The following is a 57,671-nucleotide window of genomic DNA, read 5'->3' as shown; positions in this document are numbered from 1 at the left end:
AACGCCTGCTTGCGCACATCCAACACACGCAGTAATTCGGCAGCAGGATCCGCACCGTTATCCCAAAGGTGCGCCGTTGGGTGTGCTCCGCCCTGCGCTCTTGCATCAGAGTCAGAGATAAATTCAAGCCCCTGCGCCTTATTCTCAGCAAGAATAGCTGCAAGCTCAGTGGCTTCATCAGCACCACCGAAATCACTGTAACCATATTTAATCACTTGCGTATCCCACGCGCCCATGCCTTTTGCGTAGCCCTTAGTGATATCCAGTTGGCCATTTTCAAATCCTACCAGCGGATGAGGATAGTCCATGACTGACGCGCGATCCTTTACCGACGCTGAGAAGTTGTGTGCAATGCCCAACGTGTGGCCAATTTCATGTGCACTCAACTGACGAATACGGTCTAGCGCCATAGCATGAAGTCGCTCAGTCACCTCATTACCCTCAACAAACGGCGCAGAAAGTGCCTCGGCGATAAGAATATCTTGACGGACACGCAACGAACCTAACGTCACGTGACCTTTTAAAATTTCACCGCTACGAGGGTCAATCACCGACGCGCCGTATGACCACCCCCGAGTAGCACGATGAACCCACTGGATCACGTTATAGCGAATATCCATAGGATCGGCATTTTCAGGAAGTACTTTGACTTGAAACGCATTTTTGTAGCCAGCAGCTTCAAATGCTTGATCCCACCATTTAGCACCATCAAGTAATGCTGTTTTGACCGGCTCAGGTACGCCAGGATCAAGATAGTAAACAATTGGCTCTACGGCCTCCGAGACTTGTGCAGTTGGGTCTTTTTTCTGTAAACGGTGGCGTGGGATATAACGCACAAACATTGACTGTCCAAGCGGTGCTGAGTAATCCTTATGCTCGATACTCCAATAACCCGATTGCGGATGAAACGCACGTGGCTGGTAGTTATCGTCAGGCAGCTCAATTAAAGAATGATGCTGATGTACTGTAAGCGCATAAGGATCTGCACTCACCTGACGTACATATTCACCAGGCTTTGTCCCTTTGAATGTCAACACGGCTTCAAGCTCTGTGTTTTTAACAAATGCCTTTGAACGCGACATAAACACAGCGCTGCGGCTTGAGTCTAAGCTAAAACTACCTTGATTACGATTTGCCAACGTGCGAGAAACACCATGCACATCGCTGAGTAGATAAGGCGTGTAGTCAACCAATACACTGTCTTTATCTTCTGCGACCACGTTGAACCCGTGTAGAATGCTTGAAGCAAAAGCCTCTTTAACACTTTGCTTTTCGGCCTTATTATTCGCACTTGCGCGATAATAAGTGTTGATAGCACGCAGCATCACCTTATCACCAAAACGTTCAAACTGAACTAAGTGCGTACCGCCTAGCTGACCGCGGTCTAAACCGATATCATTCGAACCTACACCATAAGGTAAACTATGCTGTAACAAGAAAGGGGCGTCTAGTTTGTCGATGTCTAAGTACAATTTGCCGCTCGAATCATCGCTATAGAAGGCGTAAAAACCGGGATGATGATTAAAACTGGCAGTAAATTCGTCAATAGACTTAATTGCTGCGTGTGCTTGGGTTATCATACACAGTAGCAAAGCGGATACAGTTTGAGTGAAGCACGTTATTTTTCTCATGGCTGCTCTTTGTTATTTATGGTTTTGAGGCTTAACCCCAGTTGTATATGAAATCGTATACAATTTACAGTCTTTCAAGACGAATTACAGCGCTGTTTATGGCACCTCTCACACTATTTATTGCCATAAACACAAGGTGATCAGGATTTAAAAAATGCGTAGACTCCCTCCGGTGTTAATTGAAGATGGTTGTTCTCGTGAGTTGGTTTCTTTAATCAGAACCATTCTCGCGGCATGTAAAGAAATATCGTTCCGTGTTGGCCAAGGTGCACTTTCAGGTGTATTAGGCTCAACCTTAGATGAGAACATTCAAGGTGAAACGCAAAAGAAGCTCGATGTACTTTCAAATCAACTATTGAAAGATATTTTGCTTGAATCTGGCTATGTCAAAGCCATCGCTTCTGAAGAAGAAGATTACACCGTCGCCGGCAATCCAAAAGCGAACTATATTGTCGCTTTCGATCCGTTGGATGGTTCATCCAATACCGACATTAATTCACTAGTCGGTACTATTTTCTCTATTATGGAAGCGCCTGAAGGTTCAGACCCTAGCGATCCTGCAATCTTTATGCAGCCAGGTCATAAACAAGTTGCAGCGGGCTATGTGTTATATGGCCCATCAACCATGTTAGCGCTATCAACAGGCAAAGGAACTCGCTTGTTTACTCTGGACAAAACTCACGGTAGCTTCCTACTCACGCAAGACTTTGCAGCCATTCCTGAAGACACCAAAGAGTTTGCTATCAACGCTTCCAACCAACGCCACTGGACCCCAGCAATGCAAAATTACATTGCCGATTTACTTGAAGGTGAAACCGGACCGCGTGGTAAAAACTTCAATATGCGCTGGATAGCGGCAATGGTTGGCGATGTTCACCGCGTATTATGCCGTGGCGGACTATTCACTTATCCAGAAGATCGTAAAGATCCAAACAAGCCATTTAAACTTCGCCTACTTTACGAAGCCAATCCAATGGCGATGCTTATCGAGCAAGCTGGCGGTATTGCCCACACTGGTCGTGAACGCATTTTGGATATTCAACCTGAAGAAATACACCAACGCGTCGGTGTTATTTTAGGTTCAAAGCACGAAGTTGAAGCGTGCCTTGCTTATCATAAGTGATCTATTTTGAAGCGAGGAAATAGCTCGCTTCACAAATGAAAAAGGTGCCATTGGCACCTTTTTCACATTAAATAGTGGTATAACTCGTCTCCACGGGCACATCGGGATCTGCGCCCCATTCACTCCACGAGCCGTCATATACCGTCAAATGTTCATAACCTAGCTCGTCAGCCACCAGCGCTAAAATACAAGCTGTAACACCTGAGCCACAAGAGAATATCAGAGGCTTAGTTTTGTCCTTTGATAAGTCGCTATACAACTCTTCAAGCTCGGTGAGAGGTTTAAAGCAGCCATCGGCGTTTAACAAACTCGTGTATGGCAGGTTTTTACTTTTAGGCACGTGGCCGCTGCGCATATCTGCACGAGGTTCTTGCTCTTCACCAGTAAAGCGCTTTGCACCTCTAGCATCGAATAGGCAACTCAGTTCAGCGTCAATATTACTAAGCACAGCCGCTTTATCAACAAATGCTGTTTCATCATATGCAGCGACAAAGTTTCCTGCTTGTTGGACTTGCGCGTACGCTTGACTCAAAGGGTATTGTTTTTCACACCAAGCAGGGAATCCGCCGTCCAGTACATACACTTGTTTATGACCCATCATTTTGAGCATATACCAAGCTCTGGCAGCGCTAAACATGCCCTTATCATCGTAAGCGACTAACACATCATGTTGGTTGATACCAAGCTGTCGCATTTCTGCTTGAAATTGAGCTGGACTGCAGCACATATTGGGTGATGTAGCATGGGGATTAGCTAGCGCACCACTAATATCAAAGCGCAGCGCGCCTTGAATGATTGCAGGAGCGCTATAAGGGCCTGACTGACCCGGTTTCACAATACCAGCATCCAATACTTTCACTTTGCCAAGGTTTGCAAAGAGCCATTCCCTATCGACCACATGCTTCATGCTATTACTTTCCTTCGGGTCTGCGTACGACCTCTATTATTTCCGTTGTTGAAATTGATGGGGTGCGCTCCAAGTAAACCACATCACAGATATCTTTATATATATCGAACTTGTCTTTCCAATCATCACCCATCACCAGAATATCGGCATCAAAGTCTTTGATATATTGCGCTTTTAGCTCCAGAGATTCTTCCACAAACACCTCATCTACAAATCGCAATGAGCTAATGATTTTTAGGCGATCTGCTATTGAGTATATTGGATTTCTACCTTTTTTCGAAAAGTTAAGTTCATCCGACGAGATCCCCACAATGAGATAATCACCCAGTGCTTTCGCACGCTCTAAAATATTGACATGACCAACGTGGAATACATCAAAGGTTCCAAATGTGATAACTTTTTTCAACTTGGCTCTCTTCATTCGTTAATAAGTTTATGTGTAAACACTATATGAAGTATCAACAGCGCCTTCTAATCTTATGAACTATAAGTACCGAAGGTAGAATGTGATTGTAGCATTCATTGATTTTCTTACAACGATATGACGCTTTTGGACGTTTACTTGATTGGCTTTTAAAGAAGTGTGAAAACGTTATAACCAAGTCACTTCTGCGAAACAACTTGGTTATACGGTGTTGTTAGTACTGTCTGACTTCTAGGTTTACTTCAAAACCATCAAAGTCATAAGCGTCATTATCTGTCGCTAAATCAGTCCAGCCACCACCATTGGAAGCCCATGGAGTGAACGTCGAGTTCCCAACTTCTCGTCCACCCCTATCAGATACTCGCAAGCCGATACGAAAATCGCTTAAAGAGCGGCTACTGTTCCAAACTCTGGTTTCGATGCGAATGCGAAAAGCATCAGGGTCGAATCGGTCTGTATCAAATGCCATACCAGACCAACCACCACCTTCACTCGCCCAAGGAGTGTATTGCCAGTATCCAAAATCACCTCGGCCGCCTCGGTCTGCAGCTTGGATAGCTAATCGGAAATCACGGTTTGTCGGGATCTGGTTAAGTACAGATAAGTGTAAACGTAATGCATCGGGGTCATATGCATCTCGATCAACAGCCCAATCAGACTGAACATTAGAACCTGCAGAAAGATACTTAGTATACTCTACAGCACCAGGGTCTCTGCCACGATCATCTAGAGCTTGTAATCCTATACGGAAATCGTAATTCGAACCTGTACCAGCTAAATTAACAGTTGAGTCAATTTGCTCTGCTGCAAAAGTAGATATGCTAACGCCCAGTGAGCATATAAGCATGATAGATTTAAACTTCATGTAAAACTCCTTTTATATATAAATGTGTAGTACCAATTTGATACCTAGGAATTTTACGACTCAAAGCATGATAATTTAATGTAAATAAAGTTAAAAAGTGTAGGTGTTGATTATAATTTGATTATCTCACTTCGCATCGGTGCTAAGCGGGCCAGAACTTGATTTTGTAGAGAATGAGCAATCCCAACTTCATTCATTGCGTTGATCAAGAGATCAACCACTCGATTAAAGTCAGACTCACTAATAGCCATGCCGGTGTGGATCTGCACCATGCTATCACCTTCATAATCACAAGGGCCATCTAAGGTATCGCACAGATGAGTGATAAACCCTTCACGAAAGTGCCTAACATTGGACTCTCTAAAATAAGGTAAAATAACGTCATCATTGCCAATCTGTTTAATAAACGCGTCTACTAGCTTTTCTGCGCCGGCGGTGCCCCCTATTTGCTCATATAGGGAGGTCTGTGGAGTTGAAGCACTACACGCCACGAGGAAAAGCAAGATTGCCGTTAGTGATAGCCATTTCATTTAAAAATACCCCGTAACAGATAGATACCAACCCGTTTGAGAAGGCTGCCCTGCGATTTTGCCAAGGTCTAGCCATGCCGCCGTCACACTCACTGACTTATTCGGGATCCAAGCGACAAAAACATCTTTCCAATCTGATTCACCAAGTCCAAGGTTGTTGGATTTTTGGCGATATTCTGCACCGACAGCCCAATGCCTAGATAAAAACACTGCACTGCTAGCTTCTAGTTGCCAAGGCGCACTGTCGTTAGCTCCACCATAACCTAGTATGCCAAGTTGATTAGCCCGAGAATGTCTCATCGTAATATTCCAGAACCAGTTATAACCGCCTACAGCGCCCAAATGCAGTTTGCTTGCAGCTAAGTAATAATCCGTTCCTGAGTCGTCTTCAGCGCCGAGCAAATTGGCAACCGTAGCATCATCCAAAGACTTATGTTGAATACCAAAGCTCAATTGTGGATATTTACTGTAGACGATATCGCCATATAGCCGCACCTTGGCACCGACAATATCTTGCTCAATATCAAGATTAAGCGCATCCACATCGAAGTTTTGTCGAGCGAAACTTAACTCTACGCGGTTGAATAAGTTGGCTTGAACGCCACACACATCGAGCTGGTAGTCTTTCAGGCTAGCTCGGCTACAAAACCCGCTCGCCGCCCATTCATCTTCCGAAGCATATCCTGCAAGCTGCGCCCACGGCACAATGCCACCACCTGCACTACCCTCAACCTGTGACACCCCGGGAGTCGCTAGTAACTTTCCTGTTGCGGCGTAAGTTGGTCCGCACACTATTAAGCACACGGTAAAAACATTAGCCCACTTCATTATACCTCCCCAACCACAGGTCAAAGTCTGCGGCTTTGAGTGGCTTACTTAGATAGTAACCTTGTGCATAATCACACTGCATTGACTCAAGTAGCTCAAGCGATGCTTTGTCTTCAACGCCTTCCGCGACCACGCTAAAACCAAGTTGGTGACCAAGCGTGATGGTGGAGCGCACAATAAACTGGTCTTTTTCCGATTGAGCGAGCTTTAAAATAAATACCTTGTCGAGCTTCAGCTCATCAATAGGTAACATTTTTAATCGACCAAGGGAAGTTTGACCCACACCATAATCATCAAGCGAGACCTGCACGCCAAGCTGTTTGAGCGCTTGAAGAACCGCAATGCCTTTTTCCTCATTCTCAATCATGTCTCGCTCAGTAAGCTCTATGGTGATCAACTCAGGTTTGACGTTATGTGTATCTAGTAGCGTCTTAAGATGAGACAAGAAGTTTTTATCTGCGATGTCTTGTGCCGATACATTAATAGCTGCCTTGATGCGTTCACCTTGGCGTACCCAATTAGCAACTTGTGACACCACAGTCTTTACTACCCACTGAGTTAACTCAACAATCAAACCTGATTGCTCGGCAAGATCGATAAATAGTTCGGGCGACACCCATTCACCATTTTTACGTTGCCAACGAATAAGAGACTCAACCTTATCAATACGATTGGTTTTCATATTTAGCTTTGGTTGGTAGGTCATAAAAAGCTGACCATCATCGTTGGCAATAGCGTGTTTTAGTTCATCAATAATTTGCAGACGCTCTAGATGGGCTTCATCTTCACCTGATTGGTAGTAGTAAACATCATGACCATCGTGCGCTGCAGTATCAACTGCGATCAAAGCCCGGCGAACGACATCCTCGGGAGTATGTGCCTGTTTGGGGTAATGCACTACGCCGATACTAAAGTGAAGCGAAATATCTAATCCCTGCACAGTGTAAGGCTTACTCAGGCCTTGATTTAGCATCTCAGCACATTCAACAATACCAAGCACAGCACTTTGCGGATCGGCACACGCACTCGCTGGATGTGCAACTAAAAACTCATCGCCGCCAAGCCTAACATTCAATCCGCCTTCTGCTGTATTGATCTCCGCTATCCGTTTCGCCACGGCTTTAATACAATCATCTCCAACCCGAGGGCCGAGCTTGTCATTGATATGGCGTAATCCCTTTATGTCTATGGCAATAAAGTAATACTCTGCACCACTGCTGTGCATACTATGTAGTTTATCCAAAGCCGCATTACGATTAAAAAATCCAGTTAAATGGTCATGACTGGCTTGAAAGCGGATCTGCTCTTCACGCTCTTGAATGTCTTCGCCCATATCATTAAAAGCGTCAACAAGCTGGCAAATTTCTTGGGTCGGTCGAGCCTCTTCCAGTTTGGCTGAGTAATCCCCTTTAGCAAAGCGTTTTGCCAACTCAGTAAGCTTACTAAGCGGTGTCGTAAGATTCTTGGCAACAATACCACTGGTGATAAAACCAATAAGGATAGTACCGAGGGAGAGTAAAATAATGGTCAACACCATTTTATCAAATTCTTGATACTGAGTAGTTAAATCCGCACTGAGTACCAAACTCACCGGGTTACTTTCAAGAGAAGGTAAACTCACCTCTGCACTTTCATATACCGGATACTGGCTAAGCCACCGTGTCGTTTTTTGCGCCGCTAGAAAAGTAAATAAATCACCACCGAGTGCAAGAGCAGTCAGCGAGCTTGCTTTTAGGTTATCAGCGGCACCAACAAAGCTTGTTTCCATTCCTGTCAGCTCTTTTAGCTCAAACGCCACAGCAGATCCAACCTCAAAGCCAATAATTGAGTATGCAATCGTCCTAGGTGCTCGCACAGGCAAAATAATTACTTGATACAACTGCTCACTAAGTACCACAAAAGCTGAGTGGTCGGTGTGGCTCTGCAACGCTTGCATCCAAGTTCTGGTGTCGCTCGGGAAGTTGAGTCCTTCCCTGTTAGCGGAGATCAGGTCGCCTTTCACATCTAGCAGCAGCATTAAGTCGGCATCAATACGGCGGGAGTGATTAAGCAACACACTACTGATGGTTTGTGCATCTCTCGTCGCGACCGCCTGTTTAAAGCCAAAGTCAGCGGTCAGTACAGTCGCCGCGGTAACCAATAGCTGCTCTCGCGCTTTTAAATATTGTTGATAAACATTTTGCGCCACTTGAATTTTTCTTTGCACTTGCGCTTCATTGAATTTACTTGTGGACCACCAAAAACTTGCCAAGCTCATCCCTGCCGTGACTAGGATAAGCAAAATACAGAGACTAATTATTTTATTTTTAAAACTGTTATTCATTCATGTTGTCCAAAGCGCTCGCCAAAGGTATTACGCGGCGCTGGATAAGTTGTTTTTATTGTTACGGACATTGGCGCCGTTGTGTTCACTATTTGCACGGCTTGCCGACTATCTATGTCATTTTCTTGATAAGGATGCCATACCGTTACTTGTTTTGTAGAGTCTGGCAAAGTTACTAATCCATTCGCATCAGATACCAATACTTGCTTGTCATCTGCAATGTAAATATAGCCCACCATAGAGTCGTGAATGTTACAACCTAACACCACTACACCAGCGTTTTCAAACTTAAGCGGTTGATTTGGCGTGCCAGCGTATAGCTTTAGCTCAAAAGGTTTTACCGCAGAAAACGAATAAACGTGATGACGGATATCATCGCTATTGGGAAAATTAACCAATTGTCCTTTTTGGATGGTAAGAATGAAAGGAACAAACTGTTTATTGATTTGATCCATAACCGCCACTGCTTTTGCTGCTGACTCGACAGGCTCGTCCGTCAATTCAACAACGGCATGCTGCAAGGGCTTGCCGCTGCCATCTAGCACTGTTAATTGCCCGGCATTTGCGCAATTTGAATCTAAAAGGAATAAAAAACAAAAACTTAGTAGGAGTAGAACAGACGTTCGCATATCTGACTCTATTTTTTTGCAACAATTAGGTTAAGTAAAAGAGACCTTGCAATGAAAAGCAAGTGAATTGAGGAAATTGCCCTAATAAACTTGTCTATCAGGGCAATTGAAAAATAATTAATCTATTAAACCGTACAGCTTATCAAGAATATCAATAACTTCTTGGCGAGGATCAGCAGGGATCATTAGTTCACGACCAACGATTTTACTTGCGATCCCAACGTAAGTTTCGCTTACCGACATCATCACAGCTTCTGGCAAAAGATAATCGCGAGCAAGCGCTTCTCGCTCAGGCATGCGATCTTTATTAAGCAGCACATCGCTATCTGGTACATTGTTTATCAATAGCTGGCGGAAACCTTCTTTTGAGTTTTCAACGATCTTACCATCGCGATAAGCAGGGCCATCCCAAATACGTGACGAGTCAGGCGTACCCACTTCATCAATGTAAATTAGGCGCTCTTGGCCGTCTTTATCTTCAACGTAACCAAACTCAAATTTAGTATCAACAAAGATCTGATCAAGCTTCTCAAGCTCTTTACTGATCAGGGCAAAGCCCTCGGTTAGCAACTGCTCGTACTTATCCACATCTGCCGCAGATTTAAAGTTGAACGCTGCAAGGTTATCTTCGATGTTTTTACGAGAGATATTTACGTCATCCACTTCTGGTACGTCTGCTAAACCTTTGATGATCCCTTTGGTTGATGGTGTGATTAAGACATTATCTAGTTTTTGATTGGCCTCTAAACCTTCTGGTAATTGCAAGCCACAAAACTCCCTTACGCCCTTTGCGTAATCGCGCCACATACTGCCGGTAATATATTGACGCGCAATCGCTTCAACTCTTACCGTACTGGCTTTACGCACAATCCAAACATAAGGATGTGGAATATCAACAATGTGATTACCTGCAAGGCCAGCTTTATCAAAAAGTGAAAACCAATGTGAAGCAACGCTGTTAAGCGCAATGCCCTTACCCGGTACACCGTTAAGACCATTTTCACCTTGCCAAATACAATCAAACGCTGAAATACGGTCTGAAATGACCATAATTGCCAGCTCTGTACCAACCGGGACTTGATAGCCTTTTTCTTCAATTAAACGTGCACTGTCGGCGTCGGTTAACCAATAAACTGAACGTACTTTACCACTGTGAACCGCACCTTTAGTGCGAATTGGAAGATCGTCATTAACGTCTAAAACTTTGTAGCTACTCATTGTTACTCCAATGACAGGATGCGCCTTGCTAAAGGGCACAAAATAATGAGGGGGTTAGGGTCGCTATAATAGTCGAGCTGAACAAAAATCACAATTTAACTTACACGCTTGTTGTTGAGCTTAACTTAGTTTTGCTTTAGTCATTCTTGTTATACCATCACAACATTATTTGCCAGCGTTGAGGCGTTATGCTTACGATATCTCAATTACAGTTTACATGGCCTAAGTCGAGCACCCCGGTGCTAACCATACCTAAGCTACATATCGCCCGAGGTGAACACGTGTTTTTACATGGTCCAAGCGGCAGCGGTAAATCGACTTTGCTTGGATTGATTGCCGGCACCTTGGATTGCCAGCAGGGAGAAATTGAAATTGCAGGTACAAACGCGAGCGCACTGAGCCGTGGCCAACGAGATAAGTTTAGAGCCGACCATATAGGTACTATTTTTCAGAACTTTAATTTGTTGCCCTATTTGTCGCCTGTTGAAAACGTTACCCTTGGCTGCGAATTTTCCAAAAAGCGCAGGCAAAACATTTCCTCACAGAATAAATCTCTTGAGCAGGAAGCCAAACTTCTGCTCTCTGATCTTGGTATAGACGAGCACACTCAGCAGCGCAGTGTCGCGGAGTTAAGTATTGGCCAGCAGCAGCGCGTAGCCGCCGCTCGCGCATTTATTGGCAGGCCCGAAATCATTATTGCCGATGAGCCAACCTCAGCCCTCGATGCCGACAGCCGTGATGGCTTTATTAAATTACTCTTTAGCCAAGCCGCGGTTTACAGTGCATCTATTCTCTTTGTCAGTCACGATAAAAGCTTAGCGCCGTTATTTGATAGGCAAATAAGCTTGCCTGATTTACAACAAGGAGCATCGCTATGCTAATCAAACTTGCGTGGAAAAGTACGCTAAACCGAAAAGCCAGCGTCGCCCTAACTCTAGTGACCATTGCAATTAGTGTCATGTTACTGCTGTCGGTTGAGCGTGTACGCCAAGACGCAAAATCCAGCTTTGCGAATACTATTTCTGGCACTGACTTGATTGTCGGCGCACGTACTGGTGATATTCAGCTTTTGCTTTCAAGCGTATTTAGAATTGGTCACGCCAATAATGCCGTACAATGGCAAAGTTACGAGTACATCAAGGCACAACGCGGTGTTGCGTGGAGTATTCCCATTAGCTTAGGCGATAGCCATAAAGGCTTTGCTGTGCTGGGTACAGATGCAAGTTACTTCAGTCATTATCAATACGCTAAAAAACAACACCTCACCTTTGCCGCTGGTCGACCATTTCACAATGGCCAAGAAGTGGTGCTTGGGGCTATGGTCGCAAAAAAGCTGGGTTATCAGCTGGGACAAAAAATCGTCATTTCTCACGGTATGGGCAATACCAGTTTCCATCATCATGATGACAATCCGCTGGTTATTTCTGGCATTTTGGCAGCCACGGGAACGCCGGTGGATAAAACACTACATGTGCCGTTAAGTGCCATAGAGAGCATGCATAGCACAGGACACAACAAGCCATCTCGAATGGTTGCACGAGAACAAGATGCAACGCACCATGAGCATGAGCATGAGCATGAGCATGAGCATGAGCATGAGCATGAGCATGACAGTAAAAACAATAGCGCTTTACTACACAACCTCGACTCTAAGCCCGGTGATTTAATCGGTTCAACAAAGCAAATCACAGCATTTTTACTGGGTTTTGAGTCACCACTTTATACCCTACAAGTGCGCAGAAATATTAATCAGTATAAAGGCGAGCCTTTACTGGCAATTATGCCGGGGGTGACATTGAGGGAATTGTGGGAAATGCTAGATATTGTCGAAAAAATCTTGCTTCTCATTACCCTTGCTGTGGTGTTGATAAGCTTACTTGGCATGTTGACCTCATTGCTCGCCACGTTGAATCAAAGGCGTCGAGAACTTGCTATCCTACGCTCCGTTGGTGCGCGGCCTTGGCATATTTTTACGCTTCTCATTAGCGAAGCGATTTTTATCACCGTGTTAGGATGTGCTTTCGGTGTAGCGCTTTTTTATGCCTTGCTCATTGCTGCCCAATCCGGCCTACAAAGTCAATTTGGCGTAGTCCTAAGTATCTCAGCGCTCTCAACCTATGAACTCACGCTACTAAGCGTTATTATAGGCGCAGGTACTTTGATCGGCGCCATTCCTGCCGCCCGTGCTTATTTTTACTCGCTTGCCGATGGCATGCAAATTAAAACCTAAGAGGATCAAGATGCAGTTAACCGCACGAACTCACGTTTTTTACTTCATTGCATTCATCACTGCGATGGTATTCAGTGGTATCGCAAATGCGGCACCACCTAAAGAGATATTCTGGGAAGATTTAATTCCAAAAGGGCATGTCCAGATCAGCAATCAAGACGCAGCAAGCCATGATGGCGCCGAGCAAAATTGGGTGCAACCTGATTTAGACGCCCCAGTCGTCAAAGAGTTAGACGGCCAACTAGTCAGCTTACCCGGCTTTGTTGTACCACTTGAAGGTGACAGTGAAGTGATCACCGAGTTTTTGTTGGTTCCCTACTTTGGCGCTTGCATCCACGTGCCGCCTCCGCCGCCAAATCAAATTGTTCATGTCAAAATCAAAGGCGGTGTTCCGATTGAAAGCCTATATGATGCAATCACAGTCAGTGGCACGATTAAGGTTTCTACTTGGAAGGGCGACATCGCGCAAACAGGTTATATGATGGAAGCCAGAGGCGTCGCGCCATTTGAGCTCTAAAAGCCATGTAAATCAATAAAAAAGAGTGCCAATACTTAATCGAGCTTGATTGGCACTCTTACCACTGCAAAACATACAATTTTATTTCTGCTATTTGCCCTACTCAGTGGTAGGAACACTGGCATACACCAGTTCGATGAGATTATTCATGGTTCGCGACTTTTGCATATACGTCTTTTCCATATACGCCAGCTCCTGGAGCTCAAATAAGGTACTCTCTACAAGAGAAAACCACTTAGCAGTCGTCTCAGCTATCTCAACCTCTCCACGACTCGATTTTTTAAGTGCTTCATAGAGAATATTTAAGTCGTTATATTGACGTAGATAATCCATATCACCCTCAGTCAGTTGTTACCCTTGTTTTCATTTCACACTACAGTAACAAAAGCCTCGCTAAAAAATCTTGTCGAACCCATTTTTCTATTAAAATGATGAAAATAAAGTGAAAAGTATACGTAGGTTCTTGAGCGATATATCCATAATTGACTGATTAAATTTCCTCTTGCAGAAACATTTTTATTGATTACAATTACAAGTTAACAAAGATTACACATAAAAATAACTTAGATAGAGTGAACATACTCTCCCATACAAGAAAGGATTAAATTGGTGGGCAATCCCAATTTTAAATATAACGGTGATGACCTTAGAAGAATGCGCCTTGCTGCCCAAAAAACCACGCAGCAAATGGCTGACCTTGTGGGTATTAGCCGCCAAACCTACGAAAACTATGAAAATGGTGTAAGCCGTATACCTTGGGATCACTTTCAAGTTTGGTGTAACTACTGTGATATTGACCTTTCTCCCATTATTAAACAGTTTCAAGCCCTGCGGAGCTTAATTAGTGATACCCAATTAAGACGCAAAAGCCCGACCTCTCCTGATGCAAAGAAAGTGGAAGAGTAAGTAGTCATGTTTTCAGTTGATTTGAGCTGCAAAAGGATAAAAATAATGAAATTTTTAATGCAAAAAAGACTTCAGAAGGTAATAAAAATCAAAAAGTTACCAATATACAGTGTAAAGTCCATTAAAGGTGGCAGCCTAGGAGTGGTTAAACATGACCCTCGAACTTTCTCTATAGCTTCCCATGGTGGAACTGTAATAGATCCAAGATCAATCACTTAACCTCTTTGGTGTTACAAGTGATTCTCAATAGGCGATTTTCAGAGTACAGTATTAACAACTTTAACCACTGCAAAGCCTATAGAAGGATGTATATTATGTCACCTACAAAAACGAAAAAAAATGTTTTTAGAAATTTAAATACCTTTGAATCGAAACGTGTAGTTGGGGGGAGTCATGGCGGAACAGTTGATGACCCTAAATTAAAATCGGACGGAAGTAATGGTGGATAAAACGATAAACGATCGGAAATACATATGAAAACTACATGGTACTTTTTTATAATTGCGCTTGCTTTCACAGGGTGTTTTTCAATGGCACATTACTATACAGACTTTGCGTATCACATTCATACGCTAGTTTTTATTTTATGTATTTCCCTTTTATCCAGAGATATGATTAACGTGCAGCATTTAGTATGTCTTTTACTAATAGCAACTCTGATAGAAGCTGGCTCTTTTTATTTAATTCAAAATGTGTTTTCTTTAGGCAAAAAGCCATACCAAATAAATTTCATGATATTTGTCATGCATTTCACCGTAGATCTACTCTCCTTCATTTTGATAAAACGTAGAGTTCGCTTATCGATGAATTATGTTAAAAAGTTTCAACCAAGTAAGCGTGAATATATCTACATGACACATGCCGATATCATACTTGTTGGGATCTTCTTTTTGTTTATGCTTGTAGACTTAGCAGCTTTCGCTGAGAACATCATTCGTAATCTAGAACACTTTGGAGTAGATGAAAGCTTTGCAAAACAATTTTGGAAGTGGGGTATCGTTTATTATAGCTACCCATATGTAAAATCCGTTCTATTGGCTGCTGTTATTACCACACTTCTAGCTACTATCTACGTTGAACGTTTTCGTCCTGCGCCAATTAAAGAAAGTGAAGAAGACTTAACGCTTAAAAAATCCGAGCCACAGCATAGGTCATAGTGACCTGTGCTGTTTTTACCCTAAATCAATTGAAGGAATAAACGATGGATTTAAAACTGAACAAAAAGCAATTGAAGTCATTAGCAGGTAGTAAGCTAATTTTGGATAACAACAAGACCCGTGAGATTGGTGGTGGTTGTTCCTACTATTGTAGTCGCGACTTAAACTGTGACACCGATGGCCCAACGATGGCCTGCCCATCAAAGGCGTTAGCGTGTGTTCCTGAGCCAAATACATTACATTGTGATTGCCCAACCAATATGTGCTAGTCACTAACCTGTCGCGATATAATGTCGCGACAACAACCCTGTTATTCTCCGTTCAACTTATACCAATTGTATTAAGCATAGACCTTTGCTTGATACTGCTGAAAACGCATAAAGGCCTGACGAGCGCCGGTGATCAATGCATCTTCTTGCGTACTAGTTAACTCAACCGTATCGATAAATTGAATTAAGTGACGCCACGCACTGCCGCGCCCGACTCCGGGCCCTGCTAAGTAACGCGCGCCATACTCACCTGTGACGGGCAAACGCGCCTGCACTTGACGCCCAAGCATTGCGGCCCCAACCTTAGAGCCTTCAACGACATAAAACGCTCCCAAAGCAGTCGCAAACTCGGTTGAAGTTGTGATAAACGGCGACAAAGACGGCACAGGTAATGTGTGCTGTAAGTCAGCAAAGTCCAGCTCCAACAACCCAAGCCGTCGGCGCGATTTGAGATCGTCAATATGCATAGAGAGTTCACGGTGCTCATATAATGCAGCGACATCTTTAAGAAACAGGTATTGAAGGGTTAAAAACTGGAGATAACGCTCAATGCTGGCAAACGGGTCTTTTGCCATAATGCTGTTATCTATGCGGTCGTGAAGATCAGCAGTACTTGCTTTTAATTTCAATGCACGGCTAGTAAGTGCGCTGGCTGCGGTCATGGGACTTCCTGTAATGTAATGCGAGGGGAAAATGAATGGACTGTGTTGGCTTTTTGAAAAGCCGCTCCAGCGATTGACACTGGAGCGAAGAGATATATCTAACAACTAGTTAACCTGTGGTTAGTTAGTTGAAGGCAACTCCATAATACCGTCAATCTCAACCTGTGCGCCTTTTGGTAGTTCTTTTACACCAATTGCAGCACGAGCTGGGTATGGCTTTCTAAAATACTGAGCCATGATCTCGTTGACCGTTGCAAAGTTACTCAAATCAGTTAGGAAGATATTAACCTTAACCATATCTTGTAACTCGCCACCAGCCTCTTCACATACTGCGATAAGGTTTTTGAACACTTGGTGCGTTTGCTCTGCAAAATCTTCAGAAATAAATTCCATTGTCTCTGGTACCAATGGAATTTGGCCAGATAAATAGACCGCAGTACCAACTTTTACCGCTTGGTTGTATGTGCCAATTGCTGCTGGCGCTTTATCTGTTGAAATAATAGCTTTGTTCATTAATGTTCCTTTATTTTTTACGATACACGCGTTGTACATCTGGCATCACTCGAATTCGGCGCATAATATCAGCAACATGAATTCGGTTTTTCACGGTAATACCTAAATCAATCACGTATAAATTACTTTCTTTTTCGTCCGTTGCGATTTCGACAATATTAGCTTGAGTCGTCGCAACCACATTGGTTAATTTAGCCAACGCACCTTGGTGGTTAATAATTTCCACACGCAGCGCTGCTATATATTCTTTCTCTGGGTTGTCTTCCCACTTCACGACGAAGTACTTCGAACGCTCGTTGCGCCAACCCTTAATATTTTTACATTCTTGGCGGTGAACCATTAGGCCTTTGCCTTGGCTCATATATGCTGTGATAGCGTCACCCGGCACAGGACGACAACATTTAGCATAGGTTACCAACATGCCTTCTGTTCCGATTATCGCGGCTTTAGCACGTTTAGCAATATCTTCTACCGCATTATCATCTTGCAGTAAACGCTTCGCTATCAATACGCTCATGATATTGCCACAGCCAATCTCAACCAGCAGCTCCAACAAGGTATTGAGGTTATGCTCTTCAAGTACGTTGTCGATTTGCTCTTGAGCAATATCATCTAGCTTATACTCACCCAATGCCGAGTCGAGCAAACGACGGCCTAGTTGGATCGCTTCTTCTTCTTGTTGGCTCTTGAGGTAATTGCGGATCCCAAGGCGTGCTTTACCCGTTACCACAAAGTTCAGCCAAGTAGCGTTAGGGTGTGCACCTGAGCTAGTAATAACCTCGACAGTTTGACCAGTATCCAGCGCTTTACTCAACGGATAAGGCTTACGGTTTACACGAGCACCCACACAGGTATTACCCACATCGGTGTGCACGGCATAGGCAAAGTCTACCGCCGTTGCCCCCATTGGTAGCTCGACAATACGGCCATCTGGCGTAAAGACGTAAATTTCTTCTGGGAATAATTCGGTTTTAACGTTTTCCACAAATTCAAAAGACGAGCCTGCACTTTGCTGTAGCTCAAGCAAGCTTTGCATCCACTGACGCGCACGCTGCTGCGCGGTATGGCCGGCATTATCACCTGACTTTTTATACATCCAGTGCGCTGCTACCCCTTTATCCGCCATATGATCCATATCATGAGTACGAATTTGGATTTCTACCGGAATACCGTGCGGGCCTACCAGCGACGTATGAAGCGACTGGTAACCGTTGGTTTTCGGTACGGCAATATAGTCTTTAAAGCGAGTTTCAATTGGCTTATATAAATTATGTGCAACGCCTAGCACACGGTAGCAAGTATCCAGGTTGTCGACATTGATCCTAAAGGCGTAAATGTCCATCACCTCGTTAAACATTAACTCTTTATTCAACATCTTGCGGTAAATACTGTATAAGTGCTTTTCACGGCCTTTTACAGAGCCTTGAATACCCGCTTCTTCCAATCTAGATTCAATCTCAGACTGAATATTGCTGATCACTTCTTTACGATTACCACGTGCTTTGGCGACTTCTGAACGTAACGCACGATAGCGCATTGGATATAACGCCTGAAACCCGAGATCTTCTAACTCATTTTTAATATCATGAATACCAAGGCGGTTTGCAATTGGTGCATAAATCTCTAATGTTTCGCGGGCAATTCGACGGCGCTTGTCAGGACGCAAAGCGCCTAGCGTTCGCATATTGTGCGTTCGGTCTGCAAGCTTAATAAGGATGACACGAATATCCTGCGTCATCGCCATGATCATCTTGCGATAGTTTTCGGCTTGGAACTCTTTTTTATCTTTGAAGCTCAGTTTATCGAGCTTTGACACCCCTTCCACCAACTCAGCGACCGTATCACCAAAGATCTCCGCTAAGTCGTCTTGGCTAAAGTCAGTGTCTTCAATAACATCGTGCATAAGCGCAGCCATGAGTGTTTCATGATCAAGCCTCATGCTCGCAAGGATCTGGGTTACTTCTACTGGGTGAGTGATATAGGGCTCACCGCTAGAGCGCGTCTGTCCCTCGTGTGCCTCACGGGCCACGACATAGGCTTTTTGCACCAAATCGACGTCTTCTGGTGACAAATATTCTGAGATTTTCTTTTTGAGGCCTTCAAACAGATACATTCACACTCCAATGTTTCAGAGAAGCTATACTCGGCGAGTATAAAACGGGTTACAAGCTAGTTACTTAAGAATATACGATGAAACACCAGCAATGCCAATGAACAATTTATGCCACTAGTTAGGAAGTTAAAGGCGTTACGCGTTGTGTAATTTGCTGGCGATTAATACCAATTGGTATAAAACAATAATGCCAGCAAAAAAGCTGGCATTATTGAATCTAGACAGTGGTTGGATTAGCGATTGCCACCAACGATTGCAGCTACTGCAGCAAGCTCTGCAGCTTCTTGGTGTTGCTGCTCTTCACGGTCGATAATATCAAGCGAGTCAGTGGTTACAAAACCTTGCTCAATTTCACGTAGCGCGATTACGGTTGGCTTGTCGTTTTCAGCATCAACCATAGGATCTTTACCGCCTACAGAAATTTGGCGAGCGCGACGCGCTGCTACTAAAATCAAGTCAAAGCGGTTACCAATTTTATCTACTGCATCTTCTACAGTTACGCGAGCCATCGAAGCACTCCAAATTCAGTTCATTATGCAAAAGGCTAGTTTACTGTATGTCTAGCCTTTCGCCAAGTATTGATGGTTAAAAAACCTCAGGTTTAAAAGTAATTATTTTAGCAAGTCGGCGATAAGTGCTTGATGACGGATAGACTGTGCTTTTTGCTCAAGTCTTGCGGCAATAACAATATGTTCAAGCTCACCACGTGTTTGTTCAAAGTCATCATTGACAAGAATATAGTCAAACTCGTTATAGTGTGAGCTTTCTGATTTCGCCTCAGCCATGCGACCTGCAATTACTTCTTGAGAGTCTTGACCACGACCATTTAAGCGCTTTTCTAGCTCCGCAGTTGAAGGAGGTAAAATAAAGATGGTCTTTACTTCAGGCATCAACTCACGCACCTGACGCGCCCCCTGCCAGTCGATATCTAAAAACACATCAATACCAGCGGCAAGTTGATCTTCTATCGCTTGTTTTGAAGTGCCGTAGTAATTTTCGAATACTTGCGCCCACTCAAAGAAATCGCCTTTATCGATCAGCTGCTTAAATTCATCAACCGAGACAAAATGGTAATGTACGCCGTTTTCTTCGCCTGGACGAGGAGCGCGCGTAGTGTGAGACACCGACACTTTAATATCGTCGTGCTTTTCCAGTAACGCTTTGATTAAACTTGATTTACCCGCACCAGAAGGCGCAGAAAGGATAAACAGATTACCGCGTGTAGGTGATGTCATAGTCATTCTCAACAATAAGTACCGGCCGAGTGGTATTGGTTTACTCAAGTCTGCCGCAGAGCTAAAAGCGGGCATTATACCGAGTAACGTATAAGAATACACTAGGGATGAGAATAAGGAAAAGTCGAGGAATAAATTCAGCGTTGTGAGTAACCCAGAACCTATCACTGTGCTAAATTTATTCCTCTAAAACAGAGTGTTATTTTGCCGCGAAAAGCAGCAGCTCCTACCAAGGTATTCGCCCAGTAGGAGCGAGTTCACCGCGCAATCTTTTAACTGCTCGCCGCGTAAAGCATCTCCTACCAAGGCATTCACCCCGTAGGAGCGAGTTCACCTCGCGATCTTTTAACCACTCGCCGCTTAAAGCATCTCCTACCAATGCATTCACGCTGTAGGAGCGAGTTCACCTCGCGATCTTTTAACAGCTCGCCGCGTAAAGCATCTCCTACCAATGCATTCACCCCGTAGGAGCGAGTTCACCTCGCGATCTCTTAACAGCTCGCCGCGTAAAGCATCTCCTACCAAGATATTCACCCAGTAGGAGCGAGTTCATCTCGCGATCTTTTAACCCCTCGCCGCGTAAAGCGGCGCCTACCAAGGCATTCACCCAGTAGGAGCGAGTTCACCTCGCGATCTGTTTAAAGCAAATCAGCTACGCTGCTACGTACTTCTTCAGGCCATACACCCACTTGCACTTGGCCAATGTGCTGCTTTTGCAACAACAACATCACTAAACGCGATTGGCCAATACCACCCCCAATGGTTTGTGGTAATTCACCCGCAACTAACTGTTGGTGCCAATCTAAGCTCAAGCGTGCTTCGTCATCGGTTAATTTAAGCTGTCTTGCAAGCGAATCAGGACAAACACGAATGCCCATTGACGAGATTTCAAATGCGTCTTCTAGCACTGGGTTCCACACCAAAATATCACCGTTAAGCCCTTGGTATTTGTCGCATGTTGGCGTTGACCAATCGTCATAATCCGGCGCGCGAACGTCATGAATCTTACCGTCACCAAGCTCACCACCAATACCAATTAAAAATACCGCGCCATATTCTTGAGCAATCGCTTTTTCACGTTGCTTGGCTGTGAAATCTGGATACATAGTGCGTAATTCTTCACTGTGCACAAACGTAATTTTCTCAGGAAGGAATGCAGCAATACCAAACTCATCCTCAACCACTTTTTCAGTTGCTTTAATTGAGTGATAAAGGGTTTCTACCGTTTCTTTTAATTTTGCCAGCGAACGCTCACTGTTTTCGCAAATCACCTTTTCCCAGTCCCACTGATCCACATAGACAGAATGGATTGGCGATAGCTTATCTTCGTCAGGGCGTAGTGCTTTCATATGCGTATAGAGGCCTTCGCCTTTAGCAAAACCATAATCGCCTAGTGTTTTACGCTTCCACTTAGCAAGTGAATGCACTACCTCAAACTGCGCATCCGGTAGCGTTTTCACTTTTACCTGCACCGCCTGCTCGTGGCCACTTAGGTTGTCTTGAATACCATCGCCCAAACGCGCCAAAATAGGCGCTTGTACTTCAACTAAACCCAATTGCTCGGTTAGCTGTGCTGAAAATACTTGTTTTACTCGTGCTATCTGTTTTTGTGTCTCTTGATACTTGCTCAACATGGTTAGGTCCTCATTCCCGAATTTGTCGTTTTGTTGAGTCTATATTTAAAGAAAGCGACACAAACATCAACAACCCTCAACAAAAACACCTTTACATAATTATTTTCATCAAAAATATGCTATAAAATTTATATAAACGATAATTGTTAATGGATATTTACATGGAAAATTATGAGATCGACAATCTGGATAGATCCATCCTTCACGCTTTAAAAGAGAATGCACGAACGCCCTACGCGGAATTAGCAAAAAGATTTGCTGTTAGCGCCGGTACCATCCATGTTCGGGTCGAAAAAATGAAGCAAGCGGGGATCATTGAAGGGACTCAAGTGAGCATTAATGCCAAACGACTTGGTTATGATGTCTGCTGTTTTATCGGAATAAACTTAAAACACGCTGGCGACTACCCGGGAGCCATCGCACGTTTAAAGGAATTTGAAGAAGTTGTTGAAGCCTACTACACCACGGGCAATTACAGCATTTTTATCAAAGTGATGGCGCGCTCCATCGACCACCTTCAAGATGTGCTTATTAATAAAGTGCAAACCATTGAGTCGATCCAGTCAACCGAAACGCTGATCTCACTGCAAAACCCAATTCAGCGCACCGTTATGCCCTAGCTTCTTTTTTGTTATAATCGCGGGAATTTTTTGATTAGAGTAGTAAGTAGATGGCTGAGAATAGATTCCATCGTGTAAAAAGCGTATTAGATAGACGCCAAACCGACCTCACAGTGTGCCTAGATGAAGTGCATAAGCACCATAATCTGTCAGCGATTGTGCGTACCGCAGATGCGGTTGGCTGCCACCACGTACACGCAGTATGGCCACAAGATCAAAGACGGTTAACAAACAATACCTCTGGCGGCAGCAAAAATTGGGTTGAAACCCATATGCATGAGGATATAGACCAAGCTGTTGCGACAATTCGTGAACAAAACCCAGGTGTACAATTATTAGCAACCAACCTTAGCGATAGCGCCGTTGATTTTCGTGAAATTGATTACACCAAACCTACCGCTATTATTGTCGGGCAAGAGCGTTTAGGGATCTCAGAGCGCGCACTTGAGCATGCGGATCAGCACATCGTGATCCCAATGCAAGGTATGGTGCAATCACTCAATGTGTCTGTTGCTGCAGCGCTTATTTTATACGAAGCGCAGCGCCAAAGAGATGCAGCCGGACTGTACAAACGTACAGATATGATGGATCCTGTGGTAAAACATAAGTTACTATTTGAAGGATGTCATCCAATCATTGCAACCCGCTGTCGCGAAAAAGGGCTACCTTACCCGGCACTTGATGAGCACGGTGAAATCGTTGCAGACGACGCTTTTTGGGACATTCTTAAGTTTACGCAGAAGAAATAAATAACGCGGATCGCGCTAGAGGATTAGCATGTCGACACCAAATTTGGCCACTTATCCAATCACCGAATTAAAAGGCGTAGGCCCAAAAGCGGCCGAGCGTTTGGCCAAACTTGGCATTCAATCGGTGCAAGACATGTTATTTCACCTTCCGCTACGCTACGAAGATCGTGCGCGTACCTATCCTATCTGCGAGCTGCAAGCGCATAGCCATGTCAGCATTGAAGCCGAGATTGAACGCAGCGAAATCACGCAAGGCAAACGCCGCATGTTGGTGTGTTATGTTAATGATGGAACGGGGCGGATCGCGCTGCGCTTTTTCAACTTTAATGCGGCACAAAAAAATGCCATGCAAGCGGGCAAAGTGATCCGCTGTTTTGGTGAGGTTCGCCGTGGTCACTATGGCTTTGAAATGGCGCATCCAGAATACAGCATCAAAGAGACGCGCTCTGCACCGAGCGATCCGAGTCTTGCGACGCTTACCCCAGTGTATCCTACCACCGAAGGATTAAAGCAACTGAGCATTCGGGCAATTGCCGATCAAGCCGTTGAGTTACTGCGCAAATATGATGTACCAGACTATTTACCAGCGCAATATCGGCCATCGCAGCAAAGCGTAAAAGAGGCGCTGTTATTACTCCACCGTCCACCACAGGAAGTGGATTTAGCGCAATTAGAGCTAGGGCAACATCCCGCGCAAGCACGTTTGGCGTTTGAAGAGTTATTGGCGCAAAACCTCAGCTTGCTTAAGCTTAGGCAAAAAGGCCAAGCGGTAAAAGCGGTTGCACTACCGCCCACCAACCCACTTGAAGCCCAGTTTTTGTCGGCTTTGCCATTTGCCCCCACCAATGCCCAAAGTCGAGTAGTGGCAGAGATCAAAGGCGATTTACAACATCCCTACCCCATGATGCGATTGGTGCAAGGGGATGTTGGCTCAGGAAAAACGCTTGTGGCAGCGCTTAGCGCGTTATCGGCTATCGCGCAGGGTTACCAAATAGCACTGATGGCACCCACTGAGATCCTATCCGAGCAACACGGCATCAACTTCCTTAATTGGTTTGAACCTATGGGCATAGAAACCGTATGGCTGGGTGGTAAAACCAAAGGTAAGGAACGCACTCATGCGCTTGAGCGTATTGCTTCAGGGCAAGCACAGATGGTGGTCGGCACCCATGCGCTATTCCAAGAGCAAGTACAGTTTTCTAACCTTGCGCTTATCATTATCGACGAACAACATCGTTTTGGTGTGCATCAGCGCCTAGCGCTGAGAGAAAAGGGAAAGTTTGGCGATTGCTATCCGCATCAGCTGGTAATGACTGCAACCCCAATCCCGAGAACCTTGGCAATGACGGCCTATGCAGATCTTGAAACCTCAATTATTGATGAGCTGCCACCGGGCAGAACACCAATCACAACCGTCGCCGTGCCAGACACCAGACGCAATGAAGTGATCAAAAAAGTACAAAAGGCCTGTGTTGAAGATAAACGTCAAGTTTACTGGGTATGTACGCTGATAGATGAGTCGGAGGCGTTACAATGCCAAGCCGCAGAAGACACCGCAAAAGCACTTGCCGAAGCCTTGCCTGAACTTAATATTGCGCTGGTACATGGTCGCATGAAAGCACAAGAAAAGCAGACCATCATGGACGAATTTAAACAAGGTCATACCCATGTGCTGGTTGCCACAACCGTGATTGAAGTTGGCGTGGATGTACCCAATGCTAGCCTTATCATCATTGAAAACCCTGAGCGCTTGGGTCTGGCGCAGCTTCACCAATTGCGCGGCCGTGTTGGTCGCGGACAAATCGCATCACATTGTTTACTGCTTTATCATGCGCCACTGTCGGTCACCGCACAAAAGCGTTTAGGGGTGCTTAGAGAAAGTAACGACGGATTTGTCATCGCTGAGCGCGACCTTGAGATCCGCGGCCCGGGTGAAGTGCTTGGTACAAAACAAACTGGATTGGCAGAGTTAAAAATTGCCGATCTTAGCCGTGATAAACATTTATTACCGCAAGTGAGAAGCCTCGCTTTTACCGTGCTAAAAAACCACAGCGATATTGTTGACCCGATTATCTGGCGCTGGATGGGTGATAAAAGCGAGCTGGCAATGGCGTAAGCCTTAAGCGGCAAATGATATAAAGATTGCGAGGTCAACTCGTTCCCACTAACGCGTTTTGTAGGTCGAGATTTATCTCGACAGCATAAGCTGAAACGTCGGAGCCGCTTTATGCGGCGAGCTGTAAAAAGATCGCGAGATGAACTCACTCCCACAAAATGAGTCGGATCTCACAAAATAAACTCGTTCTCACAACTCTCTCATACAAAATAACCCATCGCGCTACGCTTGCTTCTTTTATCAAAGCTTGGCTACCATCTCGCTACATCAACTAAAAAGACTCAAAAATGAATCCTTTACTACGTGCTGTATGCTCCACCTTAGCTGCTTGCGTGGCATCAATCGCCTCAGCTACAGCAGTTTACCCAGATGTACCAGAGCAGATTAATCCATCCGCCAAATACGTTTTTTACTCTCATGGCTATATCGTTGAAGGTGATAATGAAACACCTATTCATAAGCGCTGGGGTAAATATGACTTTCCAGCCATCAAACAAGCATTAAGTGACGATGCCTATACGCTAATTGCTGAGCACCGACCTAAAGGCGTCGCACCAGAAACGTATACAAAAACCTTGGTTAGTAAGGTCCGCAATTTACTGGATGCGGGCGTCAGCGCCAGCAACATTACGCTCGTGGGGTTTTCTCGTGGTGGTGCATTAACGATAATGGCAAGTGATACATTAAAAAATGATGCTATTCACTACGTGGTACTAGCTGGATGCGCTGGGCTTATCAAAAGTAAAACCGAAATTCAGCTCTACGGCAAGGTGTTGTCTGTTTACGAAACCTCAGATCAAGTAGGTTCTTGCGATTTTGTGAAAGCCCGCTCAACAAACCTCAAAAGCTTTACAGAGCTTTCTATTTCAACTGGAAAAGAACACGGCGCTTTCTATCTCCCGAGAGACGAGTGGTTAAAGCCCGTTAAAAGCTGGATTTTAAATCACTAAACAATTAGCGTGGCGTTCTGTCAAAGGAACGCCGTACAGCGCCTTCATTCCACTCCCTTCGATATCTTTAAATCGCACTTTCAAGCAAACAAAACTCTGTTTACTTATTGCACTTTTAAAAATGCTCTCTATAATTGAACCTTATTCGAATGACATTCGAATAAGGTTCAAACTCTAAGGAGAAACGATGGCACCGGCACCTAAATATGATAAAGAAACCCAGCAACGCATGATTTTAAACGCTGCGGAACAATGCATTAATGAGTCTTCAGTCACTGACTTTACAATGGCAAAGGTCTCTTTGCTTGCAGGGTTGTCTATGGGCTCAATATATAAATTTGTGCAGACTAAAGAAGACCTAGTAATGGCGCTGGCCTATGAATCTTTTACCCATACATCCAGTGTTTTTAAGCAAGTGTTATCCTTACCACTTAGCACGCCAGAACGCATGCTCGCGGTGTGTCTTATCTCGCCACAAAAGCTAAAACGCTTCTCTTTTGATTATGAATTGCAGTCCTACTCTACCAATGAGGCGGTGATTAAAAGGGCTTCTGAGTTTTGGACCAATAAAATTATCGAATCCTGTGGTGGCTGTGAAAACGTGTTTAAACAAGCGCTAATTGATGGCATTGAAGCAGGTGAGTTGCAAGCTACACCAGATCTACACGACATGATAGAAGAAATTATCATCACCGGCTGGGCGCTTACCGTAGGATATGAGCAAGTACTGCGCTTGCAACAAACTAAGCAAATTGTTGAGGGCACGGCTTCATTGCTCGCACCACTTGAGCTTAATGACCCTGTTATTCGCAGTACCGTGCGATTACTTAACAGCTATCCATGGCAACAGCCTATCACTCAAGATTCACTGGTACGCATAGAGAAAGAATTGCAAGCGCTCGAGCTTCGTTAACTTAAGGAAATCACAATGAATATCAAACGTTGGCTTATGGCCGTTGTCATCATTCTCATCGTTATTACCAGCCTTGGTTTTGTGAAGTTTACACAAATCCAAGCGGCGATCGCCTTTGGGGAATCTTTCCCAGAGCCCTCCGCTTCGGTAAAAAGCACGTATGTATCAACCACTGAGCATATTAAATCGGTTAAGGTTGTAGGTCAGCTTCATGCCAAGCGCACCGTCACCATTAGTAACGAGTATCCCGGTCTTATCACTTACGTCGGTTTTAAACCCGGTGAACAAGTGGAAGCGAACCAAATATTGTTGCGCTTAGATAGCAGCATTGATGAGGCAAATCTATTAGCGGCTAAAGCGCGAGTAAAGCTTGCTAAATCAACCTATCAACGGGTTGCCAAATTACTAGAACAAAAGCGGATCAGCCCAGATGAGGTGGACAAAGCCGAGGCTGAGGTGGCAATTAATCAGGCAGACGTAAAACGACTAACCACATTAATCGAGAAAAAAACCATACGCGCCCCTTACCCAGGTCAAACGGGGTTAGAGCAATATCAGGTTGGTCAATTACTTGATGCCAATAGCGAAATCACTTTCCTGGTTGGGTTAGACGACAGCATTTGGGTGGATTTCAAAATTCCACAAACCTTACCACAACCTAACATAGGCGAAGACGTTAGCGTGGCAATTTCTAATGCCAGCGGCCAAAAGCCTGCTCGCGTATCAGCCAAAATGCCAATGGTCGATGTCGCATCGCGTCAACAAAGTTATCGTGCTGAGCTACAAAACAGCAATGGCACACTCAGCCATAATCAAATGGTGCTAGTCAATGTACCAACCGAGGTCGTAAGCGCCGCAGTAGTGCCAACCAATGCGATCACGCGCAATCACTTTGGCGAATTTGTTTATGTACTTGAAAAGGACGACAGCCAAAACTGGCGGGCAAAACCGGTAAAAATCACATTAGGCGATAAGGTCAACGATCAGCAACTTGTACTATCTGGCCTGCGTGGTGGTGAATTTATTGCTGCTGAAGGGGCATTCAAGCTACAAGAAAACTTACTGGTTTATACCGATCAGGTTGCTGCTGTTGATGGCAATAACGGAGGCCAGTAATGAGCGCATTACACGAAAATAAGCCGTCTATCATGGATATTTTTGTTAACCGGCCGGTACTGGCGATCGTGGTGTCATTGCTTATTGTGCTAGCGGGCTTTAATGCCGCCCGAGATATATCGGTGCAGCAATATCCAAAAATAGAAAGTGCCTCACTGGTGATCAACACTGTCTATACGGGCGCTGCCGCAGACGTTGTAAAAGGCTATGTTACCGAGCCCATCGAGCGAGTGGCCTCTACCGTTCCGGGTGTCGACTATGTAGACTCAATAACTACCTCGGGACTTAGCAAAGTCACCGCTTGGCTTGAACTTAATCACAGTACCACCGACGCCTTGGCTGAGCTGACTACCCGTTTAAACCAGATTAAGTTTGAGTTACCCAGCGGAGCAGAAGATCCAGCCATTCAAATCGTACGTGCCGACAGCCCATATGCGGTATTCTATCTCGATGTAGAATCTCAAGGTCTGCCACGTAATAACGTGAGCGATTATTTGATCCGTAATGTTGTCCCTTCTATGTCTGATATTCCCGGTGTCCAAAAAGTGACACTGGAAGGTGGCCGCGATCCCGCTATGCGAATTTGGCTTGATACCGAAAAACTCGCTATCTATGGCGTAAGTGCTAGCGATGTATTTGCCGCGCTACAAGCAAACAACACCATTGCAACCTTAGGTTACAGTGAAAATAACAGACAACGCATCGACTTGATGGCCAATACCTCGTTAAAAACGGTAGCCGATTTTAACAACCTAGTGGTAAAAGAAATCGATGGCACGCAACTCAAGCTTGGTAACATCGCCACGGTAGAACTCGGTGAGGCCGAAGGCATGGTAACCGCACGCCTTGATGACCACGATACGGTATTCTTAGCGGTGTGGGCATTACCAGGTGCCAATGAAATCGATATTGGTGACGCGCTATATAAAAAAATTGATGAGATAAATACCATCTTACCCGACGGCATGCATTTAAGAATTGGCTACGATGGCACGCTTTATATGCGTGATTCCATAAAAGAAATCTTCACCACACTTGGGGAAACCGTCCTACTCGTGGGAATTGTTGTACTCGCCATGATGGGCTCGTTTAGAACCGCCATGGTGCCGCTGGTTACCATTCCTATCTCGATTTTAGGCGCAATCGCGGTGATCTCAGCGATGGGTTTTTCACTCAACTTACTGACTATTTTGGCTATCGTGCTTTCTGTTGGTTTAGTAGTGGACGATGCAATCGTGGTGGTTGAAAACGTTGCGCGTCATATGCGCGAAGGCAAACCCAGATTACAAGCGGCGCTTATCAGTTCACGTCAATTACTCGTCCCAATAATTGCCATGACGCTAACCCTTGCTGCGGTCTACGCGCCAATCGGATTTTTAACAGGTTTAACGGGGTTCTTATTCAGAGAGTTCGCATTCACCTTAGCCATTGCGGTATTAATCTCTGGACTGGTTGCTATTACCTTGTCGCCCATCATGAGTGCTTACGTTAACCCTGAAGGCGGTAAAGAAGGTAAATTAACGCAAAAGGTCAATGGCTATTTTGATCGATTACAAGCGTTCTACTTTCGTGCGCTCGATACCTTGTTTAAGTGGCGTCCACAGGTCTTTTTTGTCGCTATCGTGTTCTCTTTATTGTCGGTGCCGTTTTACCTGTTATCACAAAAAGAGTTAGCCCCCATCGAAGATCAAAGCAGTATTCAAGTCGTAGTGGAAGCACCACCTGAATCTTCTCAAGCTTATACTTCAGCGAAAATGAATGACACTGCCGAGGTCATGAACGCCACTGAAGGCGCTGAGTTTACTTGGCAGATTATTACGGCGGCAGCGGGTTTTGGTGGTGTAGAGCTTGCACCATTTGATGAGCGAGAAAACTCAGTACACGACTTACTATACGACCTATACGGCCGGTTAGGCAGCGTGACTGGGCTAAGTTTATTCCCTATTCTACCAGCATCGCTTCCTACCGCAGGGCAGTTTGACGTTGAAGTAGTATTCCGTGCCAGTGACGACCCAACCGCGATGAAGCAGTACGCTGATGAGATTATTCAACGGGCAACCGCCAGTGGCAGCTTTATGTTCGTCAATACCGACCTAAAAATCGACCTGCCGCAAGCCGAGCTTGAAATCGACCGAGAGCTGGTTGCAGACTTAGGTCTCAGTTTGTCGTCGGTAAACGAGCAACTTAGTATTTATATGTCGAATAATTTTGCCAACTACTTCAACAAAGAAGGCAAAGCCTACCGCGTCATTCCCATTGTGGGCAACGGCGAAAGGTACAATCCTGAGAACATTCTTAATATGCAAGTAAGAACGGATGCTGGCGATCTTATTCCAATTTCAGCATTTGCTACCTTGCGCACCTTCACAAGCCCGAGAGTGCTTGGCTCATTCAACCAGCAAAACTCGTTTAGAATATTGGCAGGCACACTACCGCACATTACCAAAGAGCAAGCGCTCACACAGGTTGAAGAAATTGCGGCAGACGTCTTACCGAGCCATTACTCTATTGACTACGCTGGCGAATCAAGACAGCTAAGAAAAGAAGGCAACACCATGGTTGGCGTACTCCTATTTGCCATGATAGTGGTGTTTTTCTTACTGACTATCCAGTTCAACAGCTTTAGAGATCCGCTCGTGGTACTACTCGGCTGCGCACCACTGGCACTCGCAGGTGCATTGATGCTGCCGTTTTTATCACTCACGACCGTCAACATTTACAGCCAAATCGGCCTAATCACGCTCATCGGTTTAATAGCCAAAAATGGCATCTTGATTGTTGAATTTGCGAACCATTTACAGCTTGAAGGTAAATCGAAATTTGAGGCGGTAAAAGGGGCTGCAGCCACACGTCTAAGACCCATCCTAATGACCACTGGTGCAACCGTGCTTGGTCACTTCCCGTTGGTATTGGTAACCGGCGCAGGCGCAGAAGCGCGCAACAGCATAGGTATTATCTTAGTCGCTGGCATGCTCATCGGTACTTTCTTCACTTTGGTTGTCTTACCGCTACTTTATGAAAAGCTAGCCAGCGATCACCGTGGCGAAGCCGAAACCATTGAAACCTACCCTGAAGCGCAGTTGGTAGGCAAAGTAAGTATGATGTGATAACTGACTAACAACCAAAAGGACACTAAGTGCCATACTTAGTGTCCTTTTTGATTGGTAAACCCTTTCTTTTGATAAGCTATAATTTATTTCAATCTATAGCCGCTTTTGAGCGTGATTTGGGCTAACAAGCCTGTCCGCATGCCCAACCGGAGCTCCACGAGTATTGGAAATTATAGCCCCCGAGCCATCCGGTGACATCGGTGACTTCGCCGATAAAGTACAGGCCTTTTTGTTTTTTAGCTTCGAAGGTTTTTGAGCTTAGTTCGTCGGTATCTACACCACCTAACGTAACCTCTGCGGTGCGATAACCCTCTGTGCCATTTGGTTTTATTTTCCAGCAGGTGAGAGTTTCAGTAAGCTTTTCAATCTCAGTGTGGCTGAGTTGGTTGGCGTTTTTATCTGGGATGCTACCGTCGCTGATTAGGGCTTCAATAAAGCGCTTTGGTAAAATGGTCGAAAGCAAGTTCCTCAAGCTCTTTTGCCCTTGTTCACTGCGCCAGTCATGGAGTTGTGCTTGCACATCTAGATCAGGTAGTAAATTGATGCTAACAAACTCGCCTGCTTTCCAAAATGAGCTGATCTGCAAAATTGCAGGGCCAGATAAGCCTCTGTGAGTAAAGAGAATATTTTCTCTAAATTGGATACCGCTTGCGCTGGTCACTAGGCTATCTACGCTAATACCAGACAAACCGTCAAAGCGTGCTTTGTCGTGATCATGGAGTGTAAATGGTACAAGCGCTGCCGTGGTTGGTAATACAGTTAAGCCAAATTGCTCCGCTATTTTGTAGCCGATTGGCGTTGCGCCAAGTTTTGGCATGGTTAAGCCACCTGCGGCGATCACCACTGACTCGCAGTTGAAGGTTTGAGTTGTGGTTTTGACTAAGTAGCGGCCATCGCTTTGATGCTCAACCGCTAATACTTCTTGACGTAAATGGAGTGACACGCCCGCCCAGTCACATTCGGTAAGAAGAATATCTACGATGTCTTGCGCGCTATTGTCGCAAAACAATTGTCCAAGCGTTTTATGGTGATAAGCAAGGCCATGGCGGTCTACCAATTCAATAAAATCATGTTGGGTATAGCGGCTCAAACACGACTTTACAAAGTGTGGATTTTTACATAGATAGTTAGCAGGTGAAGCATTTTCGTTGGTAAAGTTACAGCGGCCACCACCACTGATCAAAATTTTACGGCCAGGCTTTTTCCCCATATCAACCACTGCAACTTGTCGCCCTCGGTATCCAGCCTGTGCAGCACACATCAATCCAGCAGCACCTGCGCCGATAACGACCACCTCTATTTGTTGCATAAACTCACTCAACTTTTTATCTAAGATTTCTACACTTACCGTTTTGCCAACAGTTTAGCTTTAAGCGGCAAAATCGCGACCAAGCGAAAATTATACCTAGATTCTTTATCTAATCACAGCTGCGAATACCAATAGTCACCCGAATACCTTTTAAACACTTGTAAACATTATGTCAGCGTTATCATTTCTCAAAATTTAAAAAACAAGAAAATACAACTAAAACAACCCAATAAATCCACCCTTTAGTACTAAAAAAGTATCCGCTCTATTGGCTACAAAAGCTTCACAAAGTTAAAAACACTATTTTGTTTACAGTCATTTACAATGTAACTGAAATTTATTCTCTCTCTCACAAAAATGAAAAATATCGATTAAAAACAATACAGTAAGAATTTTTTATAGCCATTTATCCATCCACATATAACTAAAAAATTAGTGCAAATAACAAAACAGCGCTTTCTTTTTTTTAACTAGGAGTTTACTTTCACTGACCATCAGCTTTTTATTAACAGCTGAACAACAAGTTAGAAACTAGGGAAACATTATGACAATCAATAAAAACTTTAAGCGCGCTGCACTAAGCGTCGCAGTGAGCGCTTTATTCACTGCAACAGCAGTTACAGCCGCACCAGCACAATCAATCGGCCAAGATGCAGCGCTTGCAGCAACGGCACAAAAACTATCATCACAAGGCACGCTTGGTACACAGTTCATCATCAAGTACAAAGATGCTGGTTCGCAAATGATGGGCCTTTCAGCTACGGATCTTGCTCCTGCTAAAATGCAACAACGTGCAGAAAGCTTTGTACAAGGCTTTAAGAGCACTAAAGCGAGTGCTCGCGCTCAGTACGTACGCCCAATGGCTCTTAGCAATCACCACGTTATGCGTGCTGACAAAAAGCTATCAGCAAAAGAAGCACAAGCATTCATGAACGAAGTGATGGCTTCTGGTAATGTTGAATACATCGAAATTGACCAAATGCTAAAGCCATTCGCAACGCCTAACGATCCTCGTTATAACGATCAATGGCATTACTACGAAGCTGCTGCTGGTATTAATGCCCCTGCAGCGTGGGATAAAGCAACAGGTCAAGGTGTGGTAGTTGCGGTACTAGATACAGGTTATCGCCCACATTTAGACTTAGATGCCAACATTCTGCCTGGCTATGACATGATCTCTAATACCTTTGTTGCTAACGATGGTGGCGCACGTGACAACGATGCTCGTGACCCTGGTGATGCAGTCACTCGCGGTGAATGTGGAACTGACTCTTCAGGTCAACCTGTACCACGCGCGGATCAAGACTCAAGCTGGCATGGTACACACGTAGCGGGAACAGTTGCTGCGGTAACAAATAATGGTGAAGGTGTAGCTGGTGTTGCATACGACGCTAAAGTAGTGCCTGTACGTGTTCTTGGTAAATGTGGTGGTTTAACGTCTGATATCGCTGACGGCATCATTTGGGCATCTGGCGGCTCGGTATCTGGTGTGCCTGCAAATGCTAACCCTGCTGATGTTATCAACATGAGTTTAGGTGGCGGCGGTGCATGTAGCGCAACCACACAAAATGCAATCAACCAAGCACGTAACAACGGTACAGTCATTGTTATTGCGGCAGGTAACGATAACGATAACTCAGCAAACTACAACCCAGGTAACTGTAATGGCGTAGTAAACGTAGCATCTGTAGGTCGTGATGGTAGCCGTGCTTACTACTCAAACTATGGTGCAAACATCGACGTTGCCGCTCCGGGTGGCGCGCAAAGTTTTGCTGATGATCCAGAAGGTATCTTGTCTACGCATAACTCAGGCTCTGGTGCACCTTCAAATGATAGCTACCATTACTCACAAGGTACGTCGATGGCGGCACCTCACGTTGCGGGTGTTGCTGCGCTAATCAAGCAAGCTAAACCATCTGCTACGCCTGACGAAGTAGAAACTATCTTGAAAAACACTACACGTAGCTTCGCTGGTAGCTGTTCAAACTGTGGTACGGGTGTTGTTGATGCAGCCGCTGCGGTAAATGAAGCTTTAGGCGATGTTGTCACACCACCTACAGGTAATACTCTTGAAGATGGCGTTGCAAAAACGGGTCTAAGCGGCGCGGCTGGCAGCAATCAATTTTTCACTTTTGACGTACCTGCTGGAAAAACCAATGTGACCTTCACCATGAGCGGTGGAACAGGTGATGCTGACCTTTATGTAAAACTTGGCAGTCAACCAACTTCAGGCAGCTATGACTGTCGCCCATATGAAGGCGGTAATGCCGAAGTTTGTAGCTTTGACGCACCTCAAGCTGGTACATACCATGTAATGATTAACGGCTATAAAGCTTATTCAGGCGTAAGTTTAGTTGCGGCAACTTCGGGCTCTAGCACAGGTGGTCCACAAGCAGGTGGCGGTACAATTGAAGATATTTCAGCTTCAAGCGGCCAGTGGGTTCATTACACAATCGAAGTACCAGAGGGTATGAGCGACTTCACCGTGAAAACATTTGGTGGCTCAGGTGACGCTGACTTATTCGTTAAGTTTGGCTCTCAACCTACAACAAGCAGCTATGACTGTCGTCCATACGAAAATGGTAATACCGAGACTTGTGTAATCACTAATCCACAAGCGGGTACATGGCACCTAAGCGTTAATGCTTACCGTACGTTCTCGGGTCTAACCTTAGACGCGCAGTACAAGCCATAAGCAAAATTTAGTAGGCTCAGATTGAGTCTTCTTTCCCCAACGAGAGGCCGCATTTGCGGCCTTTTTTAATTATTTCGAGTTCAACTTGCAGTAGTCGAGATAAATCTCGACCTACAACACGCGCTGGTGGGAACGAGTTTACCTCGCGATCTTTTAACTGCTCGCCGCGTAAAGCGGCTCCTGCGTTTTGGCTTATGCTGTCGAGATAAATCTCAACCTACGGCACTCGATGCTGGGTGTGAGTTTACCTCGCGAACTTTTAACTGCTCGCCGCGTAAAGCGACTCCGACGTTTCAGCTTATGCTGTCGAGATAAATCTCGACCTACAAGACGCGCTGGTGGGAACGAGTTTACCTCGCTAGCTTTTAACTGCTCGCCGCGTAAAGCGACTCCGACGTTTCAGCTTATGCTGTCGAGATAAATCTCGACCTACAAGACGCGCTTGTGGGAACGAGTTTACCTCGCTAGCTTTTAACTGCTCGCCGCGTGAAGCGGCTCCGATGTTTCAGCTTATACTGTCGAGATAAATCTGGACCTACGGCACTCGATGGTGGGTGTGAGTTTACCTCGCGAGCTTTTAACTGCTCGCCGCGTAAAGCGGCTCCGACGTTTCAGCTTATGCTGTCGAGATAAATCTCGACCTACGGCACAATCCTGATTACTGTAAACCTAAAGTGCCCCTGATCTCCCGCATTTTCTCTTTAAGGCTTTGTTGAATTTGCTGAACTTGCTCATGTGAGCTATTAACCTGGCCTTTCATGCTATCCATGGCGTGGCCAAAGGTATCTAAGAGATCTGATTGCTGATTGGCAAGATCCATTGCATGGGCGGCAACTTGGTTGGCGCTCTGTGCACTCTCTGCCACACCTTCTGAGTTGCGTTTCAACTCTTGTGCATGGCCAGTTTGCTGCTGTGCCTCATCTGCCAAAGCCGAGATTTGTGTCGATACTTTGTTTGAATTATCACTCAAAACATTTAATTGCTGGTGAATATCAGTCAGTGAGGCTTGTGTTTGCTGTGCAAGCTTTCGTACTTCATCCGCAACGACCGCAAACCCGCGGCCATGCTCACCTGCACGCGCCGACTCAATCGCCGCATTAAGCGCGAGTAGATTTGTTTGTTCTGCGATGGAGCTGATCATGTCAATCACTTTACTCACATCTGAAACACCATTAAGTAATTCATTTAAGCTCTCTAATCCCTGCTCTACCCGCTTTTGCGTGGTAGATGAAGCGCTCAACATAGCATCCGCATAGGACACACTTTGTGTCATTGCTTCAAAGGTGTTATTGGCATTGTCGGCAACTTGTGCGTTGATTTGATTGGCATCTGCCCCAAGCGCTTTAAGCGAGTCAAGCTGTGCTTGGTTTTGCTCCACCTGCTCAAACGTGTTTCCAGCTTGTGCAGAGATCTGCGCCAAGTTAGTGTTCATCTCTTCCATAAAGGTATTTATCACACTCAGCATTTCTGAGCGTTCGTCCGCTTCCGCTCGCTGCCTATCGATTAACTGATTAAAGTAACTCGCAATTTCACCAATTTCAGTGTCTTGGTTTTTACTTTCAATATTGCGTAGCTCATTACTTTCGATTAGCTGAGCAAAGCCATCGCGTAGTTGTCTCAGCGGAGTTAATACTTGATTGAACTGCACAAAATACACACCACCCGCAAGCAGTACAAGTAACCCAATTGCCACACCAAACAGCATAAATACATTGGTTTTTACGTCAGCCTGCTCAGTTTTTAAGTTGGTTTCTGCTTGTAGGATATTCTCGGAGATTGCTTTAATGTCACCTCGCAGTGCCAGCATGCCTGCTTGGCGTTGTTTGGACTGCTGTAAGGTATTTTCTAAGTCGCGGGCATAACGTTTAGGCCAGCTCACAAGCTCCGCTTTTATTTCTAGCGCTAAGTCTTCCGCTTGTGCACCTAAAAATAGCTCGTCTTCGTCTACCTCACTCATTACCCCTAAGTTTTCGAGTCGGTCTATTCGCGCGGCAATATCCTGCAAACGGCTTAAACTCGACATCAAACTCTGCTCGGTCTGCTGTTCGTAAGCCATGACTAATTGGTAGGTATATAAGCTCAAATTCGAGACTTCGCTAAAATAATCTGAAGCGAGATTAAAATAGGATTCTTTGGCGGCACTATCTTGTGCTTTAATTGCGTACTTAACGAGACTCGATGCTGAACCTGACATTTGTCTGAGCGCATTATCCAACAGCGCAAGTTCATTACCTGAGAGCTTGCCGAGTGCTCGATATTTACCTGCAATATCCTGTTGTAGTTGTGTGAGTTTAGTTTTAAGTTGCTCAGCAAGCGCTGGTGGCAACTGCTCTACACTTTGCTGTAATGCTTTGATTTGTTCATCAGCCTTACTTAAATACTGGCTATCGCCCGCACTCAAGTAATCTTCTACTGTACCCTCAAGCTCGATGATCACCGCATTTTTAACTTGATTGTATGCGGCGTCTTGCACATCAAGCTCAGTTAACACTTGGCTTGCCCAAAACAGACTCGCCCCAAGTAGAATACTCGCTGTCGTCAGTAATATTGCCAATAACCGAGTAAAAGTAGACACGCGCATAGAATCACAACCCCTTTATCAAAATGCTTCGCAAGAGTATTAAGGATTTATGACAACTTAATTAAATCTGGTTACCTTTCCTGTACAATTGTGCAAAACCATACTTTTTACGTATATCCATCTAGATATCTACTGAACAAAATTAAATCAGGTAGTGGTGTGCTATTTCATCGCGGCATTAACATAAACGTCAAAGCGGTTTTTCTTGGTTTTTATTTGCATGCTTGGCGTTTTATCATTTAAGAAGCCAGCGTAGTCTGGACGTTTTACCACAACTCTTTTAGTGGCTAACTGCAAAGCAAAAGGCAAAAGTGCGTCCGCATCTAAGTCATTGCCAACTAAGTCTTGAAATACTCGCATTTCTTTCTTCACTTGCGCTGACTTTTCACGATGCGGAAACATAGGATCAAGATATACTACATCCGGACGCCAACCCGCTTGCTCTAGCAAGTCATGGCTGGAGCCAAACTCCAGCCGCATAGTTGACCGCACCCATTCGCCAATTTCAGCATCTTGATAGGCGCGTTGCAAGCCGTCATATAGCAGCGCTGCGACTATCGGGTTACGCTCGTGTAACACTACTTTGCAACCCATAGACGCAAGCACAAAGGCATCGCGTCCAAGTCCCGCAGTTGCATCCAATACTGTAGGCACAGCACCTTTATTTAAGCCCACCGCTTTTGCAATTGCTTGTCCTTTGCCACCACCAAATTTGCGTCGATGAGCAACTGCGCCAGTCACAAAATCAACACGAATAGCGCCGAGCTTTGGTTCATCTTTTTTGAATAACTGTAAGCCTAGTTCATCATAGACCAATTGAAACTCCGCCTCGTTAATAGTGAGGGTGGATAAATTAAACAGCTTAGTTAGCGTATCTAGGTAGGATCTGTTTTCTTCAAAAGGGGTGTGAATATACAAGCTAAGCTCCCAAGGGTTACCAACCGTGGCAGTATACCCCTTTCCCTTTCTAGTGTCTTTGATTATCCAGTGGCTTAAAACAGTTCAATATCAGCCTGCGACGCCACTTCATTCTCACCCCAAGGTTTCGCTATTTTGTTTAAACTCTCTATAAGCTGCTGGCGTACCTCAGTCACTTCTCCTAACTTATATTTAATTATGGTTAGCTCATCGCTTAAATAAGTGAAGTGCTCATAGAGTTCTTGCAACCGTTCTCTTTCACTTGGCTCTAAGACTGCAAGCTTGTCGCTTTCCAGCACCGTCTGAAACTCAGCAACTTTGCCACTGTAATGATCGCCAACGCCGCTTAAATGATCGCTCAGCTCAGCAAATACCTGCCCGATATGTTCCACTTTATTGAGCGCATCTTCACTGACTTCCATGTCTCTGATTTTGGCATCAGTGGCTTCCAGTATGTGCGGAAACAAATCTTTATAGCGACCATAAACCGCAACATCGTCCACTGGCATGTTTTTAATCAGTAAAGAGACTTTAGGATAGTTAATGATAGTTCTGCGACCAAAATCAACAAAGCGACTGCCATCTTTGTGTTTCTCAAATAGCTCTTGTTCTATCGGTTGAATAGCACCTTCACTGGAGTAAAACATCGCGTCTTGGTGGTACCAAAAAGCCACCGCAACATCGAGCTCCATCGGCATAAAAAATTCTAAAAAATGAGCGCTCAAAGTATTGAGGTCATGCGCGTGATACGACTGCCCAACGTAGCGCATTATACGACCCATATCACCAGAGTCGGTCATGGCTATTTCGGCTGTGGTTTGGGCGCGCTGTACGTCTTGTTTGAGCTGCGACGAGGTTTTTCTGTAGTCATCAAGAACATTAATACGCGCTAACAACTCTTCGGCGTTAAAGGGTTTGACTATGTAGTCGGCAGCGCCGGCGTTGTAGCCCCGCATTCGCTCTGAAATATCGGCACGAGAAGACAAAAACATAACTGGGATCTCAGTGGTGTCCTCTAGTTTTTTGAGTTGCTCACATACCTCAAAGCCCGACAGTCCAGGCATCTCGACATCAAGCAAAATAATATCCGGACGGTATTTTTTAGCCAACCGTAAGCCTTCCTCGCCATTTTTCGCATGTAATATTTTGCACGTACGCGATAGCGCCTCATCAACAATGTGATGGACGAGTTTGTCATCATCAATGGCAAGAACCAGTTTCGTCATGTGGCTTTCCCTATTAATTCATATCTTTATAGAATAGTCAGAGATATTGAATTTGCTAACAAAAAGTCACACTTTCTAAGACAAAAAAAACGCCTTCAGAAGAAGGCGCTTGGAGTGGAAATATAACTAGGCGGCGATCCCGCTGTGGCGCAGCAACGCATCTACTTTTGGCTCTCGACCACGGAAGCGAGTAAACAGTATCATCGGCGCTTCTGATCCCCCCTTTTCAAGAATGTGATGCATAAATTCACGCCCAGTTTGCGGGTTAAATATCCCTTCTTCTTCAAACTTAGAAAACGCATCCGCAGACAGCACTTCTGCCCACTTATAAGAGTAGTAGCCCGCGCTATAACCACCAGCAAAAATATGGCTAAAGCTATGCTGGAAGCGATTAAACTCAGGCGCTTTAACAACCGCAGTACGCTCACGCACCGCATTGAGCGTTGCTTGAATTTGGCAATCCGTATTTGGCTCAAAGTCTGCGTGAATATGAAAATCAAACAACGAAAACTCCAACTGACGTAGCATTTGCATGGCTGATTGGAAGTTCTTTGCCGCGAGTAATTTGTCTAACATTTCTTTTGGTAGCGGCTCACCCGTTTCATAGTGCCCTGAAATGAAGTTCAACGCTTCTTCTTCATAGCACCAGTTCTCTAAAAACTGACTTGGCAGCTCAACCGCATCCCATGCCACACCATTAATACCAGCAACTGGCGCTGCATCCACTTGCGTTAGCATGTGATGAATACCGTGACCAAACTCATGGAATAAGGTGGTTACTTCATTATGGGTAAATAGCGCAGGTTTATTGCCAACGGCTTTATTGAAGTTACACACTAAATAAGCGACAGGAGTCTGCAACTCACCATTTGCGCGTACTTTTCGGCCCATGCAGTCATCCATCCAAGCACCACCACGCTTATGTTCACGGGCATATAGGTCGAGATAGAAATGACCACGCAACTCACCTTTATCATCGTGAATAGCAAAAAAGCGTACGTCTGGATGATAAGTATCAACGTCTTTGACTTCACTCACACGGATCCCGAACAGGCGATTTACGGTTTCAAATAAACCGGCAAGTACCTTATGCTCAGGGAAGTAAGGGCGCAGTGCCTCGTCAGAAATCGCATACTTAGCTTGTTTTAACTTTTCGCCATAATATGCATAATCCCAAGGTTTTAGCTCACTTACACCGTGTTCTTTATTCGCAAAGTCACGTAGTTCAGCCACTTCTTGCTCGGCTTGTGGCTTTGACTTAGCGGCAAGGTCATTCAAAAACTTAAATACTTGCTCTGGTGTCTCAGCCATTTTGGTTGCCAGTGATTTTTCTGCAAAACTAGAAAAGCCAAGTAACTGAGCCAGTTCGTGTCTAAGCGTAAGCGCTTCATGCATAATCGCTGAGTTATCAAACTCGCCAGCATTAGGCCCTTGATCCGAGGCGCGTGTTACAAACGCACGATAAGCTTCTTCACGGAGCGTTTGGCTATCTGCGTAAGTCATCACAGGAAGGTAAGAAGGAATATCTAGCGTAAATACCCAGCCCTCTAATCCTTTGGATTCGGCAGTATGGGCGGCGAGTGCTAAGGCTGATTCAGGTAGCCCAGTTAAATCAGACTCATCAGTAATATGCTTTTGCCATGCCTGAGTGGCATCCATTACGTTGTTGCCAAACTTTGATGCCAGCTCCGACAGTCGTGCCACAATTTCGCCATAGCGCTTTTGCTTCGCAGCCTCCAGCGCAATGCCAGAAAGTTGAAAATCACGCAGTGCATTATCCACCGACGTTTGCTGAGCAATCGTTAAGTTACCAAACTCAGCTGACTCTTTTACTGCTTTATAGGCTTCATATAACCCTTGATGTTGGCCACAATAAGTCGAATATTCGGAGATTAATGGCAAACACTCATCATATGCTTTACGCAGCGCGTCTGAATTGACCACTGAGTGCATATGCGATACCGGCGACCACATGCGGCTAAATTTATCGTCCGCTTCTTCTAGCGGCAGTACAAAGTTGTCCCAAGTATAATTCGACTGCGCTAAAACAGTGTCGATAGTTTCACGACAGTGCGCGATGGCAGATTTTAATGCTTCAACAATATGTTCAGGCTTAATTTTCGAAAAAGGAGGTAATCCTTCTAGCCCGATTAATGGGTTACTCATGGGCACGCTCTTTATTTTCTAATCTAATATTGAGGTTGAAATAAGGGTGAATGACCGCATTTACAAGTATCTGAACAGATTTTTGCTTAATATCGGTCTTCGGTTGTGCACTTTTGCTATTTACTTAATATAAAGTAGTAGGGTTTAAGCAAAACAAATAATTGGCGAGGAATTTTTATGGCTCAACATTTTGACTATATCGCAATCGGTGGCGGTAGTGGCGGGATCGCATCTGCAAACCGAGCGGCGATGCGAGGTGCCAAAGTGGCATTAATAGAAGCAAAGCACTTAGGCGGTACTTGTGTAAACGTGGGCTGCGTGCCAAAAAAAGCGATGTGGCACGGCGCTCAAGTTGCTGAAGCCATTAAACTATACGCACCAGATTATGGTTTTGATGTTGAGCTAAAGAACTTCGATTGGGGTAAGCTGGTAGAAAGTCGCGAAGCCTACATTGGCCGTATTCACCAAGGTTACAACGGCTACCTAGCAAAAAATGGCGTCACCGTGATCAATGGCTTTGCTAAGTTTGTTGATAACAACACCATTGAAGTCAATGGTGAGCACTACACTGCCGATCATATCAATATTACCGTAGGTGGCCGCCCAACGATCCCTAATATTCCAGGCGCTGAGCACGGTATCGATTCAAACGGTTTCTTTGAGCTTAAAGAGCAACCTCGCCGCGTAGCGGTTGTGGGCGCGGGTTATATCGCGGTAGAGCTTGCGGGCGTATTGCACAGCTTGGGCACAGAAACCCATCTATTTGTTCGTAAGCATGCTCCACTTCGTAATTTTGATCCTATCTTGGTTGAAACCTTAACTGAGGTAATGGAAAAAGAAGGTCCAACGCTACACACTCACGCAGTACCACAGTCAGTGACCAAAGAAGAGGATGGCTCAGTCACCTTACATCTTGAAAATGGTGAGTCTTACACCGTAGACAAACTGATCTGGGCAATTGGCCGTGAACCAATGACAGATCTTATCAACCTCGCTGCGACAGATGTAGAAACCACACCTAGCGGCCATATTAAAGTCGACGAATGGCAAAACACCACAGCCAAAGGTATCTACGCGCTCGGTGATATTATGGATGGTGGCATAGAGCTGACTCCTGTTGCCGTGAAAGCAGGTCGAATGCTAGCCGAACGCTTATTCAATCCGGAATTGCCAAACGCAAAAATGGATTACGACTTAGTCCCTACTGTCGTCTTTAGCCACCCACCGATTGGCACCATTGGTCTAACAGAGCCGGAAGCAGAAGAAAAGTACGGTAAAGACAACATCAAGGTCTATACCTCTACCTTTGCTGCAATGTACACCGCAGTCACTCAGCACCGCCAACCGTGTCGCATGAAACTTGTATGCGCAGGCCCAGAAGAAACCGTAGTGGGCCTACACGGCATCGGCTTTGCAGTAGATGAGATGATCCAAGGTTTCGCCGTCGCTATGAAGATGGGCGCAACCAAAGCAGACTTTGACTCGGTAGTCGCAATACACCCAACTGGTTCCGAGGAATTTGTTACTATGACGGGTTAATGTAGAAAACATACTGTCACACGTTTATAAATCTGGAAAGTTAACATTTACCATCTAAGTCGAACCGGCTTAGATGGTTCAACTTTTTAGGTAAATAAATGGTTCAGTTAATAAACTCAAGTAATGTATTTAGAAATACAAAATTAAATTTTGACGAAGGGTATTACCACTGCATACCCATTGATCACAACATCGGGTCTCTGCCTACCTTTTTTTCAAGAAGTGGCCAATTTTTAATTGAGCCAAACAGCTACCTTTTCTATTTGAAGACAGTCAAAAAAGCTAAAGATCTCAGTCCTTGTAGCCGAGCGCTTCTCAAGTATTATCAATTTCTAGAAGAAGAGAAGCTTGACTGGGATCACTTCCCTCCTATTAAAAGACTAAAACCTACCTACCTTTTTCGCTCCTATCTACTTTCAGCAGTGAAATCTGGGGAGCTCGCGCACAGCACAGCCAATGCGTATATCAATCAAGTTAAGAGTTTTTACCTGTGGACAATACATGAACGCTATTTGGTAGTTAACAGTGAGCAGGAAGCACCTTTTAAAATTGAATTTGTCCAAGTACAGAATCAAAGTATGCTCGCACATTTGAGGCCAAAATTTACAGTAGAAACCAGTGACCTTCGGATAAAAGTTCCCAAACAGAGTGGCTCACAAAACATCAGGCCGTTATCACCACTAAGTCAAAGTTCGATAGAAACACTAACCTTATTTCTGTTTAAAACCCCTGTTGAACTAAAACTACAAGTGCTTCTCTCATTAGATACCGGAATGAGAATTGAAGAAGTAGCCAGTTTCAGCTTAGGAGCACTAAAGACGGCCTACCCAGTTGCAGAAAGCTGCCATAGGTTTGAAGTTACACTATGTCCACAATCTAATGGCGTGAAAACCAAACTTGGAAAAAGACGAACCGTTGAAATTTCCATAGAACTACTCAAAGCCTTACAAGAGTATCAGATATCAGAACGGCGACTCCGTCGGGCGAATAAGCTCTATCGTAAGTTAAAGCAGATCTCAGATATGGAAATATCTGGCACACATCAATTCATAGATTCGCTCAAACATTGTGAGCGCCATGAACCATTATTCATAAGCCAGCAAGGCAACCCAGTTACTCGAGAAACTATCAGCTCTAGATGGCTTGAATTACGCGCTAGCATGCAAAGGCATGACACCTCTTTTACACACAAGTTTCATGACCTGAGAGCGACTTACGGAACTTACAGACTAAATGATTTATTAGAGGCTGGACTAGGAACCACTGAATCTTTAGAGCTGTTGATGAGTTGGATGGGCCATAATAGCGAAAATACCACTTGGAAGTACTTGAAATTCTTGAAACGGCGAGACGTCTTTAAAGCCAAATTCGGAATTTTAGACACCATCATGCACGAAGCACTGGGAAATGACGATGAGCTATAGAGAGGCACTAAAGTGGGATCCTGAACTGTGTATAAAGATGGTCGCGAATCACGTTCGCTTTTGCGATTTCAATAGACTTTTTTATATCGGAATACCACCCGCCAAACTCATACAGAGCGGTCACGATTTTAAAAGAGCAAACCGTGATAAATATATTTATGCGTTGAAAGATAGGTATAAAAGCGAGCTGAACGAAGGGGCATCAGAAGTAACTCTTTATCACCTATTTTACAGCCTAACAAATTACCTGAAATGGTGTGATGAGCACCACGTTGAAGCCTTCACACAAGAATCAATAGAGGGGCATTTCTCAGCGCTTCTCAAAGATGTAATGCGAGGCAAAATAAAGAACACTACGTATACGCGCAAAAGATCTAACTTGTTTGTCGTTTTTAGGGATCACCTAGAGTTACCTATAAAATGGTTTTTAGGAATACCAACAGCTGGGAAAGATCAATTGTCACCCTTTGAAGCTTATACCAGGAGTGACCTAAATCAGTTATTGCCTTTTTTACGACAACTTTTCAATCAAACTTCAGAGCAATTCTTACTTGATCCTGATGCCCATTTGCGAGGCCATAATACTGTCCCCACTATGAGTTTCGAGTGGAAAGGAAAAGTTTATCAACTGAGTGCGGGAATCTCTAAGATGATGTGCGCTGCTACTTTTTTAATGAGTTATTATACGTATTCCAATACTGGTACTCTACTGCAGTTACGACGACCAACCCAAGCATCAACTTCATTTGGTGAAAAGTGGTACACCATGCCGGCTTTCAAGCGACGCAGCTTTAAAATGATTCACGTCGAAATCGGTGAGCATGATTATCTTGATGTTCCTAAGTATTGTTTAGCTTTTTTTGATAGGTTGCTTGAAGTATCTAGGACAATAGATAGCTCCAAAGATGCTCCGTTATTTCAAACCGTTGCATATAAAAAATTGCGACCCGTTACAAATACAACATTAGAAGACTTCAACCGTCGTTGGTTACAAGTTCACTTTAACTTTGTAGATCAAACAGGGCGGCGCCTGAGACCTATTGTAAGTCGATTTAGAGAAACAGGTTCAATTACAACACAAGCTTATCAAGGTGAATTAGCACGCGATATCACTCTAGATAACACCCCTCAAACTCGCAGAAGACATTATTCAACAGGCAACAAATTCAGCAATAACGCGATGATGCAGGATGTTGCTTCTATTCGCCAACATCAAGCGCAACACAGACAGGATGCAAAAACGGCTCAACTAAATCTAGGTATCGAAGTTTTGGCCATTGAGCAAGAACAGAAGATTAGCCTTCCAAATCTATCAAGGACCCCCAACGGTATAAGTTGTGCTAACCCTTTTGGCGGTGCTTCTGAATTATTTAATAGAAAGATAAGGCAACACGGCTTATTCAAAGAGGGAGAAAAACTTGCGTGTGCAGATTTACTTAAGTGCTTTGGGTGCCCTGAGCAGGTGATTGTGCAGTCCGTAAGTGACATTTGGTGCCTACTGTCATTCAAGGCCTGTATAGAGGAATCGCAGTATTTACACTTGAATAATCAGCATTTCAGAAACAATTTTGAACCTGTTTTGGAATTTATTTCCGCGAAAATATTACCAAAGGTTAAGAAAGATATTTTAAAGCAAGCTGAGCAGAAGCTAGATATGGATGGACCCCACCCTATGTGGGATGACCCTAGCAGTATCTTAAGCCTGCTATCTAACACTCCATCAGATTTAGAGCTTGGAGCTATACCAAAATGAATAAACTTAACATGCTTTTCTCAACATCTGAAAATGGTAATAAAATCGACCATATCGACCATATCGACATTATTGACCTAATAGATAAGCAAGACTGGGAAACTTTAAACCATGTAGTCGTTTGTGAAGATTTAAACGGGAAAGTTACTGCGCGTTTTGAACAAGACGTGTGGGACTTGCTTCCATATTCTAAGAGTAAAGCTAAACGTTACTTAAATTTTACAGAATGGAAGGATACCCCGGAACTCCAGCTAGAGTTAAAGACTCTCGTATTTGGCTGGCTTTATAACAAAAGTGTAATCGGCATAGCAGCAAAATTTTCCACCGTAGAACAAAGGCTTTATAAAATTAAAGCTGCTTATCGTTTCTTAAAAGAGGCAAACGCAAAATCTCTTTCATACCTGGCAAATACAGCTCATTTTGAGGACTTTAAGTTAGATCTGGTAAGGCAGAATTACAGCCAAAGAAGTCTAGAACTTATATTTGTAGCCATTAACAAAGCAACTGAATTAGAACCTTGGCTAGGGACTTCATTTGGCTTTGCTAAAAAGCTAGCAGCAGTATCGCTAGCCAAGAATATGAGTGGGAGAACGCTTCAGCAAACTCTTGTGATACCTGAACGTCTAGCCGATGCGATTTATGGTAAAGCTATAAAGTTAGTAGAAGATGCCATCATGCATAAAGAGCTGATAGCAAGCACAGAATTCCAGCTGCAGAAAAACTACGATGCAGCTAAAAAGATTCTAGATACAAAAATTCAAAATGGGGCCAAGTTAACCTGTGTAAATCGTAAAGGAGAGGTTGTAGACCAACGTAAATATATAACGGCCATAGCGGACTACCTCCCGCGAGAGGTAAGCTCAATTATTTCACCGCTCACAAATTTAATTCCAGATGTAAAAATTAGGAATGGGCATGACTTTCAGCGGTATTATGGGCAGTTAATTACGGCGTCTTATATCGTATGTGGAGCATTTTCTGGGATGCGTGACTCTGAACTAGAGAAGTTAACCACTAATAGCTACTACAAAGATTCTTTTAACGAGCGTGATTTTCACTTTCTTCAATCCGGCACATTTAAACTTGGTGAGAAAAAAGAGACTTGGATTACAGCTCCTGCTGCAAAAGTTGCGATTCAACTTGCTAGTGAGTTAACCAAAATCTGGCGAGATCAAATTGATTATCCGCATCCAGATTACCAAAATACTTTATGGTGTAATCAGATTTTACGGTCAAAGAAACCATGCCTCATTACCACTTGGCCCGAAAGACTAAAACGTTTTTGCAAACATTTTGAGTTCGTTGTCACTGACGAAGATTACAGAGAGTGTATTCAGTCTAACCCCAATTCCATGGACAAAATAAAAACCAGCGTAATTATTGGTCAGCCGTGGCCCCTATCAACGCACCAATTTAGACGTTCGCTCGCCTATTACACAATTAAGCATCGACTTGGAACGAAGGTCGCCATAAAACAGCAATTCAAACACCTACGTCTTGCGATGACTGAGTGGTATACCAACGGTGGCCAACTTGCTTCACTTTTAGATCTTTCTGTAGATAAGAAAGTGCAACAGGCGCTTGATGCAGCAAGCAACGAAATGGTAGCGAACAAGATATTTCAGCAATGGCATTCTGATGAGTCTTTATCTGGCTCCTTTGGTAAAGCAATTGTTAAAATGCGCGACGATATACCCCATATTTACAGCTCGTGGGAAACAATCTATGAGGCCGTTAAAAAAGGGCTTTTGACTTTGCATGGAACTGCGCATAGCTATTGTAAAAATGGCTATAACTGCGATATGGATGGCATTGTAATGCCACAATTCTGTGTCGATTGCTCAAGCCAAGGCAGCATCATAGACGAGGAGCAAGCCCAGTGGTGGCAGAGAAAGCATGTCAGCCTATTAAACTACCTAAAATCAGTAGAAGATATTTCAGTCACAGAGAAAAGCCATTTCATCACACAAATAAGGGCTGCTGAGAGTGTAATGAGCGACTTCAATATGCCATTCGAGCCATTTGAACCAGACCTAAGGATAAAAAACACATGAGCAAAAGTGAAAATACCCTAGTCGCACTAGAAGCTGCGCTGGAACGCATACTCTCAGGCAATCCTAAACGCATTCCTACAACTCGAAAACTGAGTGTGAGAGCGATTGAAGAAGAAGCTAACTTAGGTAACGGTAGCGGCTACTACTACCCTGAATTCGTTCAAAAGGTAAAACAAGTTAAAAGTGATATTGCTTCTTCAAAAGGTGAAATTTTGCTGCCTGAGGTTGATGCTGTACGCACGAAACTTAGAGAGCAAAAGCGGATAAAGGAAAACTATAAAGAGAAATATGGGACAGCCAAAGAGCAGCTAGCTTTGTTTGCCGCAGCGCAGCATCACCTCAATGATAAGTTAGTACAAGCACTAGCTAGAGTTGATGAATTAGAGTTTGAAAACGAAAGCTTAAAAGCAGAGTTAGTCGAGTTTAAAAGGAGCAAGATCACTTCGATCAACTCAATAAAATCTTAATTTAACCAGTCAGATTTGGTTGGTAAAAAGCAACTGAATCTGACTGTTTTATTTTTGCTACTTTTAGAAGAAGGTAACTACCAAAATTGGATGTGCTATAAGGCCAGAGTTCATCAGCCATGAATTTACACAATGGGCGAAACAGCATGATATCCAGATTGATTATATTCAACCGGGCAAACCACAGCAAAACGCGTATATTGAACGTCACAACAAGACCACCAGATACAGTTGGGTAAGCAAACGTTTATTTGATACGCTTGAAGAAGTTCAAGACTACACCACAAAGTTGTTACAGTTTTACGATCATGAGCGGCCACATCAAGCTAACGGAGGGAAGCCACCGTTAATGGCTGCTTAACTTAACTTCTACTTTTAGCTACGGTTAAAAATGGGAGGATTACCCTGTAACTTCTGTACAACTGCTACTTAATGTGAATATTTCGAAACATTTTCCCTCTGGGTAGCCGATTGCCTTCAATGTAAGTTTTCATATATTCAGCTACAGCTGGTGACACATTATTGGTGTCTAATGCTTTTAATTGACCAGGTTTTAGCTCGGACTCAAAGTAAAAGTGCTCTATATTCGCATTAGCAGCAGAAAATCCACTTTTATTAACCACACTAAATCGCCCAACCAGAGAGAAGTGCCCATCCGCACGTTCAAAAATTAGCTTTAGATTAGGGCTTGCTATAGTCGCTACCCCCAAAGAAGGACCTAAGCCATAATAACGAGCCGGGTACCAGTCTTGATACCAGAAGACCCACTTAGCTATATTTATATCACCTTCCTTAAAACTGATTCCATCAGTATTGCTTTCAATATATGGAGTACCCGTTCCCAGAGATAAATGCGGCGCATATAATCCTCTTACAGCTTTATCAAGTTCAAACCTGCTAGCGATTTTTTCATGCAAACATATTGATAAAGGGTAAACACCTGTAAAAATTGGGTTTTGATTATTTTCAATTGCGCTAAATTTTTCTGAGGCATTTAGTTCACAGCCTTCAGCAATGTTCACGGCGAATACCTCTAGATCAACATTGATACCATTAACTTGATGCACAACAGGTCCCGAACCACCAAGCACCACATCATCATTACATGCAAGCTTGTCCAAAATCTTTTTCAGCCTCCTCTCAGCGGGTAACTGTTCGTTCTGTATGATTTCTGACGTATCTGGCCAAAATGCAGGTCTAGATACTGGACCAACATAATGAAGCAACTCAGAGAAAGGATTGGCCTGTTGCACCAAGCGAAATACTTTCGATTGATCAATAGAGTAATTATTAACCGCATATAAAATAGTTCGTACATAAGCCGACATCACCGCCGACTCTGTAGCTGAAGATAAACTACACATCAGATGATCCCGCGACCAAAACATGCCGCTGGTGAAGCCGTATGGATCAAAGTAAGAATAATTATCCCTGCTATTAATGTATTCCAGCTCTGAAGACATATGACCAAGAAGGTCAACTCCAACATTGCTTCCTAAAGTACTTATAGATGTTGAAACATAGCCAGGCACTCCATTTAATGATTTTTTCAACCTTTCACTAATTCCAATATCCGTGGATTTCGCCAAATATGAGCTAGCTAGATGTCTCTCATCGTAGTTAAACCCCAAATCTTCAAATAGATATTTTAATGCCAAGGAGTGATATGGGATCGCCTCGATGAGTTCTTCTGCATAGAAAGGATTTGTTTCAACAAGTTTAAGTATTGATAAATATTCAACGACTGATATTTCATTCGGGAGTGACTTAGTACATTCAATAAACTCTTTTCTGCACAATCCCTTCTTATCATTATCAATTATATGAGCTATCTTTATAGCTGTCTTTTTCTTAACCGCTTTATCCGGCCATTGGTAGAATTTTAAGAGAAAACTAAAGGCCCATACTTCTGTAGGTTTTATCTCGTCCAACCAATACGAATCTCGAATTGGCAAGTGTTCTATGTCCCTTTCCAAACCACGAACGATTACGTCAGTGACATCCGCTGCTAAATCATTCTGACCTACAGCTATTAAGAACATTACTAACTTACTAGTTGGTACAATTGACCACTCATCGCCGCGTAATTGAAGGTGCTCACCATGAGTTGAATCAGCTAACAGTTCCTCCCATCGGTCTTTATACTCTCGGGCATAATAGCAAATCATTTCTTCAGATTTTGAGCCTGAATATCTACTCCAATAACTATTAGCTCTAATACTTCTAAGTGCCCAAACATACGCCCTCCTTTTACCTTGAAGCTTCTTGCTCGCTTGATAAATAGTATCGATACTTTCCTTAAGCCCTGATAAATAAGGGAGCTCTTCGTCGTCCTTGAAGAAGTTTTCATATTCAGCTATGACTCGTAGACCTTCTCCCAGATCAACCCAATGTCCTATCCATTGTGAAATATAACTAGAATCTGAGTATCTGTACTCTTTTCTTATTCTCTCTATTAAATCACCTAAATATTCTGGCACATAAGAACCAAAAGGAATTTTTATTTCTTCTTTATCTATATTGCTACTAGATTCTCTACCTTTTGGTTTAGGTGGCTCTGCTCCATAATATTCGACTATTTCTTGGAGTACTGGGGCAAGAGAATAATCTTCATTTGACCGTTCTTTAATAGCTTCAACCAAACCATAAGAATAAAGACAGCTAATCAAATCTAGTACTCCAGGCAAACTGATGTCGCCGTTCTTTATATAAGCAATTAGAATATCTTCAAGTACATACCAATTCTGCTCTTTAAGGTGAAAGCAAAACTCATCGTATATTCTGCTAGGCAAATGCTTACTCAACAGTTGCATATACCAAAATGGGATATGCCTTATTTCCCTCTCCGTGAATGAGAACATGTCTACTGTAAAACATGAAACTCTCTTCAAATAATCAGCAACATCCCCAACATTAGCATCAGAACATGCCTGAATTGATTCAAACACCTCATGAAGTGTAATATCTTTTCTATACCCGTAGCCAAGCATGTACTTACAAGTATGCTCTAAACCAGTTTTCACGGCATCCTTTAAACCGAGTGAAGATGAAATTGATACAATATCAATACACTCATCACCTAGTTCCGCTGTATTACCTTCCCTATTGTTAAGGTCATTTAAATAATCACACCAGTAATTATTAGCACTATCATAATCGACAGGAACAAAAGAGTGTTTTACTGCCTTTTGAAAGAAAACAACGGGACTCCACCAGGAATAATCTTGAGCCTCTTCAAGATATTTCTTATCAATATTTTCAAAAAGATTTTTTTCTTTCAGCAATAGCGAAATTTTGATACATAAACTAGGAATGGAATGTATTACAGATAATGTTTTAGAATGACACTTACAATCGTAACCAACATGCTTTTTACAACCCGAACTTTCTATATATTTGTAGACATCCAAGGGTTTTAACTTTTCTCCGTTACGAATTAACTTCGCTGTATTCACAGCTGCAATATAAAAACCAAAAAAAATAGAAAAATCATAATCATCATCAATATGGTGTTTTAAAATTTCTTTATCAAAAATTAATGTATTAAAAGCCAAATGATCATTCAATGTATGAAAGAAGAAATCAAGCAGCTCACTTTCTGACACATTCCTGTACTTAAAATAGATCGGACCAACAAAATTATTATGTACAGGCAGCTGATCTTTTAATAAATAATAAGACACACCAAACGAAGAAGCTAATACATCATCTCGATAATCTCTGCTAGATATATCAACACCAGAAATACAAGCAGAAGTTATAGCGCACACTAAAAACTTCGATTTACTTTCCTCAGGGAGATTAAAATAGTCAATATCAAAAATATATTCTGAATTATCGCTTCTTAACAAGGATGAAAATAGCTTTTCATACAAACCATCTTTAGGAGTAATTCGGTCAACCAAATCAATAACTCTACCCACGTCTGGTTCATCACAATCACACAAAACTTGAATTAACGAATCAACCGCTAAGCTAAATTTATTTTCAGTTCCCTCATATATATTTGCGTAAAATACTGCCCTTTTGTATAGTTCTTGATAACAGTTCTCTACAATTTCTCGATACTTTTCCCTACATAGTGATGCAACAGCTACAATATCCTCTATATCCAATGTTCTTATATTGTCAGATTTCCAAAGCAATCCGTATTCATCATCAGAATACTTCATAGCCGAGCGAGAAAATTCTGAAAAATTCTGAATCTGATATTCAGGACCATTGATAAACCTAGTTTTTATCAGACGTAAATCAACTAGACGAGTATAATTTTTATTAGAAAAAGCTACTTTTTCAGCACTAGAGATAATATGTTCAATATGCCCCAAAGGATACCCATTGCATAACGAACTTATAACCCACTCTTTGGTAACACCTTGAAGCAGCGGATTAATGTTTTCCATTTCCGATTGTACAATCCAACCCCAGGCCCACCTCCAAAATGATGGAGCATCGTTGCTAAGCCATTTACTTACAACCGGATATAGCCTTCTTTTAGCACCTTCAAATTCTTCCCGCTTATGGATATTTACTAATAGGCTCCCGTGAAACGGAAACACACCACTACGGCGGTGTTCTACTAAATGCTCAATCTCTTTATATGCTTCTAAAAATGTTTGTGTCCCTTCAAAGCATTTGGAAAAGCTATTTTTATCTGGCCATGGAAATTCTGTCACAGCCATTAAGTACAGAATCTCCTTAGCTACTTCCGAGAGGTTTGCCCAAATATTCCAGTAGTATGTGTTAATATCACCATCCGGACACTTATCCAGCTTCTCGATATCATAAACGGACACATTCTTTTCTTTGGCTAATAATGTTCGCAACGAATAAATTACATGCAAAGGATATCCGCTTGAAATCTTTTGTAATGCTAGAGCTATTTCAGAAATAGAGCTTGCAGATGTCCTTCCCCCAATATTAGCGACGCCGGAATCACGCAAGCCTTCAAGCCATGACCCAATTGCAGACAAATCCATATAAGGGATATCTAACCACCGATCACCTTCGACCGGACAGTTACTTAGCAATCTGTTAGGCAACTTAGATCTACTGACCGGTTGAGTTCCAAAGACAATTGTTACGCCTTTTGGAGCCGGCAGAACTCTATTTATCAAATGTTCTAATTGAGATATATCAGACCTCTCTCTCCATACATGGTCCAATCCATCCACAATTAGTATAAAATTTTCCTCTTTCTTGTTTGCCTCTTCTCCTGCACGAACTAGCCACTTATCTATGTTCTCTGGTGATTCATCTAACCCAATCCAAGAAATCATTGGGGAGTTTTTGATTTGCTTAATAATTGATGATGCGGCAGTAGAAAAAGAAATCCTATCGTCCAGACTTTGAAGTCCCAGTGAATAATGATGTCGCGCTACAGCAACATTCTTAGCCTGTAGATTTTCATACAAATAGGAAAGGTAGGTACTTTTTCCCATACCAGGAGCACCCGACACAACCCAAGCCCCCCCCGTCTCTAGCTTATTGATAACATCTTGATGAAAATTCATTGTTGGGGGGAGGTATTTTTCAGGTATATCAAAGTACTGGGAGAGATCACGGCTGACTCCTAGACTCAATAAGCTGTGTAGGTCCTCAAACCTTATGCATCCATCAACCGAAGGCTCTCCTTTTCTAGTAGCCCATCTCTTTACTTTGGATAAAAATCTATGCCAGCCCTCTTCATTAGTGTGGTCTGGAACTAAAGAGTCATGAAGCTGATTCTCTAGATTATCAATCGTTGGTTGACTATGTATGAAGTTGAAATTATTAAAGAACTCCTCAGCCTCGGTCTTTCCACCTAACTGGGATTCAATAATCTTCAGGTGCTTACTTGGAATACTGAAAAGGTCGATCATTCCATTTTTCAAACATGCAGAGAATTCAGTATCCGGCCTTCTATTTGTTATAAGCTCTGCTTTTCCCAGTTGACTATTCTTAAACGCTTCAGTTAAATCTTTGGACCACTTTTGAATTAAAGAAGTGCCATTCCCTTTTCGATAGGTGAGCCAATCAAAACTAAGTGTAAGATCCTCTCTGTTCGCATCAATTGTGAACTTAACCTGGGTTAGCTCGTATTTTCCATCTGGTCGAAGGGCAATAACATCATCTAAACTAGTTACCTTTGCGTCAGACAATGAGGTACTTTCTACTTTTACCCACTCATATTTATCCCTATCGTGGTACCAGTTAACCAATATCCTTATACATACTAGGTCCTGATAGTCATACCCAAGGCGGGTCAACTGAGTACTTTTGATTGGAGAATTCATCTGGGTTGGTATTCCTTTATTGTTCTCGTTGTTCACTAGAATGCTTGGCGCGTTCCCAGATAGAGCAGAGTATGTTGCTACTCTATGTGTCATCGACTTAATTCAAATCAGCCTTAGAACGATTATTGACTTTAACAAAGTTATCTTAATTTCTGGACAATTGCTAAATTAGCTACTATCCGAATTTTAACTTCCAGCAACTATGAAAATATAGCGTTCCCCCAGAGGCTTTTCGTTTTACCCACAGAGGTTGAGCTGTTTGGAATGCTACTTTCTTATCTTGAACACTATACCCTTGGCAATGTAACTTCCATGTTTCCAACTCATCTATTGACGCTAGTTTCTTTATTAACTCTTCCATGGCACAATTTCTCCGATAATTGCCTACACTCTCACACTTTCAACTTCTGCGGGCGTAGATTTTTTCCGCACTTTATTTTTACGGCCATTAGCATTTACAAGAGCCGGCTCTATACCGTCCATATAGTTATGCTCATAAGTGATTTCTTTGGTGGGAGTCTTTAAAACGGCTTTAATACTTACCTGGCAACTTTGCCCATCTTCCAAACCTGCGATATGGTCCGCTTGTTCAGCGGTCAAATTACCTTCAACAAGAATAACATCGTTCAAGGATAATCTAGGGACTATGCACCTATGTATGAAGTTGTCACATTTAACATTCACACCGCCATAGTTAAACTCAATAGTTATTTGCTTTATCGTGATATCAAACGGATTGAAGTTTGCTCCTCGCAACCAAAATTTGAACTTGGGTAACTCACCTAGCCATAACTCAAATGGTTTATGTCTTGGACGCAGATCAATATTTATTTTTTTAACTGTGTAGCTTTTAGCGTAAAAAATGCTAATCAAGTTGCTTATAGCCCTGACTATGGTCTGTATTATGCCTTTTAAAATTACCTTTGAACCTACTTTTATGAACAACCCTAAGACAAATACACCAATACCACTAAAAAGCCATTCTTTGTGCTCCATCAACATTTCCATCATGCGAGTATCCTTGTTTCAGCGCCCTTTATGCACTAACGAGCCAGCTAGATTAATTCAAATATATAAAGTGAATTAATTTCTAGCAATTTCAGTTCGAGCTCGAATTTCTATCACCAACTCATTGTTAAACAATCCTACCTTGTTCTACAAGTGGTAATTTTTAGTACGAAGAATATGCCAAGGTGGGCTCGTAACCTTCTTTCAAGGTACACGAATTTAAAACCTAGCTGGTGAGAAAATAGTTACTCAAAATTGGGGAAGGTCTGCCAACTCAATATGTGAGCTGGTTTACGGGGTTAGCGGTCGTATGTTCAGCAGAGCCAAGAGCGGCCTATAAAGTGAGTTTTAAATTATCTTGTGGTCAACAACTAAAACAACAATCTCAATTCAGTACAATTCTTTAGCAAATATGGACGCGGCTTTAATAAGAATATCTCGCTCTTTTGACACTTCTTCAAGGCGTCGTTCTAGTGATTTGACAAACAAGCTATCTTTTGAGTTTTCTAGCTGCTTAGCTGTCTGAACCCAATAATATAAAGTGCTCTGACCTATGTTCAAATCTTTAGCAACGTCAGCAACTCGCTGTCCTTCCGACAGCACTCTTTTTGTTGCCAATAATTTAATTTCTTTTGAGTAAGTTTTACTCACTTTTAATTCCTCGAACAAAGCTTAGGATTCCTAAGTATACATGCTAGAGTAAAGCTTAGAGAATCTAAGTACCAGCATTTTGTTATGATTTACCTTTGGATTTTAACAACCCCCTTCCAATCAGGCTTAAAGAGGCTAGAACACGAGCGAACATTTCTCAGAGAGACTTGGGAATTCGAATTGGCTTGGAACCCAGTTCTGCGAGTGGGCGTATGAATCATTACGAAAAAGGCAGGCATACACCTGATCTGCAAACTTTAAAGCGAATTGCTGAAGAACTGGGTGTTCCGCTGAACTACTTCTTTTGTGAAAGCGAA

46 protein-coding genes and 1 pseudogene (2 of these 47 cut by a window edge) are annotated in these 57,671 nt (G+C 43.5%); 23 read left to right on the top strand and 24 right to left on the bottom strand.

The features are described 5' to 3' along the window. Positions 1–1,631, bottom strand: partial view of a zinc-dependent metalloprotease gene (locus NO992_RS06335; protein ID WP_371375260.1) — the 5' portion only. It extends 793 nt beyond the left edge of the window; 1,631 of the gene's 2,424 nt are visible here — the first part of the coding sequence; its start codon is at positions 1,629–1,631; its stop codon lies off the left edge, out of view. Positions 1,632–1,785: 154 nt separating this feature from the next. On the opposite strand from NO992_RS06335, the gene NO992_RS06330 reads away from it, so the two are divergent. Further along, on the top strand, positions 1,786–2,754 hold the full coding sequence (locus NO992_RS06330; RefSeq protein WP_010374260.1) for a class 1 fructose-bisphosphatase: 969 nt from the start codon (positions 1,786–1,788) through the stop codon (positions 2,752–2,754). 67 nt (positions 2,755–2,821) lie between these two features. On the opposite strand, the gene NO992_RS06325 is transcribed toward NO992_RS06330, so the two are convergent. The 8 genes from NO992_RS06325 to NO992_RS06290 all read right to left on the bottom strand — a co-directional run bounded on the left by NO992_RS06325 (position 2,822) and on the right by NO992_RS06290 (position 10,478). Then, positions 2,822–3,661 (bottom strand): sulfurtransferase, encoded by an 840-nt coding sequence (locus tag NO992_RS06325; RefSeq protein WP_371375256.1) that lies wholly within the window; start codon positions 3,659–3,661, stop codon positions 2,822–2,824. A 4-nt stretch (positions 3,662–3,665) separates the two neighbouring features. Continuing rightward, positions 3,666–4,067 (bottom strand): adenylyltransferase/cytidyltransferase family protein, encoded by a 402-nt coding sequence (locus NO992_RS06320; protein WP_010374264.1) that lies wholly within the window; start codon positions 4,065–4,067, stop codon positions 3,666–3,668. A gap of 232 nt (positions 4,068–4,299) precedes the next feature. Next, positions 4,300–4,950, bottom strand: a complete 651-nt coding sequence (locus NO992_RS06315) for a hypothetical protein (RefSeq protein ID WP_017218414.1) — start codon at positions 4,948–4,950, stop codon at positions 4,300–4,302. A 110-nt stretch (positions 4,951–5,060) separates the two neighbouring features. Further along, entirely contained in the window at positions 5,061–5,480 is a 420-nt protein-coding gene (locus tag NO992_RS06310; protein WP_371375253.1) for a group 1 truncated hemoglobin, read from the bottom strand. Continuing rightward, positions 5,481–6,308, bottom strand: coding sequence for a DUF3034 family protein (locus tag NO992_RS06305; RefSeq protein WP_253105325.1), 828 nt, complete (start codon positions 6,306–6,308; stop codon positions 5,481–5,483). Continuing rightward, on the bottom strand, positions 6,295–8,631 hold the full coding sequence (locus NO992_RS06300) for a putative bifunctional diguanylate cyclase/phosphodiesterase (protein WP_371375250.1): 2,337 nt from the start codon (positions 8,629–8,631) through the stop codon (positions 6,295–6,297). The genes NO992_RS06305 and NO992_RS06300 overlap by 14 nt, the downstream gene beginning before the upstream one ends. Then, positions 8,628–9,260, bottom strand: coding sequence for a methylamine utilization protein (locus tag NO992_RS06295; RefSeq protein WP_371375247.1), 633 nt, complete (start codon positions 9,258–9,260; stop codon positions 8,628–8,630). The genes NO992_RS06300 and NO992_RS06295 overlap by 4 nt, the downstream gene beginning before the upstream one ends. 117 nt (positions 9,261–9,377) lie before the next feature. After that, on the bottom strand, positions 9,378–10,478 hold the full coding sequence (locus NO992_RS06290; protein WP_371375244.1) for a phosphoribosylaminoimidazolesuccinocarboxamide synthase: 1,101 nt from the start codon (positions 10,476–10,478) through the stop codon (positions 9,378–9,380). A 188-nt stretch (positions 10,479–10,666) separates the two neighbouring features. Here NO992_RS06290 and NO992_RS06285 point away from each other — a divergent pair, with 188 nt between their 5' ends. The 3 genes from NO992_RS06285 to NO992_RS06275 all read left to right on the top strand — a co-directional run bounded on the left by NO992_RS06285 (position 10,667) and on the right by NO992_RS06275 (position 13,225). Next, positions 10,667–11,359 carry an ABC transporter ATP-binding protein gene (locus tag NO992_RS06285; protein WP_308372871.1) on the top strand — a complete coding sequence of 231 codons (693 nt, stop codon included), beginning with the start codon at positions 10,667–10,669 and terminating at the stop codon, positions 11,357–11,359. Next, a complete protein-coding gene (locus tag NO992_RS06280) occupies positions 11,353–12,708 on the top strand; it encodes an ABC transporter permease (protein ID WP_371375241.1) in 1,356 nt (451 codons plus the stop codon). Before NO992_RS06285 ends, NO992_RS06280 begins: the two co-directional genes overlap by 7 nt. 64 nt (positions 12,709–12,772) lie before the next feature. After that, entirely contained in the window at positions 12,773–13,225 is a 453-nt protein-coding gene (locus NO992_RS06275; protein ID WP_371375278.1) for a DUF3299 domain-containing protein, read from the top strand. 99 nt (positions 13,226–13,324) lie between these two features. On the opposite strand, the gene NO992_RS06270 is transcribed toward NO992_RS06275, so the two are convergent. Further along, positions 13,325–13,558 (bottom strand): hypothetical protein, encoded by a 234-nt coding sequence (locus NO992_RS06270; protein WP_371375238.1) that lies wholly within the window; start codon positions 13,556–13,558, stop codon positions 13,325–13,327. A gap of 255 nt (positions 13,559–13,813) precedes the next feature. On the opposite strand from NO992_RS06270, the gene NO992_RS06265 reads away from it, so the two are divergent. The 4 genes from NO992_RS06265 to NO992_RS06250 all read left to right on the top strand — a co-directional run bounded on the left by NO992_RS06265 (position 13,814) and on the right by NO992_RS06250 (position 15,557). Next, the gene (locus NO992_RS06265; protein ID WP_193521909.1) at positions 13,814–14,131 is read left to right on the top strand and encodes a helix-turn-helix transcriptional regulator; all 318 of its coding nucleotides are present in this window, start codon (positions 13,814–13,816) and stop codon (positions 14,129–14,131) included. A gap of 314 nt (positions 14,132–14,445) precedes the next feature. Beyond that, positions 14,446–14,580, top strand: a complete 135-nt coding sequence (locus NO992_RS06260) for a hypothetical protein (protein WP_283234895.1) — start codon at positions 14,446–14,448, stop codon at positions 14,578–14,580. Between the two features lie 24 nt (positions 14,581–14,604). Further along, on the top strand, positions 14,605–15,288 hold the full coding sequence (locus NO992_RS06255; RefSeq protein WP_371375235.1) for a hypothetical protein: 684 nt from the start codon (positions 14,605–14,607) through the stop codon (positions 15,286–15,288). 44 nt (positions 15,289–15,332) lie between these two features. Beyond that, a complete protein-coding gene (locus NO992_RS06250) occupies positions 15,333–15,557 on the top strand; it encodes a hypothetical protein (protein ID WP_017218402.1) in 225 nt (74 codons plus the stop codon). Positions 15,558–15,628: 71 nt separating this feature from the next. On the opposite strand, the gene NO992_RS06245 is transcribed toward NO992_RS06250, so the two are convergent. From NO992_RS06245 to asnA, 6 genes are all read right to left on the bottom strand, one after another. Continuing rightward, the gene (locus NO992_RS06245; RefSeq protein WP_371375232.1) at positions 15,629–16,219 is read right to left on the bottom strand and encodes a biliverdin-producing heme oxygenase; all 591 of its coding nucleotides are present in this window, start codon (positions 16,217–16,219) and stop codon (positions 15,629–15,631) included. Positions 16,220–16,339: 120 nt separating this feature from the next. Next, a complete protein-coding gene (locus NO992_RS06240; protein WP_010374286.1) occupies positions 16,340–16,732 on the bottom strand; it encodes a RidA family protein in 393 nt (130 codons plus the stop codon). Between the two features lie 10 nt (positions 16,733–16,742). Beyond that, complete coding sequence (gene spoT / locus NO992_RS06235; RefSeq protein ID WP_010605866.1) at positions 16,743–18,845, bottom strand: bifunctional GTP diphosphokinase/guanosine-3',5'-bis pyrophosphate 3'-pyrophosphohydrolase; 2,103 nt, start codon at positions 18,843–18,845, stop codon at positions 16,743–16,745. Positions 18,846–19,078: 233 nt separating this feature from the next. After that, positions 19,079–19,354, bottom strand: a complete 276-nt coding sequence (gene rpoZ, locus NO992_RS06230) for a DNA-directed RNA polymerase subunit omega (RefSeq protein WP_010374289.1) — start codon at positions 19,352–19,354, stop codon at positions 19,079–19,081. 102 nt (positions 19,355–19,456) lie between these two features. After that, a complete protein-coding gene (gmk, locus tag NO992_RS06225) occupies positions 19,457–20,080 on the bottom strand; it encodes a guanylate kinase (RefSeq protein WP_099030438.1) in 624 nt (207 codons plus the stop codon). Positions 20,081–20,718: 638 nt separating this feature from the next. Further along, positions 20,719–21,714 (bottom strand): aspartate--ammonia ligase, encoded by a 996-nt coding sequence (gene asnA / locus NO992_RS06220; protein ID WP_371375227.1) that lies wholly within the window; start codon positions 21,712–21,714, stop codon positions 20,719–20,721. Positions 21,715–21,875: 161 nt separating this feature from the next. Between asnA and asnC the strand changes: the two genes are divergently transcribed. The 7 genes from asnC (at position 21,876) to NO992_RS06185 (ending at position 31,285) form a co-directional block, all read left to right on the top strand. Next, positions 21,876–22,334, top strand: a complete 459-nt coding sequence (gene asnC / locus NO992_RS06215) for a transcriptional regulator AsnC (RefSeq protein WP_010374296.1) — start codon at positions 21,876–21,878, stop codon at positions 22,332–22,334. A gap of 50 nt (positions 22,335–22,384) precedes the next feature. Next, entirely contained in the window at positions 22,385–23,083 is a 699-nt protein-coding gene (gene trmH / locus NO992_RS06210) for a tRNA (guanosine(18)-2'-O)-methyltransferase TrmH (RefSeq protein ID WP_010605868.1), read from the top strand. A 28-nt stretch (positions 23,084–23,111) separates the two neighbouring features. Beyond that, positions 23,112–25,199: an ATP-dependent DNA helicase RecG gene (gene recG, locus NO992_RS06205; RefSeq protein WP_371375224.1), complete on the top strand. Its 2,088-nt coding sequence runs from the start codon at positions 23,112–23,114 to the stop codon at positions 25,197–25,199. 287 nt (positions 25,200–25,486) lie between these two features. Beyond that, positions 25,487–26,149 carry an alpha/beta hydrolase gene (locus NO992_RS06200; protein WP_371375220.1) on the top strand — a complete coding sequence of 221 codons (663 nt, stop codon included), beginning with the start codon at positions 25,487–25,489 and terminating at the stop codon, positions 26,147–26,149. A 187-nt stretch (positions 26,150–26,336) separates the two neighbouring features. Further along, a complete protein-coding gene (locus NO992_RS06195) occupies positions 26,337–27,062 on the top strand; it encodes a TetR/AcrR family transcriptional regulator (protein WP_010605871.1) in 726 nt (241 codons plus the stop codon). Positions 27,063–27,077: 15 nt separating this feature from the next. After that, positions 27,078–28,178 carry an efflux RND transporter periplasmic adaptor subunit gene (locus tag NO992_RS06190; protein ID WP_371375217.1) on the top strand — a complete coding sequence of 367 codons (1,101 nt, stop codon included), beginning with the start codon at positions 27,078–27,080 and terminating at the stop codon, positions 28,176–28,178. Further along, on the top strand, positions 28,178–31,285 hold the full coding sequence (locus tag NO992_RS06185) for an efflux RND transporter permease subunit (protein WP_371375214.1): 3,108 nt from the start codon (positions 28,178–28,180) through the stop codon (positions 31,283–31,285). The genes NO992_RS06190 and NO992_RS06185 overlap by 1 nt, the downstream gene beginning before the upstream one ends. Positions 31,286–31,409: 124 nt before the next feature. Here the strand turns inward: NO992_RS06185 and NO992_RS06180 are convergent, their stop codons facing one another. Then, positions 31,410–32,597 (bottom strand): NAD(P)/FAD-dependent oxidoreductase, encoded by a 1,188-nt coding sequence (locus tag NO992_RS06180; protein ID WP_371375211.1) that lies wholly within the window; start codon positions 32,595–32,597, stop codon positions 31,410–31,412. Between the two features lie 544 nt (positions 32,598–33,141). Here NO992_RS06180 and NO992_RS06175 point away from each other — a divergent pair. After that, positions 33,142–35,292: a S8 family peptidase gene (locus tag NO992_RS06175; RefSeq protein WP_371375209.1), complete on the top strand. Its 2,151-nt coding sequence runs from the start codon at positions 33,142–33,144 to the stop codon at positions 35,290–35,292. Between the two features lie 658 nt (positions 35,293–35,950). Here NO992_RS06175 and NO992_RS06170 read toward each other — a convergent pair. From NO992_RS06170 to prlC, 4 genes are all read right to left on the bottom strand, one after another. Continuing rightward, a complete protein-coding gene (locus NO992_RS06170) occupies positions 35,951–37,873 on the bottom strand; it encodes a methyl-accepting chemotaxis protein (RefSeq protein ID WP_371375205.1) in 1,923 nt (640 codons plus the stop codon). A 162-nt stretch (positions 37,874–38,035) separates the two neighbouring features. Beyond that, positions 38,036–38,791, bottom strand: a complete 756-nt coding sequence (locus NO992_RS06165; RefSeq protein WP_371375202.1) for a class I SAM-dependent methyltransferase — start codon at positions 38,789–38,791, stop codon at positions 38,036–38,038. A gap of 74 nt (positions 38,792–38,865) precedes the next feature. Then, positions 38,866–40,017 (bottom strand): PleD family two-component system response regulator, encoded by a 1,152-nt coding sequence (locus NO992_RS06160; protein ID WP_371375198.1) that lies wholly within the window; start codon positions 40,015–40,017, stop codon positions 38,866–38,868. Positions 40,018–40,143: 126 nt separating this feature from the next. Next, positions 40,144–42,183 carry an oligopeptidase A gene (prlC, locus tag NO992_RS06155; protein ID WP_371375195.1) on the bottom strand — a complete coding sequence of 680 codons (2,040 nt, stop codon included), beginning with the start codon at positions 42,181–42,183 and terminating at the stop codon, positions 40,144–40,146. Positions 42,184–42,360: 177 nt separating this feature from the next. Between prlC and gorA the strand changes: the two genes are divergently transcribed. The 6 genes and pseudogenes from gorA to NO992_RS06125 form a co-directional block, all read left to right on the top strand. After that, complete coding sequence (gene gorA, locus NO992_RS06150) at positions 42,361–43,722, top strand: glutathione-disulfide reductase (protein ID WP_308374714.1); 1,362 nt, start codon at positions 42,361–42,363, stop codon at positions 43,720–43,722. A gap of 98 nt (positions 43,723–43,820) precedes the next feature. Continuing rightward, positions 43,821–45,146, top strand: coding sequence for a tyrosine-type recombinase/integrase (locus tag NO992_RS06145; RefSeq protein ID WP_371375191.1), 1,326 nt, complete (start codon positions 43,821–43,823; stop codon positions 45,144–45,146). Continuing rightward, on the top strand, positions 45,136–46,899 hold the full coding sequence (locus NO992_RS06140) for a hypothetical protein (protein ID WP_371375188.1): 1,764 nt from the start codon (positions 45,136–45,138) through the stop codon (positions 46,897–46,899). The genes NO992_RS06145 and NO992_RS06140 overlap by 11 nt, the downstream gene beginning before the upstream one ends. Then, positions 46,896–48,953, top strand: coding sequence for a hypothetical protein (locus NO992_RS06135; protein WP_371375185.1), 2,058 nt, complete (start codon positions 46,896–46,898; stop codon positions 48,951–48,953). The genes NO992_RS06140 and NO992_RS06135 overlap by 4 nt, the downstream gene beginning before the upstream one ends. Then, positions 48,950–49,420, top strand: a complete 471-nt coding sequence (locus tag NO992_RS06130; RefSeq protein WP_371375182.1) for a hypothetical protein — start codon at positions 48,950–48,952, stop codon at positions 49,418–49,420. The genes NO992_RS06135 and NO992_RS06130 overlap by 4 nt, the downstream gene beginning before the upstream one ends. A gap of 85 nt (positions 49,421–49,505) precedes the next feature. Then, positions 49,506–49,781 (top strand): annotated as a pseudogene (locus NO992_RS06125) (integrase core domain-containing protein); the annotation flags it as partial. A 64-nt stretch (positions 49,782–49,845) separates the two neighbouring features. Here NO992_RS06125 and NO992_RS06120 read toward each other — a convergent pair. The 3 genes from NO992_RS06120 to NO992_RS06110 form a co-directional block, all read right to left on the bottom strand. Next, positions 49,846–55,695, bottom strand: coding sequence for a hypothetical protein (locus NO992_RS06120; protein ID WP_371375179.1), 5,850 nt, complete (start codon positions 55,693–55,695; stop codon positions 49,846–49,848). A 384-nt stretch (positions 55,696–56,079) separates the two neighbouring features. After that, complete coding sequence (locus NO992_RS06115; protein ID WP_371375176.1) at positions 56,080–56,706, bottom strand: hypothetical protein; 627 nt, start codon at positions 56,704–56,706, stop codon at positions 56,080–56,082. Between the two features lie 387 nt (positions 56,707–57,093). After that, positions 57,094–57,354, bottom strand: a complete 261-nt coding sequence (locus tag NO992_RS06110) for a transposase (RefSeq protein WP_371375173.1) — start codon at positions 57,352–57,354, stop codon at positions 57,094–57,096. A gap of 95 nt (positions 57,355–57,449) precedes the next feature. Between NO992_RS06110 and NO992_RS06105 the strand changes: the two genes are divergently transcribed. Continuing rightward, on the top strand, positions 57,450–57,671 hold the 5' portion of the coding sequence (locus NO992_RS06105; protein WP_371375171.1) for a helix-turn-helix domain-containing protein. Its footprint extends 117 nt past the window's final position; only the first 222 of its 339 coding nucleotides appear in the window; it begins with the start codon at positions 57,450–57,452; the stop codon falls past the right edge of the window.

It is taken from the genome of Pseudoalteromonas sp. DY56-GL79 (assembly GCF_041414765.1).
Taxonomy (GTDB): Bacteria; Pseudomonadota; Gammaproteobacteria; order Enterobacterales; family Alteromonadaceae; genus Pseudoalteromonas; species Pseudoalteromonas piscicida.
This window is presented reverse-complemented; position numbering and strand designations above follow the sequence as displayed.

Excerpts from the sequence above, each read along its gene's own strand:
- NO992_RS06120 (WP_371375179.1), bottom strand. The coding sequence starts at position 55,695 with ATGAATTCTCCAATCAAAAGTACTCAGTTGACCCGCCTTGGGTATGAC.
- recG (WP_371375224.1), top strand. The coding sequence starts at position 23,112 with ATGTCGACACCAAATTTGGCCACTTATCCAATCACCGAATTAAAAGGC.
- NO992_RS06280 (WP_371375241.1), top strand. The coding sequence starts at position 11,353 with ATGCTAATCAAACTTGCGTGGAAAAGTACGCTAAACCGAAAAGCCAGC.
- NO992_RS06270 (WP_371375238.1), bottom strand. The coding sequence starts at position 13,558 with ATGGATTATCTACGTCAATATAACGACTTAAATATTCTCTATGAAGCA.
- NO992_RS06315 (WP_017218414.1), bottom strand. The coding sequence starts at position 4,950 with ATGAAGTTTAAATCTATCATGCTTATATGCTCACTGGGCGTTAGCATA.
- spoT (WP_010605866.1), bottom strand. The coding sequence starts at position 18,845 with ATGTATCTGTTTGAAGGCCTCAAAAAGAAAATCTCAGAATATTTGTCA.
- NO992_RS06310 (WP_371375253.1), bottom strand. The coding sequence starts at position 5,480 with ATGAAATGGCTATCACTAACGGCAATCTTGCTTTTCCTCGTGGCGTGT.
- trmH (WP_010605868.1), top strand. The coding sequence starts at position 22,385 with ATGGCTGAGAATAGATTCCATCGTGTAAAAAGCGTATTAGATAGACGC.
- NO992_RS06275 (WP_371375278.1), top strand. The coding sequence starts at position 12,773 with ATGGTATTCAGTGGTATCGCAAATGCGGCACCACCTAAAGAGATATTC.
- NO992_RS06305 (WP_253105325.1), bottom strand. The coding sequence starts at position 6,308 with ATGAAGTGGGCTAATGTTTTTACCGTGTGCTTAATAGTGTGCGGACCA.
- gmk (WP_099030438.1), bottom strand. The coding sequence starts at position 20,080 with ATGACATCACCTACACGCGGTAATCTGTTTATCCTTTCTGCGCCTTCT.
- NO992_RS06200 (WP_371375220.1), top strand. The coding sequence starts at position 25,487 with ATGAATCCTTTACTACGTGCTGTATGCTCCACCTTAGCTGCTTGCGTG.
- NO992_RS06185 (WP_371375214.1), top strand. The coding sequence starts at position 28,178 with ATGAGCGCATTACACGAAAATAAGCCGTCTATCATGGATATTTTTGTT.
- NO992_RS06130 (WP_371375182.1), top strand. The coding sequence starts at position 48,950 with ATGAGCAAAAGTGAAAATACCCTAGTCGCACTAGAAGCTGCGCTGGAA.
- rpoZ (WP_010374289.1), bottom strand. The coding sequence starts at position 19,354 with ATGGCTCGCGTAACTGTAGAAGATGCAGTAGATAAAATTGGTAACCGC.
- NO992_RS06330 (WP_010374260.1), top strand. The coding sequence starts at position 1,786 with ATGCGTAGACTCCCTCCGGTGTTAATTGAAGATGGTTGTTCTCGTGAG.
- NO992_RS06190 (WP_371375217.1), top strand. The coding sequence starts at position 27,078 with ATGAATATCAAACGTTGGCTTATGGCCGTTGTCATCATTCTCATCGTT.
- NO992_RS06250 (WP_017218402.1), top strand. The coding sequence starts at position 15,333 with ATGGATTTAAAACTGAACAAAAAGCAATTGAAGTCATTAGCAGGTAGT.
- NO992_RS06160 (WP_371375198.1), bottom strand. The coding sequence starts at position 40,017 with ATGACGAAACTGGTTCTTGCCATTGATGATGACAAACTCGTCCATCAC.
- prlC (WP_371375195.1), bottom strand. The coding sequence starts at position 42,183 with ATGAGTAACCCATTAATCGGGCTAGAAGGATTACCTCCTTTTTCGAAA.
- NO992_RS06300 (WP_371375250.1), bottom strand. The coding sequence starts at position 8,631 with ATGAATAACAGTTTTAAAAATAAAATAATTAGTCTCTGTATTTTGCTT.
- NO992_RS06115 (WP_371375176.1), bottom strand. The coding sequence starts at position 56,706 with ATGATGGAAATGTTGATGGAGCACAAAGAATGGCTTTTTAGTGGTATT.
- NO992_RS06175 (WP_371375209.1), top strand. The coding sequence starts at position 33,142 with ATGACAATCAATAAAAACTTTAAGCGCGCTGCACTAAGCGTCGCAGTG.
- NO992_RS06145 (WP_371375191.1), top strand. The coding sequence starts at position 43,821 with ATGGTTCAGTTAATAAACTCAAGTAATGTATTTAGAAATACAAAATTA.
- gorA (WP_308374714.1), top strand. The coding sequence starts at position 42,361 with ATGGCTCAACATTTTGACTATATCGCAATCGGTGGCGGTAGTGGCGGG.
- NO992_RS06255 (WP_371375235.1), top strand. The coding sequence starts at position 14,605 with ATGAAAACTACATGGTACTTTTTTATAATTGCGCTTGCTTTCACAGGG.
- NO992_RS06260 (WP_283234895.1), top strand. The coding sequence starts at position 14,446 with ATGTCACCTACAAAAACGAAAAAAAATGTTTTTAGAAATTTAAATACC.
- NO992_RS06290 (WP_371375244.1), bottom strand. The coding sequence starts at position 10,478 with ATGAGTAGCTACAAAGTTTTAGACGTTAATGACGATCTTCCAATTCGC.
- NO992_RS06285 (WP_308372871.1), top strand. The coding sequence starts at position 10,667 with ATGCTTACGATATCTCAATTACAGTTTACATGGCCTAAGTCGAGCACC.
- asnC (WP_010374296.1), top strand. The coding sequence starts at position 21,876 with ATGGAAAATTATGAGATCGACAATCTGGATAGATCCATCCTTCACGCT.
- NO992_RS06325 (WP_371375256.1), bottom strand. The coding sequence starts at position 3,661 with ATGAAGCATGTGGTCGATAGGGAATGGCTCTTTGCAAACCTTGGCAAA.
- NO992_RS06135 (WP_371375185.1), top strand. The coding sequence starts at position 46,896 with ATGAATAAACTTAACATGCTTTTCTCAACATCTGAAAATGGTAATAAA.
- NO992_RS06295 (WP_371375247.1), bottom strand. The coding sequence starts at position 9,260 with ATGCGAACGTCTGTTCTACTCCTACTAAGTTTTTGTTTTTTATTCCTT.
- NO992_RS06170 (WP_371375205.1), bottom strand. The coding sequence starts at position 37,873 with ATGCGCGTGTCTACTTTTACTCGGTTATTGGCAATATTACTGACGACA.
- asnA (WP_371375227.1), bottom strand. The coding sequence starts at position 21,714 with ATGTTGAGCAAGTATCAAGAGACACAAAAACAGATAGCACGAGTAAAA.
- NO992_RS06195 (WP_010605871.1), top strand. The coding sequence starts at position 26,337 with ATGGCACCGGCACCTAAATATGATAAAGAAACCCAGCAACGCATGATT.
- NO992_RS06180 (WP_371375211.1), bottom strand. The coding sequence starts at position 32,597 with ATGCAACAAATAGAGGTGGTCGTTATCGGCGCAGGTGCTGCTGGATTG.
- NO992_RS06240 (WP_010374286.1), bottom strand. The coding sequence starts at position 16,732 with ATGAACAAAGCTATTATTTCAACAGATAAAGCGCCAGCAGCAATTGGC.
- NO992_RS06245 (WP_371375232.1), bottom strand. The coding sequence starts at position 16,219 with ATGACCGCAGCCAGCGCACTTACTAGCCGTGCATTGAAATTAAAAGCA.
- NO992_RS06140 (WP_371375188.1), top strand. The coding sequence starts at position 45,136 with ATGAGCTATAGAGAGGCACTAAAGTGGGATCCTGAACTGTGTATAAAG.